55 protein-coding genes, 1 other RNA gene and 1 other annotated feature (1 of these 57 only partly in view) are annotated in these 55,672 nt (G+C 70.2%); of the genes, 22 read left to right on the top strand and 34 right to left on the bottom strand.

Features of this window, described 5'->3' with window-relative positions:
- Positions 1 to 808, bottom strand: the 5' portion of a protein-coding gene (locus ASF50_RS03760; protein WP_056903536.1) for a glycerophosphodiester phosphodiesterase. It extends 383 nt beyond the left edge of the window; 808 of the gene's 1,191 nt are visible here — the first part of the coding sequence; the start codon lies at positions 806 to 808; the stop codon falls past the left edge of the window.
- A gap of 85 nt (positions 809 to 893) precedes the next feature.
- A complete protein-coding gene (locus ASF50_RS03755) occupies positions 894 to 1,427 on the bottom strand; it encodes a hypothetical protein (protein ID WP_056863634.1) in 534 nt (177 codons plus the stop codon).
- A 166-nt stretch (positions 1,428 to 1,593) separates the two neighbouring features.
- Here ASF50_RS03755 and ASF50_RS03750 point away from each other — a divergent pair, with 166 nt between their 5' ends.
- The 3 genes from ASF50_RS03750 to ASF50_RS03740 are packed head-to-tail and all read left to right on the top strand — an operon-like array spanning position 1,594 to position 3,223.
- Complete coding sequence (locus tag ASF50_RS03750) at positions 1,594 to 2,016, top strand: YbaB/EbfC family nucleoid-associated protein (protein ID WP_082502733.1); 423 nt, start codon at positions 1,594 to 1,596, stop codon at positions 2,014 to 2,016.
- Positions 2,013 to 2,318: a type VII secretion target gene (locus tag ASF50_RS03745; RefSeq protein ID WP_056903534.1), complete on the top strand. Its 306-nt coding sequence runs from the start codon at positions 2,013 to 2,015 to the stop codon at positions 2,316 to 2,318. Before ASF50_RS03750 ends, ASF50_RS03745 begins: the two co-directional genes overlap by 4 nt.
- A complete protein-coding gene (locus tag ASF50_RS03740) occupies positions 2,318 to 3,223 on the top strand; it encodes a WXG100 family type VII secretion target (RefSeq protein WP_056903533.1) in 906 nt (301 codons plus the stop codon). The genes ASF50_RS03745 and ASF50_RS03740 overlap by 1 nt, the downstream gene beginning before the upstream one ends.
- Here ASF50_RS03740 and ASF50_RS03735 read toward each other — a convergent pair.
- Genes ASF50_RS03735 through ASF50_RS03720 form a run of 4 tightly spaced genes read right to left on the bottom strand, consistent with a single transcriptional unit; the run spans position 3,210 to position 7,931 of the window.
- On the bottom strand, positions 3,210 to 4,934 hold the full coding sequence (locus ASF50_RS03735) for an ABC transporter permease subunit (protein ID WP_056903532.1): 1,725 nt from the start codon (positions 4,932 to 4,934) through the stop codon (positions 3,210 to 3,212). The genes ASF50_RS03740 and ASF50_RS03735 overlap by 14 nt on opposite strands.
- Positions 4,931 to 6,451 (bottom strand): ABC transporter substrate-binding protein, encoded by a 1,521-nt coding sequence (locus tag ASF50_RS03730; protein WP_056903531.1) that lies wholly within the window; start codon positions 6,449 to 6,451, stop codon positions 4,931 to 4,933. Before ASF50_RS03730 ends, ASF50_RS03735 begins: the two co-directional genes overlap by 4 nt.
- The gene (locus ASF50_RS03725; protein ID WP_082502731.1) at positions 6,448 to 7,254 is read right to left on the bottom strand and encodes an ABC transporter ATP-binding protein; all 807 of its coding nucleotides are present in this window, start codon (positions 7,252 to 7,254) and stop codon (positions 6,448 to 6,450) included. Before ASF50_RS03725 ends, ASF50_RS03730 begins: the two co-directional genes overlap by 4 nt.
- Positions 7,251 to 7,931, bottom strand: coding sequence for an ATP-binding cassette domain-containing protein (locus ASF50_RS03720; protein ID WP_056903530.1), 681 nt, complete (start codon positions 7,929 to 7,931; stop codon positions 7,251 to 7,253). The genes ASF50_RS03725 and ASF50_RS03720 overlap by 4 nt, the downstream gene beginning before the upstream one ends.
- A 163-nt stretch (positions 7,932 to 8,094) precedes the next feature.
- Here ASF50_RS03720 and ASF50_RS03715 point away from each other — a divergent pair, with 163 nt between their 5' ends.
- A complete protein-coding gene (locus ASF50_RS03715; protein WP_056903529.1) occupies positions 8,095 to 9,342 on the top strand; it encodes an acyl-CoA dehydrogenase family protein in 1,248 nt (415 codons plus the stop codon).
- 39 nt (positions 9,343 to 9,381) lie between these two features.
- Here the strand turns inward: ASF50_RS03715 and ASF50_RS03710 are convergent, their stop codons facing one another.
- Both ASF50_RS03710 and ASF50_RS03705 read right to left on the bottom strand, forming a co-directional pair.
- Positions 9,382 to 11,028 carry an AMP-binding protein gene (locus tag ASF50_RS03710; protein ID WP_056903528.1) on the bottom strand — a complete coding sequence of 549 codons (1,647 nt, stop codon included), beginning with the start codon at positions 11,026 to 11,028 and terminating at the stop codon, positions 9,382 to 9,384.
- A 16-nt stretch (positions 11,029 to 11,044) separates the two neighbouring features.
- Positions 11,045 to 12,004, bottom strand: coding sequence for a cyclase family protein (locus ASF50_RS03705; RefSeq protein ID WP_056903527.1), 960 nt, complete (start codon positions 12,002 to 12,004; stop codon positions 11,045 to 11,047).
- A gap of 87 nt (positions 12,005 to 12,091) precedes the next feature.
- Between ASF50_RS03705 and ASF50_RS03700 the strand changes: the two genes are divergently transcribed.
- Complete coding sequence (locus ASF50_RS03700) at positions 12,092 to 13,114, top strand: TetR family transcriptional regulator (protein ID WP_321163135.1); 1,023 nt, start codon at positions 12,092 to 12,094, stop codon at positions 13,112 to 13,114.
- Here ASF50_RS03700 and ASF50_RS03695 read toward each other — a convergent pair.
- Positions 13,105 to 14,205 (bottom strand): DNA glycosylase AlkZ-like family protein, encoded by a 1,101-nt coding sequence (locus ASF50_RS03695; protein WP_056903525.1) that lies wholly within the window; start codon positions 14,203 to 14,205, stop codon positions 13,105 to 13,107. The genes ASF50_RS03700 and ASF50_RS03695 overlap by 10 nt on opposite strands.
- 120 nt (positions 14,206 to 14,325) lie before the next feature.
- On the opposite strand from ASF50_RS03695, the gene ASF50_RS03690 reads away from it, so the two are divergent.
- A complete protein-coding gene (locus ASF50_RS03690) occupies positions 14,326 to 15,201 on the top strand; it encodes an AraC family transcriptional regulator (RefSeq protein WP_056903524.1) in 876 nt (291 codons plus the stop codon).
- 274 nt (positions 15,202 to 15,475) lie between these two features.
- On the opposite strand, the gene ASF50_RS03685 is transcribed toward ASF50_RS03690, so the two are convergent.
- The 8 genes from ASF50_RS03685 to ftsE form a co-directional block, all read right to left on the bottom strand.
- On the bottom strand, positions 15,476 to 15,967 hold the full coding sequence (locus ASF50_RS03685) for a GNAT family N-acetyltransferase (protein WP_235557543.1): 492 nt from the start codon (positions 15,965 to 15,967) through the stop codon (positions 15,476 to 15,478).
- Positions 15,968 to 16,148: 181 nt separating this feature from the next.
- Positions 16,149 to 16,519, bottom strand: a transfer-messenger RNA (tmRNA) gene (gene ssrA, locus ASF50_RS18330).
- A gap of 77 nt (positions 16,520 to 16,596) precedes the next feature.
- Complete coding sequence (locus ASF50_RS03680; protein WP_056903523.1) at positions 16,597 to 17,145, bottom strand: hypothetical protein; 549 nt, start codon at positions 17,143 to 17,145, stop codon at positions 16,597 to 16,599.
- Positions 17,146 to 19,414: 2,269 nt separating this feature from the next.
- Complete coding sequence (locus tag ASF50_RS03665) at positions 19,415 to 20,284, bottom strand: amidohydrolase family protein (protein WP_056903520.1); 870 nt, start codon at positions 20,282 to 20,284, stop codon at positions 19,415 to 19,417.
- Positions 20,277 to 20,756: an SsrA-binding protein SmpB gene (smpB, locus tag ASF50_RS03660; RefSeq protein WP_056863617.1), complete on the bottom strand. Its 480-nt coding sequence runs from the start codon at positions 20,754 to 20,756 to the stop codon at positions 20,277 to 20,279. The genes ASF50_RS03665 and smpB overlap by 8 nt, the downstream gene beginning before the upstream one ends.
- A 37-nt stretch (positions 20,757 to 20,793) precedes the next feature.
- Positions 20,794 to 21,975, bottom strand: coding sequence for a peptidoglycan DD-metalloendopeptidase family protein (locus tag ASF50_RS03655; RefSeq protein ID WP_235557542.1), 1,182 nt, complete (start codon positions 21,973 to 21,975; stop codon positions 20,794 to 20,796).
- A gap of 140 nt (positions 21,976 to 22,115) precedes the next feature.
- Entirely contained in the window at positions 22,116 to 23,030 is a 915-nt protein-coding gene (gene ftsX / locus ASF50_RS03650) for a permease-like cell division protein FtsX (RefSeq protein ID WP_056863615.1), read from the bottom strand.
- 69 nt (positions 23,031 to 23,099) lie between these two features.
- Positions 23,100 to 23,789, bottom strand: coding sequence for a cell division ATP-binding protein FtsE (gene ftsE / locus ASF50_RS03645; protein WP_056864531.1), 690 nt, complete (start codon positions 23,787 to 23,789; stop codon positions 23,100 to 23,102).
- 78 nt (positions 23,790 to 23,867) lie between these two features.
- Between ftsE and ASF50_RS03640 the strand changes: the two genes are divergently transcribed.
- Positions 23,868 to 24,539: a hypothetical protein gene (locus ASF50_RS03640; protein ID WP_056903519.1), complete on the top strand. Its 672-nt coding sequence runs from the start codon at positions 23,868 to 23,870 to the stop codon at positions 24,537 to 24,539.
- A gap of 118 nt (positions 24,540 to 24,657) precedes the next feature.
- A complete protein-coding gene (locus ASF50_RS19395; protein ID WP_056903518.1) occupies positions 24,658 to 26,505 on the top strand; it encodes a hypothetical protein in 1,848 nt (615 codons plus the stop codon).
- Positions 26,506 to 26,517: 12 nt separating this feature from the next.
- Here the strand turns inward: ASF50_RS19395 and prfB are convergent, their stop codons facing one another.
- Together prfB and ASF50_RS03625 are read right to left on the bottom strand one after the other, a co-directional pair.
- A complete protein-coding gene (gene prfB, locus ASF50_RS03630; protein ID WP_056863612.1) occupies positions 26,518 to 27,636 on the bottom strand; it encodes a peptide chain release factor 2 in 1,119 nt (372 codons plus the stop codon).
- A 32-nt stretch (positions 27,637 to 27,668) separates the two neighbouring features.
- Positions 27,669 to 28,169: a CAP domain-containing protein gene (locus ASF50_RS03625; RefSeq protein WP_056903517.1), complete on the bottom strand. Its 501-nt coding sequence runs from the start codon at positions 28,167 to 28,169 to the stop codon at positions 27,669 to 27,671.
- Positions 28,170 to 28,267: 98 nt separating this feature from the next.
- Between ASF50_RS03625 and ASF50_RS03620 the strand changes: the two genes are divergently transcribed.
- Positions 28,268 to 29,185, top strand: coding sequence for an alpha/beta hydrolase family protein (locus ASF50_RS03620; RefSeq protein WP_056903516.1), 918 nt, complete (start codon positions 28,268 to 28,270; stop codon positions 29,183 to 29,185).
- 18 nt (positions 29,186 to 29,203) lie between these two features.
- Positions 29,204 to 30,139, top strand: a complete 936-nt coding sequence (locus ASF50_RS03615; RefSeq protein ID WP_056903515.1) for a calcium-binding protein — start codon at positions 29,204 to 29,206, stop codon at positions 30,137 to 30,139.
- Positions 30,140 to 30,157: 18 nt separating this feature from the next.
- Here ASF50_RS03615 and ASF50_RS03610 read toward each other — a convergent pair whose 3' ends face one another.
- The 4 genes from ASF50_RS03610 to ASF50_RS03595 are packed head-to-tail and all read right to left on the bottom strand — an operon-like array spanning position 30,158 to position 31,651.
- Entirely contained in the window at positions 30,158 to 30,604 is a 447-nt protein-coding gene (locus ASF50_RS03610; RefSeq protein ID WP_056903514.1) for a pilus assembly protein TadG-related protein, read from the bottom strand.
- Positions 30,601 to 31,050, bottom strand: a complete 450-nt coding sequence (locus tag ASF50_RS03605) for a hypothetical protein (protein WP_056903513.1) — start codon at positions 31,048 to 31,050, stop codon at positions 30,601 to 30,603. The genes ASF50_RS03610 and ASF50_RS03605 overlap by 4 nt, the downstream gene beginning before the upstream one ends.
- Positions 31,047 to 31,442, bottom strand: a complete 396-nt coding sequence (locus tag ASF50_RS03600) for a TadE/TadG family type IV pilus assembly protein (RefSeq protein ID WP_056863606.1) — start codon at positions 31,440 to 31,442, stop codon at positions 31,047 to 31,049. The genes ASF50_RS03605 and ASF50_RS03600 overlap by 4 nt, the downstream gene beginning before the upstream one ends.
- Complete coding sequence (locus tag ASF50_RS03595) at positions 31,442 to 31,651, bottom strand: hypothetical protein (RefSeq protein WP_200919137.1); 210 nt, start codon at positions 31,649 to 31,651, stop codon at positions 31,442 to 31,444. The genes ASF50_RS03600 and ASF50_RS03595 overlap by 1 nt, the downstream gene beginning before the upstream one ends.
- A 132-nt stretch (positions 31,652 to 31,783) precedes the next feature.
- On the opposite strand from ASF50_RS03595, the gene ASF50_RS18325 reads away from it, so the two are divergent.
- Together ASF50_RS18325 and ASF50_RS18810 are read left to right on the top strand one after the other, a co-directional pair.
- Positions 31,784 to 33,241 (top strand): recombinase family protein, encoded by a 1,458-nt coding sequence (locus ASF50_RS18325; protein WP_082502725.1) that lies wholly within the window; start codon positions 31,784 to 31,786, stop codon positions 33,239 to 33,241.
- A 155-nt stretch (positions 33,242 to 33,396) separates the two neighbouring features.
- Positions 33,397 to 33,717, top strand: coding sequence for a hypothetical protein (locus ASF50_RS18810; protein ID WP_156718067.1), 321 nt, complete (start codon positions 33,397 to 33,399; stop codon positions 33,715 to 33,717).
- An 843-nt stretch (positions 33,718 to 34,560) separates the two neighbouring features.
- Here ASF50_RS18810 and ASF50_RS18320 read toward each other — a convergent pair.
- Positions 34,561 to 35,232 (bottom strand): recombinase family protein, encoded by a 672-nt coding sequence (locus ASF50_RS18320; protein WP_082502723.1) that lies wholly within the window; start codon positions 35,230 to 35,232, stop codon positions 34,561 to 34,563.
- Positions 35,233 to 35,856: 624 nt separating this feature from the next.
- On the opposite strand from ASF50_RS18320, the gene ASF50_RS18805 reads away from it, so the two are divergent.
- The gene (locus tag ASF50_RS18805) at positions 35,857 to 37,035 is read left to right on the top strand and encodes a hypothetical protein (RefSeq protein ID WP_156718065.1); all 1,179 of its coding nucleotides are present in this window, start codon (positions 35,857 to 35,859) and stop codon (positions 37,033 to 37,035) included.
- A 203-nt stretch (positions 37,036 to 37,238) separates the two neighbouring features.
- Here the strand turns inward: ASF50_RS18805 and ASF50_RS18800 are convergent, their stop codons facing one another.
- The 5 genes from ASF50_RS18800 to ASF50_RS03570 all read right to left on the bottom strand — a co-directional run bounded on the left by ASF50_RS18800 (position 37,239) and on the right by ASF50_RS03570 (position 41,736).
- Entirely contained in the window at positions 37,239 to 38,501 is a 1,263-nt protein-coding gene (locus ASF50_RS18800) for a hypothetical protein (RefSeq protein ID WP_156718063.1), read from the bottom strand.
- Between the two features lie 71 nt (positions 38,502 to 38,572).
- Positions 38,573 to 39,172, bottom strand: a complete 600-nt coding sequence (locus ASF50_RS18795; RefSeq protein ID WP_156718061.1) for a hypothetical protein — start codon at positions 39,170 to 39,172, stop codon at positions 38,573 to 38,575.
- A gap of 139 nt (positions 39,173 to 39,311) precedes the next feature.
- Complete coding sequence (locus tag ASF50_RS03580; RefSeq protein ID WP_235557541.1) at positions 39,312 to 40,124, bottom strand: type II secretion system F family protein; 813 nt, start codon at positions 40,122 to 40,124, stop codon at positions 39,312 to 39,314.
- Positions 40,125 to 40,201: 77 nt separating this feature from the next.
- The gene (locus ASF50_RS03575) at positions 40,202 to 41,056 is read right to left on the bottom strand and encodes a type II secretion system F family protein (protein ID WP_056903509.1); all 855 of its coding nucleotides are present in this window, start codon (positions 41,054 to 41,056) and stop codon (positions 40,202 to 40,204) included.
- Positions 41,056 to 41,736 carry a CpaF family protein gene (locus tag ASF50_RS03570; RefSeq protein WP_082503013.1) on the bottom strand — a complete coding sequence of 227 codons (681 nt, stop codon included), beginning with the start codon at positions 41,734 to 41,736 and terminating at the stop codon, positions 41,056 to 41,058. Before ASF50_RS03570 ends, ASF50_RS03575 begins: the two co-directional genes overlap by 1 nt.
- Here ASF50_RS03570 and ASF50_RS03565 point away from each other — a divergent pair.
- The 5 genes from ASF50_RS03565 to ASF50_RS03550 all read left to right on the top strand — a co-directional run bounded on the left by ASF50_RS03565 (position 41,735) and on the right by ASF50_RS03550 (position 47,163).
- A complete protein-coding gene (locus tag ASF50_RS03565; protein ID WP_162242363.1) occupies positions 41,735 to 43,234 on the top strand; it encodes a recombinase family protein in 1,500 nt (499 codons plus the stop codon). The genes ASF50_RS03570 and ASF50_RS03565 overlap by 2 nt on opposite strands.
- Positions 43,235 to 43,510: 276 nt before the next feature.
- Positions 43,511 to 43,735: a hypothetical protein gene (locus ASF50_RS03560; protein ID WP_056903507.1), complete on the top strand. Its 225-nt coding sequence runs from the start codon at positions 43,511 to 43,513 to the stop codon at positions 43,733 to 43,735.
- Between the two features lie 100 nt (positions 43,736 to 43,835).
- Positions 43,836 to 43,985 (top strand): hypothetical protein, encoded by a 150-nt coding sequence (locus tag ASF50_RS18790; RefSeq protein WP_156718059.1) that lies wholly within the window; start codon positions 43,836 to 43,838, stop codon positions 43,983 to 43,985.
- Positions 43,972 to 46,071 carry a bifunctional DNA primase/polymerase gene (locus ASF50_RS03555; protein ID WP_056903506.1) on the top strand — a complete coding sequence of 700 codons (2,100 nt, stop codon included), beginning with the start codon at positions 43,972 to 43,974 and terminating at the stop codon, positions 46,069 to 46,071. The genes ASF50_RS18790 and ASF50_RS03555 overlap by 14 nt, the downstream gene beginning before the upstream one ends.
- 444 nt (positions 46,072 to 46,515) lie before the next feature.
- On the top strand, positions 46,516 to 47,163 hold the full coding sequence (locus tag ASF50_RS03550; RefSeq protein ID WP_200920029.1) for a recombinase family protein: 648 nt from the start codon (positions 46,516 to 46,518) through the stop codon (positions 47,161 to 47,163).
- 32 nt (positions 47,164 to 47,195) lie between these two features.
- On the opposite strand, the gene ASF50_RS03545 is transcribed toward ASF50_RS03550, so the two are convergent.
- Positions 47,196 to 48,101 (bottom strand): hypothetical protein, encoded by a 906-nt coding sequence (locus tag ASF50_RS03545; protein WP_056903504.1) that lies wholly within the window; start codon positions 48,099 to 48,101, stop codon positions 47,196 to 47,198.
- Between the two features lie 146 nt (positions 48,102 to 48,247).
- Between ASF50_RS03545 and ASF50_RS03540 the strand changes: the two genes are divergently transcribed.
- From ASF50_RS03540 to ASF50_RS03530, 3 genes are all read left to right on the top strand, one after another.
- Positions 48,248 to 49,450, top strand: coding sequence for a hypothetical protein (locus ASF50_RS03540; RefSeq protein ID WP_056903503.1), 1,203 nt, complete (start codon positions 48,248 to 48,250; stop codon positions 49,448 to 49,450).
- A 146-nt stretch (positions 49,451 to 49,596) separates the two neighbouring features.
- Complete coding sequence (locus ASF50_RS03535; RefSeq protein WP_156718057.1) at positions 49,597 to 49,980, top strand: hypothetical protein; 384 nt, start codon at positions 49,597 to 49,599, stop codon at positions 49,978 to 49,980.
- Between the two features lie 2 nt (positions 49,981 to 49,982).
- Complete coding sequence (locus ASF50_RS03530) at positions 49,983 to 50,555, top strand: hypothetical protein (protein WP_056903501.1); 573 nt, start codon at positions 49,983 to 49,985, stop codon at positions 50,553 to 50,555.
- A gap of 467 nt (positions 50,556 to 51,022) precedes the next feature.
- Here ASF50_RS03530 and ASF50_RS03525 read toward each other — a convergent pair whose 3' ends face one another.
- Positions 51,023 to 51,964, bottom strand: coding sequence for a hypothetical protein (locus ASF50_RS03525; RefSeq protein ID WP_056903500.1), 942 nt, complete (start codon positions 51,962 to 51,964; stop codon positions 51,023 to 51,025).
- A complete protein-coding gene (locus tag ASF50_RS03520; protein ID WP_056903499.1) occupies positions 51,954 to 52,562 on the bottom strand; it encodes a DUF6932 family protein in 609 nt (202 codons plus the stop codon). Before ASF50_RS03520 ends, ASF50_RS03525 begins: the two co-directional genes overlap by 11 nt.
- A 206-nt stretch (positions 52,563 to 52,768) precedes the next feature.
- On the opposite strand from ASF50_RS03520, the gene ASF50_RS03515 reads away from it, so the two are divergent.
- Positions 52,769 to 53,749: a protein NO VEIN domain-containing protein gene (locus ASF50_RS03515; RefSeq protein WP_162242362.1), complete on the top strand. Its 981-nt coding sequence runs from the start codon at positions 52,769 to 52,771 to the stop codon at positions 53,747 to 53,749.
- 3 nt (positions 53,750 to 53,752) lie between these two features.
- On the opposite strand, the gene ASF50_RS03510 is transcribed toward ASF50_RS03515, so the two are convergent.
- Both ASF50_RS03510 and ASF50_RS03505 read right to left on the bottom strand, forming a co-directional pair.
- Positions 53,753 to 54,418 (bottom strand): ATPase, T2SS/T4P/T4SS family, encoded by a 666-nt coding sequence (locus ASF50_RS03510; RefSeq protein ID WP_235557539.1) that lies wholly within the window; start codon positions 54,416 to 54,418, stop codon positions 53,753 to 53,755.
- A 155-nt stretch (positions 54,419 to 54,573) separates the two neighbouring features.
- Positions 54,574 to 55,509, bottom strand: coding sequence for a hypothetical protein (locus tag ASF50_RS03505; protein WP_056903497.1), 936 nt, complete (start codon positions 55,507 to 55,509; stop codon positions 54,574 to 54,576).
- Between the two features lie 76 nt (positions 55,510 to 55,585).
- Positions 55,586 to 55,672, bottom strand: a sequence feature (5S ribosomal RNA rRNA prediction is too short).

Below are 55,672 nucleotides of genomic sequence, written 5' to 3'. Positions count from 1 at the left end.
GCGCGCCGGTGGCGTCGACCAGCTGCTCGACGGGCGCCTCGGTGAGGCGGTCGATCTGCTTGAGGTTGGTGGTCTCGAAGGACTGGATGAGCACCTTGCTGCGCTTCTCGTCCAGGCCGAAGCGCTTCAGCTCGCGCAGCATCGGCTCCTCCAGGGACAGCCCGATGGAGTCGAAGTAGGTGGGGTGCTTGGTCTCCGGCGCGACGCCGATCCTGCGGCCGGTCTCCCGGGAGGCCGTGCGAGCCAGGCGCAGCACCTCGGTGAAGGTCGGCACCCGGAAGCGGCCGTCGTAGCGGGTGTTGTCGGGGCGCACCTGCGGCAGCCGCTCCACGGCACGCAGCGTGCGCAGCTCGCGCAGCGTGAAGTCCTCGGTGAACCACCCGCTGACCTCGCGGCCGTCGATGGTCTTGGTGGTGCGGCGGTCCGCGAACTCGGGGTGCTCGGCGACGTCGGTGGTGCCGCTGATCTCGTTCTCGTGGCGGGCCACGAGCACGCCGTCCTTGGTCGGGACCAGGTCGGGCTCGATGTAGTCGGCGCCGAGCTGGATGGCCAGGCGGTAGGAGGCCAGCGTGTGCTCGGGGCGGTAGCCCGAGGCGCCGCGGTGGCCGACGACGACCGGGGTGCGCAGCTGGGTGACGGGCCGCTCGGCGGCAGCGGACTGGGCGGCGCGCTCCTGCTCGAGCGCGCCGGCGCCGCCGGCGGGGCGGGCCTCGGCGGGGGCGAGGAGGCCGGGCCCGACCAGGAGGGCCAGGGCGGTGAGTCCGGCGACGGGCAGCAGGGTGCGGGGGGAGGTCTTCCGAGAGGTCATGGGCGCACCGTAGGACGACGCCGGTGGCCGGTCGGGGAGGCGGCCGTGAACGGCGGGCGACGCGCAGCGGTCCAGCGCGGGACCCTCAGCGCACACCGGGGGCGTAGATCACCTCGGGTCGCTCGATGCACAGGCGGGTCTCGTCGTCGGCGGCGAGCTCCGGGTGCGCGGCCAGGGCGGGCTGCAGCTGGGCGGCCAGCACGTCCATGCGGGGCACGAACGGGGTGGAGACGCCGATGTCGGCCTGGCCCGGCCGCCGTACGTCGAGGAACCAGCGCCCGGTGTTGCCGGGCGCCGACGACGACACGAAGCGGTGGATCCGCACCGTCGTCGGCGGAGCGAGCGGGGCCTCGCGCCGCTGCCACAGCGCCCGTTGGTGGAAGGTCCCGGTGGCCTGGTCGATCCAGACCCGCGAGGTCCACACGATCCCGATGCCCAGCAGGAGCGCGAGCGAGAGGAGTCCGAGCAGGGGCACGACCACCACGGTCAGCGCGGTCCAGTCCATGGTGCCCCGCACCACGCGCAGCAGGTTCCACCCGAAGCCCGCGACGACGAGCGCGGCGACGGCGGTCATCAGCAGCCGCCACAGGATCGAGGGCCGCATCGTCTGGTCGCTCATGGTGCCTCCGAGGGGGTGACCGCCCGCGACGGCGGGGAGGGGCGGCAGGGTCGGGTCGTGACTGCTCCCCGACCCTAGCCGCTGCTCGGCAGCGGTGTTTCGCGGTGCGCGCCCGGGGGCACGGTGGCGTCGACGCCACCCCCACGCCGGACGAGAGGAACCCGCCATGCTGACCGGAGAATCCGAGGCGAGAGCCCGCATCGAGCGCGCCGCCGCCCAGGCAGAGGACAACTTGCGACGGGCCCAGCGGATGAACGGCGAGCTGGCCGAGGTGAGGTCGGTGGGCCACTCCCGCGACGGCGGGGCCGAGGTCACCGTCAGCGCCTCGGGCGTGCTGGTCGACCTGCACGTCACCGCGAAGCTCGCGCAGCGCCCCGCCGAGGAGATCCGCGCCGCCATCCTGCAGGCCAACGCCGAGGCCTGCTCGCAGGCCCAGCAGCAGGTGCGCGAGGTCTCCGGTCGTTGGCTGGGTGAGCGCAGCGAGTCGGCCGCGGAGATGGACCGGCACTTCGGCTCGATGCTCGACCAGGCCGCGACCCCGCCGGAGGACGGGCCGCGGGGCTCGGCGGGCAGTGGGGTGCTGCGATGAGCATCGACGTCACCCTGGGTGAGATGCGGGCCCACGCCTCGCACCTCGACGACATCGCGGAGACCGCCACCGAGGGTGTCGACGCCGGCCGCGCCGTCTCCATCCACGGCGACGCGTTCGGCCTGCTCTGCGCCTTCATCGGCGAGGCGCTGGAGCCGGTGCAGTCGGTGGGCGTCGACTCGGCCAAGGCGGCGGTCGCCGGCGTGTCCGGCACCGCCGACGCCGTCCGCGGCCTGGCCGACATCTTCGGCTGGACCGACGACGTCGTGAACGACCTCTTCAACGTCTTCAAGGGGCAGTGATGACCGATCCGCTCGTGGCCCCCGAGGTCGACTCGACGGCGTGGTACACCGGCGCCGGGCCGGTGGAGAGCCTGGCGGCCAGCGGGGTGGCGCTCTCGGAGGGCGACTGGGTCGAGGGCGCGGTCAACGGCGTCTTCGGCGGCCTCGAGACGCTCGCCGACATGACCGACCCCTTCGGCGCCGTCGTCGGCATGATCGGCGGCTTCATCATGGAGCACGTCGCCCCCTTCCCCGAGTGGCTGGACCAGCTCGCCGGCAACCCCGACGAGATCCGTTCCTTCGCCACCACGTGGATGAACGTCGCCGACCACCTCGACAGCAACGCCGACGACTTCCTCGCCACCGTCCGTCGCGACGCCGGTCGGTGGGAGGGCCTCGCCGTCGACGCCTACACCGCCGCCGCGGACGCGCTCGAGGACATCCTCAAGGCCTTCGCCACCGCGATCCGCGGGGTGGGCGGCGCCACCGAGCTCGCCGGCGGCATCGTCGCCGGCGTGCGCGCCCTCGTGCGCGACGCCATCGTCGAGGTGGTCAGCTGGATCCTCGGGGCGATCTGGAAGTTCACCACCCCGTACCTCCCCAAGGGCCTGCAGGAGCTGGCCTCCACGGTCGTGGAGTGGGTCGCGAAGGTCCGGCGCTTCCTCGACGACCTGGTGTCGACCGTCAGCCAGCTCGGCACCCGCATGAACGACCTCATCGCCTCGATGGGCGACGGCGGCGCCAAGGTGTCGGAGGTGCTGGGGCGGTGGGGTCAGCTGTCGGTCGTCGAGCCCGGGTTCGACATGGACCGACTGGTGAGCTCGGTGTCACCCGGGGGCGGCGGCCTCAGCAGCGGGATCCCGACCCTCGCGAAGGTCACCTACGACGGTCTGACGGAGTCCACCAAGTACGTCAGCGACGAGTGAGGCCCCGGCTCGCGGAGGCCACGGACACCGCGAGCACGGCGACGAGCACGAGGGCCAGGGTGGGCGCGGCGACGACCCACCAGGCCCGTTCGGCGTAGCCGGCGCCCTCGGCGAGCAGCAGGCCCCACTCCGGTGAGGGCTGGCCCGGGCCGAGGCCGAGGAAGCCGAGCGAGGCCAGCGCCAGGGTCACCCCCGGCACGCGCAGCGCGGCGTGCCGCACGACGGGGCCGACGGCCCCCGGCAGCAGGTGGCACCAGGTGCGTCGCAGGGGCCCGACGCCCAGCACGGGGAGCACGGCAACGTGCGGTCGGCCGCGGGCCTCGGTCACGAGGGCCGAGGTGTGCGCGGCCAGGGGTGCCCAGCCCACGGCCGCCACCGCGACCGCCGCGCCGAGCGTCGACGGCCCGGCGAGGGCGGCCACGAGCAGCCCGGCCACGACGGGCGGGGCGGCGTTGGCGACCTCGACCGGGCCGGCCGAGAGTCGGGGCGCCAGCCCGACGACGAGGCCCACCACGAGGCACACCACCACCACGGCGAAGGCGGTGCCGACCGTGGTGAGCGCCCCGTGGGCCAGGCGGGCGAGCAGGTCGCGTCCGCTGGCGTCGGCGCCGAGCCACAGCCCCGGCCGCGGCGCCTCGAGACGCCCGTGGGACGAGGCGTAGGGATCGCCCGGCAGCCCGGCGAGCACCATCGCCAACAGCAGCCCCCCGGCCAGGAGCGGTACGCCGAGGGCGCGCCGGCCGGCCCGCGGGGCGGGCGCGGCGCTCGGCACGCTGGCCAGCCGCAGGGCCGGTCCGAGCAGCGCGCGCCGCAGCAGCGCCACGACGAGGCCGACCGCGACGGCCACGACGACCAGCAGCAGCACGCCGGCCTGGAGCGCCGGCACGTCCTGCGCGCTGGCCGCGCCCAGCACCGCCCGGCCCAGCCCCGGCACGGCGAAGACCTCCTCCACCGCGACCGCGCCGCCGAGCAGCCCGACCACGACGAGGCCGACCTGGCCCACGACCGACGGCAGGGCACGGCGCAGCACGGCGAGGGCCAGCCGGGCCCGGGAGCGCCCGACCAGCAGCCAGGTGTGCACCCACGGCTCCCCCACCACCGCGCCCACCGCGTCGGCCAGCAGGCGGCCGACCAGTCCCCCGCCGGGCAGCCCCAGCGCGAGCGCCGGCAGCACGAGGTGCTCGGGGCCCTGCCAGCCGTAGGGCGGCAGCCAGCCCAGCCACACCGCGCCCACCAGCAGCAGCACGGCGCTGAGCACGAACTCCGGGAGCGCGGTGAGCGCCACCGCGCCGACGCCGGGGCCCGCCCCGCGGTCGCCGCGCAGCCCGCCGACCAGCGCGGGCACCGCCACGACGGCCGCGACGACCAGCGCCACCACGAGCGCGGCGAGCATGAGCGTCAGCGAGACGCCGGCCGCCGACAGCAGCCCGGGGCCGACCGGCCGCCCGGAGATCCACGACGTGCCGAGGTCGCCGCGCGCCAGGCCCGCCACCCAGTCGCCCAGCACCGCGAGCGGTCCACGGTCGAGGCCGAGCTCGGCGCGCACCGCGGCCAGCGCCGCGGGCGTCGCCTCGAGCTCGGCGTACCGGGCGCGCAGGACGGTGTACTCCGCCGAGCGTCCCGAGAGCCAGGGCAGCACACCCACGAGCACGAGCACGCCCAGCCCGGCGCCCAGGCGCGAGGCGGTGACCAGGGCCGCCGCGCGCGTCATCCGACGGAGGTCGAGGCGTCCACCAGGGCGCGCTCGCGGGGGTCGCGCAGGGCGTCCTCGACGCGCTCCGACTCGCCCTGGACCACTCGCTCGTGCAGCAGCGGCACGACGGCGTCGGCGCCGAGCACCAGGGCTTCGACGGCCATCGTGGCGGCCTGCCGCTCGGGGCCGACCGGCAGCGCCGCGGCCTCCTCGAGGGCGGCGTCGACGTCCTCGTCGCAGAGCTGGGCGATGTTGAAGGAGCCCTCGCAGGCGAAGTCGCTGTAGAGGTAGGCCACCGGGTCGCCCGAGTCGAGCACGGTGGCACGGGAGAGGATGAAGGCGTCGAAGGCGCCGTCGAGGGCGTCGGCCTCGATGAACTGGTACTCCCGCACGTCCTGCTCGACCTCGAAGCCCACCGCCTCCAGCTCCTGCTCGAGCAGCACGGCCACCTCGGGCAGCTCGGCGCGGTCGGTGAAGGTGCCGAGGCTGATCTCCACCCCGTCGACCGGCGCCGGCTCGGGCCGCTCGCCCAGCAGCGCGGCGTAGGCGTCGTCGCGCAGGTCGGCGGCCCACGGGATCGCGGGGCCGAGCAGGCCCTCGGCCTCGTCGGCGCGGCCCTCGTAGACGTCGGCGACGAGCCGGGCCCGGTCGATGGCCGTGCGCGCCGCGGCCCGCACGGCCGGGTCGGCGAAGGGGCCCTCGGAGGTGTTGAGGTAGAGCGTGTTGGTGCGTGGCATCGGCACCTCGTAGATGAGCGCGGGGTCGATCTGCGGCAGCTGGCCCACCGGCACGGCCTCCACCACGTCGGCCTCCCCGGTGCGCAGCGCCGCGGCGCGCGCGGTGCCGTCGGGCACGTAGGAGACGTCGAGGCCCGCGGCCTGCGCCGGCTCGCCCCAGTAGTCCTCGAAGCGCTCCAGCGTCGCGCCCGCCGTGCCGGCCACCTCGGTCAGCTCGTAGGGCCCGGTGCCGGTGCCCACGGGCGACACCGTCCCGTCCGGGGCGTACGCCGAGGCCGCCAGCACCGCCAGCTGCGGGCTCGACAGCCGCTGCGGCACCAGCGGGTCGGGCTCGCCGGTGGTCACCACCAGGGTGTCGCCGTCGGCCTCGGCGGTGAGGGTGACCCCGTCGAGGATCCGCGGCGGCGGGCTGGCCTCGGCCGCGGCGGTGAGCGAGGCGGCCGCCTGCTCGGCGGTCAGCTCCGTGCCGTCGTGGAAGGTGACCCCGTCGCGCACCGCGAAGCGCCAGGTCAGGTCGTCGGCCTGCTCCCAGGAGGTGGCCAGGCCCGGGAGGGCGCCGCCCTCGTCGTCGAGGGTCACCAGCGTCTCGGCGGTGCTCCAGCGCGAGAGCTTGAAGGCGTCGTCGGACAGCGGGCTCAGCCCCGAGCGCGGCGGCTGCAGCATGGCCAGGCGGATCCGGTCGTCGCCGCCCCCGCCGCCCCCGGCGTCCTGGGCGCCCGGGGCCCCGCCGCAGGCGGTGACGGAGGCCAGCAGCACCGCTGCGGCGGCGAGGTGGGAGGGACGGGGCGTGCGGATCATGCGGGGCTCTCTTCTCGGGTGGCTTCTCGGGTGGCTTCTCGGGTGGTGGGTGAGGACAGGTCGCGGGCGCCGACGAGGGCGCGGGTGGCGGGGTGGGTGGGCCGGGCGAGGAGGCGGGTGGTGGGGCCCTCCTCGACGACGCGGCCGGCGTCGAGCACGACGACGCGCTCGCAGGTCCGCTCGACGGCCTCGAGGTCGTGGCAGACCAGCAGCAGCCCGATCCCGTCGAGCCCGGCGATTACGTCGAGCACGTGGTCGCGCAGGTCGTGGTCGAGGCCGCTGACCGGCTCGTCGGCCAGCAGCAGGCGTGCCCCGCAGGCCAGGGCGCGGGCCACGGCGACCCGCTGGGCCTGGCCGCCGCTGAGCTCGCCGGGGCGTCGGTGCCAGAGGTCCTCGTCGAGGCCGACGCGGGCCAGGGCGGCCCGGGCGGTGCCCACCGGGTCGCCGGGCACGCCCAGGCGGCGCGCCGGCTCGGCGACCAGGCGCTCCACGCGGTGGCGGGGGTCGAGGGAGGCGGCCGGGTGCTGGGGCACGTACTGCACCGCGCGGCGGTACCACCGCAGCGAGCGCACCGACCCCGGTCGCACGGCGCGCCCGTCGAGGGCGACCTCGCCGCGTCCGGGGGCCAGCAGCGCCAGCGCGACCTGGAGCAGGGTGGTCTTGCCCGCGCCGGAGCGACCGACCAGGCCCACCCGCTCCCCCGGAGCGAGCCGGAGGGTGACGTCGTCGAGCGCCGGCGTGCTCGCGCCGCGGTGGTGGCCCGGGTGGTGGTGGGTGACCCCGCGCAGCTCCAGGCCGCTCACGCCACGCGCCCCTCGGCCAGGGCCACCGTGCGCGAGCAGAGCCGCGCGGCGACCTCGCGGTCGTGGGTGACCAGCAGCAGGGCGGCGCCGCTGCCCTCGCAGTGGCGCTCGAGCAGGTCGACGACGCGGGCCCGGGCCACCGCGTCGAGGGCGGTGGTGGGCTCGTCGGCCACCAGCAACCGGGGGGCGCAGACCAGCGCGAGCACGGTGCAGACCCGCTGGAGCTGCCCGCCGGAGAGCGCGGCGGGGTGGCGCCCGAGCAGCGCCGCGGGGTCGGCCAGGTCGGCCTGGCCCAGCAGGTCGAGCACGAGGTCCCGGGCAGCCGCGCGGGTGAGGCCGCGGCGGGCCCGGGCGGCCTCGACGAGCTGCACCCCGACGCGCACCAGCGGGTTGAGCGCGGTCGCCGAGGCCTGGTGCACCGCGGCCAGGCCCGCGCGCTCGCGGCGGGTGCGGCCGAGGCGGCGGCGCAGGTCGACCGGGCGGCCCTCGAGCACCAGCCGCCCGGAGGCGGCGTACGCGGGGCCGAGCGTGCCGAGCACGGCGGCCGCGGTGAGGCTCTTGCCGGAGCCCGACGGGCCGACCAGCGCGACGCGCTCCCCCGCCGCCACGGCGAGGTCGACGCCCGCCACGAGCCTGCGCGTCGCGACGCGCACGTCGAGTCCCTGCAGCTCCAGCACGTCGCCCCCCGGCCCCTCGGCGCCAGCAGGCGCAATGATTATCGTTCTCATTAAGCCTGCCAGACCACTCCCCCGCCCGTCACATCGGGCCTTGCGCCACCCCGGGGCGGGTGGCATGGTGAAGCAGCCCCGAGCGATCGCTCGGCCCACGTTCAGGAGCCTCGTGTCCGATCACCCCGATCTCGTCCTGCCCGCCCCCTCGGCCCGCGCCGTCGAGCTGCATGACCGGATGGTCGCGTTCATGCGCGACCACGTGCTGCCCGCCGAGACCACCTACGCCGAGCAGGCCTTCGCCGGCGGCCCCGACGACCACCGCGTGCCGGCGGTCATCGAGGACCTCAAGCGCACCGCCCGCGAGCAGGGGCTGTGGAACCTCTTCCTCCCCCACGAGTCCGGGCTCACCCAGCTGGAGTACGCCCCGATCGCCGAGCTGTCCGGCTGGAGCAACGACCTCGGCCCCGAGGCCATCAACTGCCAGGCGCCCGACACCGGCAACATGGAGCTGCTGCACCTGCTCGGCACCGAGGCCCAGAAGGAGCGCTGGCTGCGCCCGCTGCTCGACGGCGAGATCCGGTCGGCCTTCGCGATGACCGAGCCCGACGTCGCCAGCAGCGACGCCACCAACATCGCCACCCGCATCGAGCGCGACGGCGACGAGTACGTCGTCAACGGCCGCAAGTGGTGGACCTCGGGGGCCATGGACCCCCGCTGCGCGCTCTTCGTGGTCATGGGCAAGACCGATCCCGAGGCCGTCCGGCACCGCCAGCAGACCATGGTGGTCGTGCCGCGCGAGACCGCCGGCGTCACCGTGGTGCGCGACCTGCCCGTCTTCGGCCACCACGACCAGCACGGCCACGCCGTCGTCACCTTCGAGGACGTCCGGGTGCCGGTCGCGAACGTCGTGGGAGAGGAAGGAGGCGGCTTCGCCGCCGCCCAGGCCCGGCTCGGCCCCGGCCGGATCCACCACTGCATGCGCGCCCTCGGGGCCGCCGAGCGCGCCCTGGCGCTGCTCGTGGCCCGCGCCCAGCAGCGCGTGGCCTTCGGCTCGCCGCTGGCCGACCAGGGCGTGGTGCGTCAGCAGATCGCCGAGTCGCGGCTGGAGATCGACCAGGCCCGCCTGCTGTGCCACCGCGCCTGCCACGTCATCGACACCGAGGGCAACAAGGCGGCCGCGTCCCTGGTCGCGATGGCCAAGGTCGCGGTGCCCCGCGCCGCCACCGCCGTCATCGACCGGGCCATCCAGGTGCACGGCGGGGCCGGCGTCACCGACGTCACGCCGCTGGCCGCGATGTACGGCTGGCACCGCGCCATGCGCCTCTTCGACGGTCCCGACGAGGTCCACCTGCGCTCGATCGCCAAGGCCGAGCTGGGCCGCGAGCCCGTCCTGCCGCCGGGCTCCACCCGGGTCTGAGCCGGCTGCGGGGCCGGCGGCGGGGCCGGCCGACGCCGGCTAGCCCCGCAGCTCGCGGCGCAGGATCTTGCCGGTGACGGTCTTGGGCAGCTCGTCGATGACGACGACCTGGCGGGGGTACTTGTAGGCCGCCATGCGCTCCTTGCAGTGCGCGATGAGCTCCTCGGGGGTGGCGCTCGCGCCGGCCTTGAGGCTGACGAAGGCCTTGACGGTCTCGCCCCGCACCTCGTCGGGCACCCCGACGACGGCGGCCTCGCGCACGGCGTCGTGCTCGGCGAGGACGTCCTCGACCTCGCGCGGCCAGACCTTGTAGCCGGAGGCGTTGATCATGTCCTTCTTGCGGTCGACGATGAAGATCCAGCCCTCGGGGTCCATGAACCCCACGTCGCCGGACCTCAGCGCCCCGCCGGGCAGGTTGGCCGCCGTCTCCTCGGGCTTGCCCCAGTAGCCGGCCACGACCTGGGGGCCGTCGGCCACGATCTCGCCGACCTCGCCCAGCGGGAGGTCCGCGCCGTCCTCCCCCACGATCCGCACGACCGTGCTCGGCACGGGCACGCCGACCGAGAGCGCCCCGGAGGTCGGGTCGACCGGCGAGGGGGCGCCGAAGGGCGTGAGCGTCATCGGGCTGGTGGTCTCGGTGAGGCCGTAGGCGTTGTGCACCTGCAGCCCGGTGCGGGCCTTGAAGGCCCGCTCCGCGGTCGGCGAGATGGCCGCGCCGCCGGAGTAGACCGAGGTGAAGGAGGCGAAGTGGTCCTCGGTGAAGTCCGGGGAGTTGAAGAGCGCGTTGAAGGCCGTGATCGCCCCGATCGTGTACGTCGGCCGGTGCTCCAGCAGCGCGTCGAGCACGACCTGCGGCTCGAAGCGGTAGGCCAGCACCAGCGGCAGGGGCGCGGCGAAGCTGATCGCGATGTGGCCGATCAGCCCGGTGATGTGGAAGAGCGGGGCGATGCCGAAGACCGAGCCGCCGCGGGCGAAGCGCGCCCGGTCGCGGTAGACGCGCGCGGTGAAGACGATGTTGCGATGGGTGTTCATCGCCCCCTTCGGCACCCCGGTCGTGCCCGAGGTGTAGGTCAGGAAGGCCACGTCGTCGGGCGCCAGCTCCACCGGCGGGGGCCGCTGGCCCCGGCGGGCCTCGAGGAACTCCACGAGGTCGTCGGTGCCGGCGTGGCGCTGGCGGGTGACACCGGCGAAGAGCCGCGGGTCGTGACGGGTCTGGTAGTCGAGCTCGCTGGTGGTGAGCACCAGCTCGACCGAGGATCCCGGCACGACGTCGCGCGCCACCTCGTCGTAGAGCGTCTCGAGCGCGACGAGCACCCGCGCCCCGGAGTCCTGGAGCAGGTAGGTCAGCTCCCGGGCCCGGCTCATCGGGTTGATCGAGACCATGACCCCGCCGGCTTTCCAGGTCGCCAGCAGGCACACCACGAACTGCGGCACGTTCTGCAGGTAGACCGCGAGCCGGTCGCCGCGCTCGAAGCCGCTGTCGAGCAGCGCCACGGCGAGCGCGTCGCTCTGGGCGTCGAGCTCCTCGCGGGTCAGCACCCCGTCGAAGTACCGCACGGCGTCACCGGTCGGGTCGGCGGCGAGACCGGCGCGGAACATGGCCAGGCCGTCGGTGTGCTCGGGCTCGAGGTCGGCGGGCTCACCGGCGTAGAGCCCGAGCCACGGGCGCTCGTCGTAGACGCTCATCGGGTCTCGGCGCCCCTCACTTGATCGCGATCGGGTTCACCGGGGCGCCGCTGCCCTGGGCGACCTTGAGCGGGGCGGCGGCGTAGAAGAACTCGTAGCGGCCGTCCTCGGCGCAGTCGGCCGCGAGCGCCTCGAGGTCGGCGATCTCGGTGAGCGTGACGCCGAGGTTGCGCATCAGGGCGTTGTGCAGCACGAGGGCGACGCCGTTGTTGGGGTCGAAGGTGACCTCGTTGGCGATGGTGTCGGTGACGAGGTTGGGGATCTCCATGTCGGCGAACCACTGCACGAGCTCGGGGCTGTAGACCAGGCCCGGCTCGCAGAAGCCCTCGTAGAACTTGTCGCCGAGCTCGAAGAAGAGCTGGAGGTAGTTGGTGCGGATGATGAGGATGTCGCGCTTGCGCAGCTCGACGCCCTGCGCCTCGGCGCAGGCGAGGAGGTCCTCGTGGGTGTAGGTCTCGGCCGCGGCCAGCGTCTCCTTGCCGCGGAAGCGGGCCATGTCGAGCAGCACCGCGCGACCGACCACGCCCCGCTCGGCGATGGGCTGGATGCTGGCCTTGTCGAGGCCGCCGATGGTGGTGCGTGCGTCGTAGCCGTTCCAGAGCTGCCCGCCGTACCAGACGTGGCCCAGGGCGTCGTACTGCGTGGAGCCCTGGAGGAAGGCGTTGATCTTGTCGTCGGCGTAGTGCAGACCGCCGGGGAAGGCCGGCCCGTCGTCGCCGTCCCAGTTCGACTCGTCGAGGATCTGGGTGCGCTCGGCCGGGGTGCGGCCGGGCCACACCGGGTCGCCCTTCGGGTCGCCGATGAGGCGCTGGAGGGTGAAGACCTTGCCCGAGCTGATCAGCCCGGCGGCCGCGACGACCTGCTCGGGGCCGAGGTAGTTCAGCCCGCCGACCTCGTCGTCGGGCCCCCACTTGCCCCAGTTGGTGGGCGAGTCCTTGAGGAGCTCGTCGAGCGGGGGCACGGTGGAGTCGGTCATCTGTCCTCCTGGACGCACGGGTCGAGCGAGCGAACGCACACTCGGGTTTCACTATGACGCGCCTCACAGTGCAAGACCACTGGACCGCTGTCAAGGGTCGAGCAGGCCCTGGCGACGCGCTCCCGTGCGGCGGAGGAATTCAGGGATGCTGAAACGTGCGACCTGTGCCAGGATCGTCGCCGCGCCCGACCGCCACGCCGCCGGGCGACCCGGACCCGAGAGGAGCCACCGATCACCGACCCCACCCCCGACCACCGCTCCGCCCTCGGCCTGGCCGTGCGGGCGCTGCGGCACCGCCGCGGCCTGACGCTGCGTCAGCTCGCCGACGTGCTCGGTGTCAGCTCGGCCACGCTGAGCGCGATCGAGAACGGCAAGACCGGGGTCTCCAGCGAGCGTGTCGCCCACCTGGCCGAGGCCCTCGAGGTGCCGGTCGACCACCTCTTCGGCGCCACCGGCGACGGCCCGGCGGGCGCCGCGCCCCCGCGATCGGCGCCCTCGGTCGAGGACTGGCGCCACCTGCCGCCGCTCGAGCTCGACGCCGCGCTGGCGGGGGCGCTGTCGTCCTTCCTGGAGTTCGGCTACCACGGCGCGACCATGCGCACGATCGCCGAGCGGGCCGGGCTCTCGGTGCCCGGCCTCTACCACTACTACGCCAGCAAGCAGGAGATGCTGGTCGCGCTCCTCGACCTCACCATGCACGACCTCCAGGCCCGCACCGCCGCCGCCCTGGCCGAGGGGCACGACCCCGTCAGCCGCTTCACCCACCTCGTGGAGTGCCTCGCGCTCTACCACACCCACCGCCGCGAGCTGGCCTTCGTCGGGGCCTCGGAGATGCGCAGCCTGGAGCCCGGCGCGCGCGAGCGGGTGGCCGCCCTGCGCCGCGCCGAGCAGGCGCTGGTCGACGTCGAGGTCGAGGCCGGGGTGCGCGCCGGCGTCTTCGCCACGACCCGCCCCCACGAGGCCGCCCGCGCGGTCGTCACGATGTGCACGGCCCTGGCGCAGTGGTTCCGCCGCGACGGCGCCGCCACCGCCGAGCAGGTCGCCGAGCAGTACGTCGACTTCGCCCTCGGGCTCGTCCGCCACGACCCCTCGCGCCCGGCTCAGCGCTGAGCCGGCTCCAGCCCCAGCCAGCCCGCGAGCCGCTCGACCTCCGTCTCGACCCGCCCTCGCAGGTCGGCGTCGAAGGCCACGTCCTCGTGCACGGCGTCGACGTGCAGGACTCCCCCACGGCGGTCGGCGGTGGCGTCGACCTTCCCCACGAGGCGCTCCCCGTCGAGCACCGGCAGCGCCCAGTAGCCCCAGCGCCGTGAGGCCGCCGGCTTGTACATCTCCAGCAGGTAGTCGAAGGCGAAGAGGTCGGTGAGGCGACGGCGGTCCTTGACCACCGCGTCCAGCGGCGAGAGCAGCACCGTGCGCCCGGCCAGGGGCTCGTCGGCACGCGCCAGGGCGGCGGGGTCGACCCGCCAGCGACCGCGCAGGCCCTCGACCACGGCCGGCTCCCCCGGCGGGGCGCCGAGGGCGGCGGCCCCCGAGCGCTGCCGGTCGAGGCCCAGCGAGACGAGGGTGCGGCGCGCGCGCTCGGACCAGGCCTCCTCCAGCGGCACCGGCGCCTGGTCGAGGTAGACGCGCTCGGCGAGGTCCCACAGCGCCTCCCTGCCCTCGCGACCGGCCGCGGCGACCTCGCCGCGCTGCACCAGGAGGTCGAGCAGGCGGCGCAGCGAGCGGTCGTCGTTCCACCCGCTCGAGGTCCACCGCACCGCGAACCGCGTGGTCAGCGCGCTCGTCGGCAGCGGGCCGTCGGTGCGCAGCCGGTCGAGCACCTCACGGCGGCTCTCGTCGTTGGCCTCGACCCACCCGGCGAGCCGCTCCTGCCAGGGCCGCAGCTCCCCCGGCCCGGGCCAGGCCGCCATCTCGGCGCGCCACAGGGCGACGTCCTCGGCCGGCACGGCGAAGCCGCGCAGGTCGACCACCCGCTGCTGGGCCAGCAGGTCCTCGAGCTCGCGGGGGTCGTAGTCGTCGCCGATCCGGCTCCAGAGCACGAGGTCGGCGCTCGGCGCGACCGCCGCCGTGGGATCGAGCTGCAGGCGGGTCAGGTGGCGCAGCGTCGCGAGCACGTCGTCGGGCCGCGGGCGACCGAGCAGCTGGGCCCGCAGCGTGATCCGCCGGGCCTGCTCCTGCGAGAGCCGGTGCACCTGCGCCATGCGGCGACCCTAGGCCCCCACCGGCGGCCGGGGCCACGGCCGGGCCGACCGGATCGGTCCGCGATGATCGGGCGCGAGGGGTGCCGGGCCAGCGAGGCTGGTGAGCGGAAGGAGGGACCCGTGATCGCCGTACTCAACCTCACCGTCGACGCCGTCGAGGCCCAGCTCGCCGACGACCCGTCGCTGGCCGTCGACGTCGCCGCGCTCGCCGCCCGCGGCGGCACCAGCGAGCACCACCTGCGCCGGATGTTCGCGTCGCTGGCGGGCATGCCCCTGTCGGACTACGTGCGGCGCCGGCGCATGTCGCTGGCCGCGGCCGACCTGGTCGGCACCGACGACGACCTGCTCACCATCGCGGTCCGCCACGGCTACGGCTCGACCGAGGCCTTCGGGCGGGCGTTCCGCGCGGTGCACGGCGCCGGTCCGGGCGACGTACGACGTCACGGTGGTCCCACACGCATACAACCACGGCTCAGGTTCCACCTGAGCGTCGAAGGGAGCGTCCCCATGGACACCCGCATCGTCACCCTGCCCGCCCTGCGCCTGGTGGGCCACGCCGCGCGCGTGCCGCTGGTCCACGAGGGGGTCAACCAGGCCATCGCCGACCACGTCGCCTCCATCCCCGCAGGGTCCTTGGAGGGCCTGAGGCGCCTCAACGACATCGAGCCGCGGGGCGTGCTGTCGGTCAGCGACGACCTCGACCCCGACCGCGTCGAGGGCACCGGGCTCACCTACCTCCAGGGCGTCGCCACCACGTTGGCTCCCCCGGTGGGCCTCGACGTCCTCGAGGTGGCGGCCGGCACCTGGGCCGTCTTCCGCACCGAGGGCCCGCACCCCGCCGTGCTGCAGGACACGTGGGCCGCCACCGCCACCTCGTGGTTCCCCTCGCAGCCGTGGCGCCTGCGCCCCGGCCCCGAGATCGTGGCGGTGCAGGCCTACGACGCCGCGGCCGGCACCGCGACGTGCGACCTGTGGCTGCCGGTCGAGCCCGCCTAGGGGCTGGTCGGACCCCGGTGGCAGACGCAGCAGAGCCCCCTCGGCGGTGCCGAGGGGGCTCAGCGTCAAGAGGGCTGGACCGCGGTGAGGCTGCGGACCGGTGTGTGGTGGTGGGGTGTTCGCAGAACCCTCCTCACCAGGTCAGGAGTCGCATTCCGCGAACCGGCTCGCCGGTGTGCACCCCCAGAGGACGGATTCAGCACCCCACCGGCGAACTCGCATCCGGACTTGGTGGTCGCCATGCGACAGGCGGGCCCGGCCCGTCGAACTCAACCTACAGCTCCAGCTTGAAGCCCTCATGCGAGGCGGTGAAACCGAGGCCTGCGTAGAAGCGGTGCGCCTTGGGACGCTGCTTGTCGCTGGTGAGCTGGATCAGCGCGCAACCGCGACGCTCAGCCTCTCCCCTCGCCCACAGGAGGAGAGCCTGCCCAAGGCCGCTGTTGCGCAGGTCGGCGTGGACCCTCACGGCCTCGATCTGTGCTCGAAGGGCGCCGCGACGTGCGAGTCCCGGGAGGAAGCTCAGCTGCATGGTTGCCACGACCTTGCCGTGGTTCTCGGCTACCAGGAGAAGGTGTGCAGGGTCCGCGTCGACGGCTGCGAAGGCCCGGAGGTACGGCTGCAGCCCGTCGGAGTCGTCGGTCCCGTCCCGCCCCGCGCCCAGCGGGTCGTCGGTCAAGAGCTCCACGATGCTCGGAACGTCCTCGATGACAGCTCGCCGCAGGCTGGCGGTGCCTTGTGTCGTCCGGAGTGCTCCCAGTTCGGTCACGTCCCCGATGGTGCCCTACCCACGACGGCGAGCAGACGCAATGACAAGTCCAGAGGCACGAGAGCCGCCCTGACGAGTGTCAGAGCGGCTCTCGTTCAAGAGGGCTGGCTCCCGGCGGGGTGACCCACCGGCACCGGCGATTCTGCGAAGTCTCCGCGCTTGTTCTGCGAAGACCCCGTGGTGGTGGAGCTGGCGGGAATCGAACCCGCGTCCTCGAGCGTCGAACCAGGTCTTCTCCGGGTGCAGTCTGCGATGTCGCTTTTCTCGGCCCCGGCGCTCGCGCAGACGCGTCGCCGACAGGCCCAGTCAGGATTAAGTCCCGATCAACCCCCCTGACAGGAGTTGAGCAGCAAGTCTCCTAGATGACGCCAGGGTCCGGGACGGAGACGGATGCCCGGTCTGACGCTTCGATCACCGCTCAGGCGGCGAGAGCGAAGGAACTGCGCTTAGCGTTGGCAGTTATTGGTTTCCAGCGATCGTTTACGAGATGACGCTGGCTCCTCGACCCGCTTCCCCTGGGACTAACGTCCCAAGTCGAAACCGATCAGCCCCTCTTGAGTTGTGGTGCTCGTCCATCCTAGCGCGCCCGCGCCGCCGGTTGTTCCCGGCGACGTCGGGCGCGGGGCCGCTCAGCCGCCCGTGCCCTCGAGCAGGTAGTCGCGCACGGGGGTCGCGAGGTCCTCGTCGCCCTCGAGCTCGGTCTCGTTGCCCCCGCTGGAGACGACCGCGGCCTGCTCCTCGCCGTCGTCGCAGGAGCCCTCGACCAGGCCGACCCGGGCGTCGTTGACCGAGAACACCAGCGCGATCGCCGGGTCGGTGTCCTGGATGCAGACCTCCTGGTCGGCCTTCTCGAAGCGGCCGACCGACACGCCCTCGGGGAAGTCGGCCTGGGCGTTGAAGTCCTCCGCGGAGTCGTAGCCGCCCTCGGGGGCCTGCTGCTCGAAGAGCACGGTGATGAGGTCGACGTAGTCCTGGCCGGTCGCCTCGTCGCCGGAGTCGTCGCCGGAGTCCTCCGCGGGCTCCGAGGCGTCCTCGGACGAGGACTCCGAGGTGGAGGCGCTGGCATCGCCCTCCGGCTCGGCGGAGTCGTCGGACCCGCCGCAGGCGGTCAGCGACAGCGCCATGACGGCGGCGGGGACGAGGGCGAGCGTGCGGCGCACGGCGGAGCGGGAGGTCATGGTGTCCTTCGGATCGGGTCAGGACGCAGTACGACGCCCCACGCCCACTGTCCCACCCGCTGTCGCCGGTGGTGGAGGAGGGAGCCCCAGCATCCCCGGTGGTTGAGGAGGGAGCGCCAGCGACCGTCTCGAAACCACAGCCGCACGGTGGTTGAGGAGGGAGCGCCAGCGACCGTCTCGAAACCACAGCCGCACGGTGGTTGAGGAGGGAGCCCCAGCGACCGTCTCGAAACCACCCTCACGCGACAGCACAACCCCCTCCACAGATTGATCCGTACACCTAGTCATCGAATGCGTGTTCGAATAAACTAGGTCCATGCTCCTCGACCTCGACACCACCGGCGCCGTGGTCGACGTCGACTCCCTCGACGCCGACGAGGTCCTGGAGTACGCCGCCGACACCGCCCGCTCGGTACGTGCCGCCGAGCGCCGCACCCTGCGCGTCATGGCCCGCTGGGGAGCGCTGAACCCCGACCGGGCCTACGCGTGGTCGGTGCCCGGGATGATCCGCCACGGCCTCGACGAGTTCGCCGCCGAACCCCTCGCGCTGGCGTTGGAGATGTCGCCGCTCAACGCCGGCTGCAACCTCGCCGAGGTCATGGAGCTCGTCCACCGCCTCCCACGCATCTGGGCGATGGTCGACGACCTCACCCTCCCCGGCTGGCGCGCCCGGCGCATCGCCTCCCAGACCCAGGTACTCAACGACACCGGGGCCGCGTACGTCGACCGCAAGGTCGCCGCCCTCGGCCCCCGCGTGCAGAGCCTCGGGGCACGACGGATCGAGCTGTTCGTCACCGAGGCAGCCGCCAGGCACGACCCCCACGCCCAGGCCGCCCTCGAAGAACGAGCCCGCGGTGGGTGGAACGTCCGGGTGACCCACGACATCGACCGCGGCTCCGCCTCGGGCACCTCCTGGCTCGAGGCCACCGGTGACACCCAGGACCTCACCCGCTTCCACGACCTGATCTGCGCCACCGCCGCCGAGCTCGGCCGCCACCAGACCTCGACCGGAGCAGTGGTCGAGTCGCTGGAGGTCCGTAAAGCCAGGGCGATCGGGGTGATCACCGACCGCGCCCAGGGGTTGACGGCGTTGGACTCGGTGGAGTCGACGACTGCGAAGGAGCGGGTGGTCTACGTCCACCTGCGCCCCGAGGACCTCGCACGCGCCGAGACCCTCGCCGCCCTCGACACAACCCGCACGAGTAGGGAAGAACCAGCGCCGGAGGAGCCCCCGTCACCCGTCGAGGCCCCGGCGGAAGAGCCCCTGCCCGATCCGTGGGACCTCCCCACCCCCGCCGACCACGAGACCGTCCCCGCGGGACAGGCCATGGCCCCGGTGGCTGAGGAGCGAGCGCAGCGAGCGTCTCGAAGCCCCGCCGCGGGCAACGACCCCGAGACCACCGCCGGACAGGCCMCGGCCCCGGTGGCTGAGGAGCGAGCGCAGCGAGCGTCTCGAAGCCACCCCACCACCGAGGCGCAGGCCACCGAGGAGCAGCCCGCACCGCAGCACCCTGCGGGCGACCCGTACCGCACCACCGGCCCCGACCTGCGCCCCACAGCGGTCCATCGCCACCACGAGACCAGCCATCTGTCCCAGATCGACCGCACCGGCCCACCGCCCGGCACCGCGGTCGTCGAGGGCCTCGGCGTCGTCTCCACCACCACCCTGCGCCGCTGGCTCCTTGGCACCAAGGTCTACGTGAGACCCGTCATCGACCTCGACCCCACCACCGCCGGNCCGCGGTCGTCGAGGGCCTCGGCGTCGTCTCCACCACCACCCTGCGCCGCTGGCTCCTTGGCACCAAGGTCTACGTGAGACCCGTCATCGACCTCGACCCCACCACCGCCGGCGCCGTCGACCGGCACGACCCACCACCCTGGATGCGCGAACACGTCACCATCCGCGACCTACGCTGCGTCTTCCCCGGCTGCACCGTGCCCTCACGACGCTGCGACCTCGACCACATCACCCCCTACCGACCCCTCGACCACGGCGGCAGACCCGGCCAAACCCACCCCNTCCCCGGCTGCACCGTGCCCTCACGACGCTGCGACCTCGACCACATCACCCCCTACCGACCCCTCGACCACGGCGGCAGACCCGGCCAAACCCACCCCTCCAACCTCGCCCCGCTGTGCCGCCACCACCACCGACTCAAGACCACCGGCTCCGAAGGCAGCCCACCCTGGAGCTACCACCGGCATCCCGACGGCACCTACACCTGGACCAACCCCCACGGCTGGACCACCCTCGTCCGCGCCGGGTGACTCAGGCGGGACCGAGCAGCCGCATCCCGTTGTGCCAGCACACGTCGCGCAGCCAGTCCTCGCCCAGGTCGAGGCGGGCCAGCGACTCCAGCTGGTGGGCGTAGGGGTAGGGGATGGTCGGGAAGTCGGTGCCGAGCAACACCCGGGACTGCAGGTCGCGCAGCCGCTCGGTGAGCCCGTCGGGGTAGTCGGTGTCCCAGAAGTCGGTGAAGACCATGGTGGTGTCGAGGTGGACCCGCTCGTAGCGCGCGGCGAGGTCGGCGAAGTCGAGGTAGTCCGGCGCCCCGAGGTGTGCGGCGACCACGGTGAGCCGGGGGTGGGCCGCCAGCAGCCGCGCCATCGGCGCGGGTCCGGTGAAGTCGTTGCCGACCGGTGCGTGGCCGGCGTGCACCACCACCGGCGTGCCGGCGTCCTCGAGCGCGCCCCACGCCGGGGTCAGCAGCGGGTCGTCGAGGTCGAACTCCCCCACCTGCACGTGCACCTTGAACACCTCGACGCCCGCCTCGATCGACGCGGCGACGTAGTCGCCGGCCTCGGGCTCGGGGTAGAAGGTGGCCGACCACAGCGACTCCGGCACGTCGCGCTTGAAGCCCGCGGCCCACTCGTTGAGGAAGCCGGCGATGCCGGGGCGGTGGGCGTAGGGCAGTGTCGAGAAGCGCCGCACCCCCATCGCGCGCAGCAGCGCGACGCGCTCCTCGACGGGCAGGCGGTAGCGGATGGGCCAGGGCCGGCCGATCTTCGGGCCGGCAGCGTCGAAGACGGCGTGGACCTTGCGCTCCACCGGGGGCGCGAGGAAGTGGGTGTGCACGTCGTACAGCCCGGGCAGGCCGAGGCCCTCCCAGAACGCGCGCACCGGCGCGACGTCAGTCACGCATGCCCTTCATCCGGCGACCCACGGCCTGCTCGGTCTCGCGCACGGCCTGGCGCTCGGCGAGCGCGTGGCGCTTGTCCCAGGTCTTCTTGCCCTTGGCAGTGGCGATCTCGACCTTGGCCCGGCCGTCGAGGAAGTACAGCGACAGCGGCACGATCGTCAGGCCCTTCTCCGAGACCCGCCGCTCGATCTTGTCGATCTCGACCCGGTTGAGCAGCAGCTTGCGCTTGCGGCGCGCGGAGTGGTTGGTCCAGGTGCCCTGGGAGTACTCCGGGATGTGCACGCCGTGCAGCCACGCCTCGTCGCGGTCGATGTCGACGAAGCCGTCCACGAGCGACGCGCGCCCCTGGCGCAGCGACTTCACCTCGGTGCCGACGAGCACCAGGCCCGCCTCGTAGACGTCCTCGATGAGGTAGTCGTGACGCGCCTTCTTGTTCTGCGCGATGAGCTTGCGCCCCTGCTCCCTGGCCATCCGTCCATTGTCCCAGGTCGGGTCAATCGGGTTGCGGTCACATCCAGGTCATGGGGTCCACGGCGTTGCCGTTGACCAGCACCGTGTAGTGCAGGTGGCAGCCGGTGGACCACCCGGTGTCGCCGACGTAGCCCACGATCTCCCCGGTCGAGACCCGGTCGCCGACGTCCACGCGGTAGCCGGAGGCGTGGTTGTAGACGACGGTGAGGTTCTTGCCGTTGACCTGGCCGAGGTTGACGTAGAGCCGGTTGCCGTAGACCGAGGAGTAGTACTTCGAGATCACGGTGCCGTCGCCGGAGGCGCGCATGCCCTCGCCGCAGGCGACGCCGAAGTCGGTGCCGTCGTGCAGGCTGTAGTAGCCGTAGATGGGGTGGGTGCGCATCCCGAAGGGCGAGGTGACCGGGCCGGTCACCGGCGGCAGCAGGAAGCCGTCGGCCGACGCCGAGACGCTCGTCCCGCGCGAGGCCCGGGCCGCCTCCATGATCTGCTGCTTGATCCGGGCCTCCTGGTTGCGCAGCCGCGACAGCAGCGCGCGGTCCTTGGCCAGCGCCGCCGACGCCTCGCGCCGCGCGTCGAGGCGTACGGCGACCTTGTCGCGCACCTTCTCGCGCCCGGCCACGGCCTGGGCGGTGAGGGCGCGCATCGTCGCGAGGTTGGCCGCGGCCGCCTCGCGCTGCTGCGCCACGTCGTCGCGGGCCTCGGAGAGCTGGTCCTCGCGCACCTGGAGCAGGACCTCGGCGGCGTCGAGCTCGTCGTAGACCTCGGTCTGGTTGCTCGAGATGACGCGGTCGGTCTGCTGCTGGCGGGTGAGGTCGCCCAGGGAGCCGGAGTTCATCAGGGCGGTGAGCGACATCAGCTGCGGGTCGCCCTGCTGGTAGAGCTCGTTGACCGAGTCGGTCACCTCGGTGCGCTGGTCGGCGAGGGCCTGCTGGCCCTCGGCGAGGTCGCTCTCGGCGGTGGTCAGCCGGTCCTCGGCCTTGGCCAGGGCCTCGGCCATCTCGGCGTCGCGCTCGCGCGCCGCGTCGAGCCGCTCGCGCACGGCGGCGAGCTCGGCGACCGCGGCGTCCAGCTCGGCCTGGGCGGCGTCGAGGGCGCCCTGGGCCCGGCGCATCGCGGCGCTGGTCTCGTCGAGCTCGTCGTGGGCGCGCTCGATCTGCTTCTCGACCTGCTTCTGCTGGTCCTGGAGGTCGTCGTCTGCCTGGGCGAATGGGACGGCCACGGCGCCGGTCGCCAGCGCTGAGGTCGCGAGGACCAACGCCAGGCGACGGCGGGCGGCGCTGGGGAAGGAGCGCACGTCATGCCTTCGACTGATCGGGGACTGCTCGGGGAAGAGAGCGGGTCGACGGTAACCCGCCGTGCTCAGACCTTGAGGTATTTGCGCGTCAGCAGGAGTGTCGGCAGCAGGGTGAGCACCGGCCCGAGGACGGCCACGACGGCGACGGTCAGCAGGTAGTCGTCGACGCCCACCCACGGGATGAAGCCCAGGTAGTCGGTGAACCGCTGCTCGACGCCGAAGTACATGAACGCCCCCAGCGAGACGACCGAGAGCCCCACCGCGACCAACGCGGTCACCACCGCCTCGAGCAGGAACGGCAGCGCGATGTAGACCGTCGAGGCGCCCACCAGGCGCATGATCCCGATCTCCTTGCGTCGGGCGAAGGCCGCCAGCCGGATCGTGTTGGCCACCAGCAGCAGCGCGGCCACGACCAAGAAGACCGCGACCCCGAGCGAGCCGACCTGCATCGCGGTCATGATCTTGAGCAGCGGCGCGATCACCTCCCGCTGGTCGCGCACGTTGGCGACGCCGTCGAGCCCGACGATCTCGCTGGTGATGCCCTGGTACTCGTCGCGGTCCTTGAGCGTGATCCACAGCGACTCGGCCAGGTCGTCCTCGGTGAGGATCGCGTTGGGCCCCTCGAAGCGGTCGGCCTCGTCGGGCCCCAGCAGCTCCTTGGCCTTGGCGAAGGCCGTGGCCTGCGACTCGAAGTAGTAGGACTCGACCTCGGGGTTGGCCTCGACGACCCGCTCGATCTCCTCCTTCTGCTGGTCGGTCACGGCGCTCTGGCAGTTCGGGTCGGGGTCATCGGAGCGGCAGAGGAAGGCGGTGATCTGCAGCTCGCTGCCCCACTGGTCGACGGCCTTCTCGGCCTGGGCGCGCACCAGCAGTCCCAGTCCGACGAGGGTGAGGGACACGAAGAGGGTGAGGATCACCGCCAGGTGCATGGAGAGGTTGCGTCGCAGGCCCTGGCCGAGGTTCGAGAAGACGTAGCGCATGAGGGGAGGGAGATCTCCTGAGGTGGTCCGGGCCGCGGCCCGGGGGTGTGTCGGTCCCGGAGGGACAGGTCAGTGCTGGAAGCCGTAGACGCCCTGGGCGTGGTCGCGGATGACCCGGCCGTCCTCGAGCTCGATGACGCGCTTGCGCATCTGGTCGACGATGCCGTGGTCGTGGGTGGCCATGACCACCGTGGTGCCGGTGCGGTTGATCCGGTCGAGCAGCTTCATGATCCCGACCGACGTGGTCGGGTCGAGGTTGCCGGTCGGCTCGTCGGCGATGAGGATCATCGGCCGGTTGACGAAGGCGCGGGCGATCGCGACGCGCTGCTGCTCACCGCCGGAGAGCTCGTCGGGCATGCGGTCGGCCTTGCCCTCGAGACCCACGAGCTCCAGCGTCTCCGGCACCGTCGAGCGGACCTCGGAGCGGGACTTGCCGATCACCTCGAGGGCGAAGGCGACGTTCTCGGCCACCGACTTGTTCTGCAGCAGCCGGAAGTCCTGGAAGACGGTGCCGATCTGGCGCCGCAGCCGCGGCACCTTCCAGCCCGCCAGACGGTTGATCTCCTTGCCGGCGACGTAGACGCGACCGTCGGTGGGCCGCATCTCGCGCAGCACCAGGCGCAGGGCCGTGGACTTGCCCGAGCCCGAGGCGCCGACGAGGAAGACGAACTCGCCCTTCTCGACGTCGACGCTGACCTGGTCGAGGGCGGGCGCGCCCGTGCCGGGGTAGGTCTTGGTCACCTTCTCGAAGCGAATCACCCGCAGGAGCGTACGCCAGGCGACCACCCGCGTGGGGACCTCGACGCCCGCCCCGGCGACGCTCGTATCGTGGCTCACATGACCGTCTCCGGCCGCCCCCTCGCGGGTCGCACCACGACCGCCGCCCGGCTGGCCGTGGTGGCGCTCGCCCTCGTCGTGGCCCTGGCCGCGTGCACCGGAGGCGACGACGCGCCCGCACCGGGCGAGCCCACCCCGTCGGCGTCGCCGGCCCCGCCGGCGGGCCTGGCCGACCTCGACACCACGACACTGGCCGTGACCCGGGGCGACCTGTGCCCGACCGTCGATCCCGCGGCGGTCGAGGACGCGCTGGGCGGGGCGCCGGCCGACGCCGAGTCCTACGCCAACGGCGAGCGTGTCGAGCTGACCGGGGGCGTGCGCGACGTCGCCCACGAGTGGAGCTGCACCTGGAGCGGCGAGGACCGCGAGGCGGCGCGGGCCTGGGTCTTCGCTCCCCCGGTGCCGAAGGACCGGGCCCGTGAGCTGGTCCGCACGCTGGCCACCGCCGACGGCTGCACCCGCCCGCGGCAGGCCGAGCAGTACGGCGCCCCCTCGCTCGGCCTGGTCTGCGAGGCCGGACCCGTCACCCGCGTCCAGTACGCCGGCCTCTTCGGCGACGCCTGGCTCTCCTGCTCGCTCACCCTCCCGCGCTCCACCGAGCGGGCCGACCTCCTCGAGCGCGGCAGCCGCTGGTGCGCCGCCGTGGCGCTGGCCGGCTCCGCCACCTCCTGAGCCCTCGACGCTGACCTCCCGACGCTGACCTCCCGCCCGCGGGCGGGCACGGATCCGGGCGAAGCCGCCCGCGGGAGGGTCCCGCGCGACTAGCCTCCCGGCGGGAGGGAGACCCGTCATGTCGCTGCGCCACCACGCCCGGCCCGGTCCACGCCGCACGATCGTCGCGACGCTGGCCGTGCTCGCCTGCCTCGGCGGCACGCTCGCCGGCGCCGGCGCTGCGCCGGCCCCCGCAACCGCCCCCGCAACCGCCCCCGCCCCCGACCCGGCGTCCCCGGCGCCCGGCACCTCCCGGCTCCTCCCCGCCCCGGCGGGCGGCGAGCGCGCCGTGCGCCTGCTGGGCGGGCGTCTCGACGACGCCGCGGCACGCAACGACCTCACCGCCACCGCGCTGGTCGACCTGCTGACCGGCGACCCCACGGTCCGCGTCGACGAGCGCGGCAGGGTCCTCTTCCGCGACGTCGACCCGCACCGGCCCGAGCCCGCCGAGGCCCCCGACGCCGCCCGCGAGGCGCAGGCCCTCGCGGCCCCCTTCCCCGACGACCAGACCTTCGAGCTGCACAGCCTCCCCGGCTCGCGGCGCACGATCTACCTCGACGTCGACGGCGGCACGGTGGCCGGCACGGCGTGGAACGACGCGTCCTTCCCCGACGGCGCCGTCACCGGCTACGACCTCGACGGCGACCCGTCCACCTTCTCCCCCGCCGAGCGCGCCGTCGTGCAGGTCGTGTGGCAGCGCGTCGCCGAGGACTTCGCGCCCTTCGACGTCGACGTCACCACCGAGGCGCCCCCACCCGGTCGCATCGACCGCTCCGGGGAGGCCGACCAGGAGTACGGCACGGTCGCCATGATCACCGGCGACGCCCGCGCCCACGCCGCGATCTGCGGCGACCCCGGCTGCACCGGCGTGGCCTACCTCGACGTCTTCGACGCCACCCGCAGCCACGCCCGCTACCAGCCCGCCTGGGCCTTCACCGCCTACTACGACGCCGTCGCCAGCATCGCCGAGACCGTCTCCCACGAGGTCGGCCACAACCTCTCGCTGAGCCACGACGGCTACGGCACCCGGGACTACTACGGCGGCCACGGCCTCTGGGGCCCCATCATGGGCTCGACCGGTCGCCCGGTCGTGCAGTGGAGCCAGGGCTCCTACGCCGGGGCCACCAGCACCGAGGACGACCTGGCCCTCATCGCCACCCACGGCCTGCCGCTGCGGGCCGACGAGGCCGGGGCCGACATCGCCACCGCGGCCGCCGCGCCGCCCGCGGGGCCGGCGTACGTCACGACACGGGAGGACGTGGACGTGTTCGCGCTCGGCCCGTGCACCGGGCCCGTCTCCGTCACCGGTGCGACCGCGCTGGCCAGCCCCGACCTCGACCTCGAGCTGAGCCTCCTCGACGCCTCCGGCGCCACGCTGGCCACGGCCGACCCGCTGGTGCAGTCGGTGCAGGGCCGGCTGACCGGGATGGGGGCCACCGTGTCGCTGCCGGTCTCCGACGAGCCGCTGTGGGTGGCCGTCGACGGCGTCGGCGCGGGCGGCTGGAGCACGGGCTACGACGACTACGGCAGCCTGGGCTCCTACGTGCTCTCGGTGGTCGGCGCCTGCGCCGACAGCAGCGAGCAGCCCGACCCGGTCCCAGACCCGGTCGAGGTCACGGCGCCGGGTGCGCCGGTGCTCGACGGGGTGCGGCCCGGCCGGTCCGGGCGGCCGCTGACCCTCGCGGTGCGCTGGACGCCGTCGGTCGACGACGGCGGCTCCGCGGTGACCGGGTGGCGGGTCACCGCCCAGCGTCTCGACCGCGACGGTGCCGTGGTGCGCACCAGCACCGGCCCGCTGCTCTCCCCCGAGCGCCGGCGCGCGAGCCTGCGGCTCGGCGCGGGGCGCTACCGCCTCGCGGTGACGGCGCTCAACGCGCAGGGCGCGAGCCCGCTCAGCGCGTGGTCCCGGGTGGTGCGGCCGCGCTGAGCGGTCGGGCGGTCAGTTCTCGTCGGCCTTCTCGCTGCCGCGGCGCCAACGGATGCCGGCCTCGAGGAAGCCGTCGAGGTCGCCGTCGAAGACCGCGGAGGGGTTGCCCGACTCGTAGGTCGTGCGCAGGTCCTTGACCACCTGGTAGGGGTTGAGGACGTAGTTGCGCATCTGGTCGCCCCACGAGGCCTGCACGTCGCCGCGCAGCCCGTCGAGGTGGGCCTTCTCCTCGGCCTTCTTCAGCGCCAGCAGCTTGGCCTTGAGCACCACCATGGCGCTGGCCTTGTTCTGCAGCTGGCTCTTCTCGTTCTGGCACGACACGACGGTGCCGGTGGGGATGTGGGTCAGCCGCACCGCGGAGTCGGTGGTGTTGACCGACTGCCCGCCCGGGCCGCCGGAGCGGTAGACGTCGACGCGGATCTCCTCGTCGGGCACGTCGATCTCGTCGGTCTGCTCGAGCACGGGCACGACCTCGACGGCCGCGAAGGAGGTCTGGCGGCGGCCCTGGTTGTCGAAGGGGCTGATCCGCACGAGGCGGTGGGTGCCGGCCTCGACGCTCAGCGTGCCGTAGGTGTAGGCCCCGTGGACCGCGAAGGTGGCCGACTTCAGCCCGGCCTCCTCGGCGTAGGAGGTGTCGAAGACCTCGACGGGGTAGCTGTGCTGCTCGGCCCAGCGGGTGTACATGCGCAGCAGCATCTCGGCGAAGTCGGCGGCGTCGACGCCGCCGGCGCCGGCGCGGATGGTCACGAGCGCCTCGCGCGCGTCGTACTCGCCGTTGAGCAGGGTGCGGACCTCGAGGCCCTCGACCGCGGCCTTGATCTTGCCCAGCTCGCGCTCGGCCTCGGCCAGCGAGTCGGCGTCGCCCTCCTCCTGGCCCAGCTCCGCGAGGATGCCGAGGTCCTCGATGCGGCTCTCCAGGGCGGCGAAGCGGTCGACCTGGCCCTGGAGGTCGGAGAGGCGACCGGTCACGCGGGTCGCGTTGGACTGGTCGTCCCAGAGGTCGGGCGCCGCCACCTGCTCAGCGAGGTCGGCGATCTCCTTGTGCATGGCGCCGATGTCGAGCACCTGCTCGATGGTGCGCATCGTCGCCTGGAGCTGCTTGATCTCGGTGTCGTAATCGGGTCCTGCCACGGGCCCAGGGTACGTCCCCGGGCGAGCGGGGCCTACTTGCGACCGAAGACCTGGGCGACGTACCAGGTGCCGTCGTCGTCGGTGCGCGCCGCGAGGCCGACCAGGCGGTAGGACGGCTCGAGGATGTTGGCGCGGTGCCCGGGCGAGTCCATCCACGCCGCGACGACCGCCTTGCCGCTGGCGTAGCCGTAGGCGACGTTCTCCCCCACGCTGCTCAGGCCGCAGTCGGAGAGGATCGGCTGGAGGTTCTGGTGGGCCATGGTCTCGTTGGCCGCCATCCAGCGGGCCTGCTTCACGGCGTACTTCTGCACGCACTTCTGGCGCTTGAGGGCGACCAGGTCGCGGTCGGTGCGCTCGCCGTTGGTCTGGCGCACGGCGGCGCCCTGGTAGCGCTGCTGGGCGTCGGTGCCGGCGGCCACGGCCGGTGCGGGCGCGGCCACCAGGGCGGTGAGCACGGCGGGCGCGGCCACGAGGGCGGCCAGGCGGGCGAGAGCAGGGCGGGAGGCGGTCGGGGCGGGGGTCCGAGAGTTCACGCATCCCACCGTACGACGAACCGGGCGGGTCGTCCCGGGGTCGGGATACGCCATCGTGGCGATGCGGGCGGGTCGCCGCGTGGTGCAGGCTCGGGCTGGTGCGCCTCTTCCCACAGACCTCGACGGCCCGCGGGCCGCTGCTCCCTGTCCTGCTCGCCCTCGCGGCCCTGACCGCGACGCTCCTCCCGCTCGCCGCGCTCGCGCCGCAGCCGGCCCCCGCCGCGGCGGCCGAGCCCCGCCGCTCCGGCTGCGTCGAGGCCAGCGGCCCCTTCCACGTCGGCACCACCACGGTGACCGTGCGCTCGCGCGGCCGCGACCTCCCGGCCACCGTCGCCTACCCCGCGACCTCCGACGGCGTCGGCGCGACGCCGGTGTGCCGGGTCTCCCCGCTGGTCCTGGCCGGCCACGGCTCGGGCGGCGACGGCGCCTCCGCGGCCGCGCTCCACGGCTACCTCGTCGAGGCCGGCTACGTGGTGGCCGCCCCGACCTTCCCCGGCGGGTTCGACATCGCCGGCTACGCCAAGGACGTGCGACGCACCCTCACCACGGTCCGCGCGGTCTCCGACCGCTCCGGCGGTCTGCTCTCCGGCCGCGTCCGCCAGGGCGGCCCGGTGGGCTACATCGGCACGTCGATGGGCGCCATCGTCGGTCTGGCGCTGGTCGACAGCGAGCAGCGCGACGGCCGCATCCGTGCGGTCGTGGCCAAGGCCGGCACGTCCTTCGACCCCACCTTCCGTCCCGTCGGCGGGCCGCCGCTGCTCATGCTCAACGGCGACGCCGACAGCGTCATCCCCTACGCCGGCGCCCGCGAGACCTACCAGCAGGCCCGCCGCACCAAGGGCCTGATCACCCTCAGCGGGGTCGGCCACGACCTCGACACCGGCGGCGACCCGGTGCTGCGCACGACCAGCACCGCGTTCCTCGACCGCTTCCTGCGCGACCGCGACCACGCCCTGGGCCGCCTGCAGCGCATCGTGTCCGACTCCGAGGTCGCCAGCCTGCGCAAGCGGTGGTGAGCGCCTTAACGTAAAGGCGTGATCTCCCACCTCGCCCGCCGGGCACGCCTCGTGACCCTGGCCGTCGGCGCCTCCTGCCTTGTCGCCACCTGCCTCGTCGCCCCCGCCGGGGCGCAGGCTCCGGGCGGGGCGTGCGACGAGCCAACGCTCCTCGGCACGGCCGGCGACGACCACCTCGTGGGCACCGAGGGACCCGACGTCATCGACGCCGGCGACGGACAGGACGTCGTCGACGGCCTCGGCGGCGACGACGTCCTCTGCGGCGGCGCGGGCGGCGACCGGCTCGACGGCGGCGCCGGCGACGACGTGCTGCTCGGCGGTCTCGACGGGTACGTCGACGCCCCCGAGCCCTACGGCTCCTACCGCATCGGCGACGTGCTGCTCAGCGGACCGGGCGACGACGTCCTCGACGCCGGCCCCGACCCCCGCTCGGGCGAGCCCCTCGACGTGGTCACCTTCGAGGGCTCCGCCACCGCCGTGACCGTGGACCTCGGGGCGGGCACGGCCCACGGCGAGGGCGAGGACCGGCTGGTCGGCCCGTGGCGACGCGTGCACCTCTCCCCCCAGGCCGACGTGCTGCGCGGGTCCGACGTCGTCGACGACGTGCAGGGCGAGGGCGGCGGCGACCGCCTCGCCGGTGGCCCGGGCGACGACCGGCTCAGCCTCCAGGGCGAGGTGGGCCCGGCCGACCCCGCCACGCTCGCCGGCACCGTGCGCGGCGGGGGCGGCGACGACCTCCTCGTCGGCGCCGCCGGGGCCGACCTGCTCCTCGCCGGGCCGGGCGACGACCTGGTCGTGGCGTGGGCCGGCGCCGACGACGTCGACGGCGGTCGGGGCCGGGACCTGCTGCGTGGCCTGGCCGGCGACGACCTGCTGGACGGCGGTCCCGGCCGCGACACCGCCTCGGGTGGGCCGGGTCGCGACCGACTCGTGTCGGTCGAGGTGCGCCGTTGATGGTGGCGAGCCCCGGGCTCAGCCGATGCTCGCCACCGCCGACCCGGTCGCGCCGACCACGGCGCCGCCCGGCGAGCCCGGGATGCTCAGCGGGAGGTCGAGCGGGGCGCGCAGCTCGACGGTGACCTCGTCGCTGCCGGGAGCCACGCTCACCGCGACGGCGAGCCCGGGGTACTCGGCGTAGGCGCCCACCTGCTGCAGGTAGGCCTGCACCGCGCCGCGCGCCGTGGCCTCGGTGAGCCGCAGCCGCTCCCCGCCGAGGCCGTCGGTGTAGACCTGCTCGCCCTCGCCGGCGCGGTCGGCCGCGGTCAGCGCGGCCCCGTCGGCGAGGGTGTTGAGGCCGGAGCGGTGCAGGTAGGCCGCGGTCGCGTCGACCACCGCCGCCACGCCCATCAGCAGGACGAAGGCGAAGCCGATGACCAGCAGGCTGATCTGCCCCGACTCGTCCTGGCCCCGCGCCCTCACGACCCCGCCTCCTGGTAGCGACCGATCGGCACCGTGTGGCTGGCGTCGAGGGCGAAGCTGGGCGCTCCCCCGCCCAGGGCGTCGGGCAGCAGCGGCAGCCGCACGCCGGAGTCGACGCGCACGGTCACGACCGAGCCCGGGCTGTGGCAGTCGGGGCTCGGCACGCAGCTGACGGCGACGTCGACCCCGACGTCCTCGAGCCCCTGGTCGGCGAGGGCCTGCCGGGCGGCGGCCTCGGCCCGCGCCCTGCCGGTGGCGTCGTCGGGGGCCAGCGCGAAGGCCCGGCCCGCGGCGCGGGCGGCCTCGCTCACGCCGAGCGCTCCGCGCTGCACCTCGAAGACGCTGAGCACGATCCACACGATCGGCACCAGCAGCAGGATGCCGAGCCACACCAGCTCGACGAGCGCACTGCCCGCGTCCTCACCCCTCCCGCGGCGCCGGCTCACGGGGTCGTCCCCTCCACGGTGGGCTCCTCGACGGCGTGGCCCGCGACGTCGAGCTCCACGGCCGGGCCGCCGATGCCGAGCGCCGGCACCCGCGCCGTCACCGTCACCCGGTACGCCGGCGCCCCGTCGAGCAGCACCCGCTCGACCCGCACGTCCTCGGCGTACCGCGCCGCGACCACGCCGGCCACCTGCTCGCGCGCCGCCGCCGCCCCGTCACCGCCGTCGGCGTCGGCCGTCGCGGCGATCCGGGCACCGTCGGCCGCGGCCGCGGCCAGGGTGTTGCGCACGAAGAGGGTCAGCGAGACCTGGAGGACCCCCAGCACCACCGGCACGAGCACGACCAGCACCAAGACGAAGTCGACGACCGCCGAGCCGTCCTCCCGCCGACCCACTACTTCACCGAGTTCAGCGCGTCCCGCAGCAGGGCCGTGAGCTGGTCGCGCGCGACCGCCGACAGCGCCACCACCAGGCCCGCGGTCATGACGGTCACCAGCACCCAGCCCGGCACGTCACCGCGGCCGTCGCGCCGGCGCCCCGGAGGGGCCAGCCGCAGCCGCAGGAGGAGGTGCAGGCGGAGGAGGAGCAGGGTCGCAGTGGTCACAGGAGGTTCCTTTCCGAGAGGTCGAGCGCCGGGTCAGGGGGCGACCAGGCTGAGGCCCACGACACCGGGCCAGAAGGCGAAGAGCACGGTCACGGGGAGCACGCAACCAGTCCAGATCAGTACCCTTCGGGTATGACCAGCAAGAGGGTGGTTTTGTACGCGCGCCTATCGATCACCACTGATGAGTCAGTGAGCATCGAGCGCCAGCTGCAGGCGGGCCGCGACACGTGCAAGGCAAGAGGCTGGACCGTCGTCGCAGAGTACGTAGACGACGGCGTGAGCGCATCGGCGAACGCTCCTGAGAACCGCCGCGGCTGGCAACAGGTCCTAGCCCACCCAAAGGGAACATACGACCTCGTACTGATCTGGAAGATAGATCGACTGGCGCGCAAGGTGCTCGACTTCCTCCACGCAGACCAAGCACTGCAGAAGCGTGGAGCGGGCGTCGCGGCGGTCGAGCAAAACATCGACATGACGACGACGGAGGGCCGCGGATTCGCGACGATGCTGGCAGTTTTCGCTGAAATGGAAGCCGACGCGATCCGGTCCAGGGTCAAGGCCGCTCGAAGGTCCCTGATTGCCGCCGGTCGGGTGCCGGGAGGTGCCGCACCGTTTGGCTACCGCAACATTCCCAATCCAGACGGCCCGGGCAAGGTCCTCGCCAAGGACCCAGAGCAAATCTCATACGTCATCGAGGCAGCGGAAAGAGTCATGCGGGGCGACTCTTTCAACAGCGTTGCGGGCTGGCTAGACGAAGTGGCACCGCGCACCGCTCGAAGCAACAGCGCTGCTAGGTGGACGATCACAGTCACAAAGCGGATGCTCTCCAACCCTGTTCTTGCCGGGATGACCGCATACAACCCCGGCAATAACACAAAGGTGCGCGGCGCCGATGTCCTTCGCGGCAGCGAAGGCATGCCCGTAATCCGAGAAGATCTCGCGATCTTGAGTATCAGTGACTTTCGAAAACTTCAAAGCATTCTGGAGACTAGTCAGCCGTACGCCAGCCGATCCGAGTCGTACCTTTCTGGCTTGGTCTGGTGTGGCGAATGCAACCGAAAGATGCATCGGAACGCCAAGACGGTGCATGGAAAAAAGGTGAGAGTATTTCAGTGCCAGGGAAAAGACGGGTGCGGACAGCAGGTGACCAATCTCGAAGCCATTGTTGAACGCAGATATTTCCGGGACTTTAATGGACGCTGGGCCATGGGTTACGAGGTTGTCTCGTCGGACCACGACATCGACGAAATCAACCGCCAAATTCACGAAACTACCCGCGCCATGCAGGCCGATGACGCAGACATGCAGGCACTCTCAGAGCGTCTACAGGGCCTCAAGGAGCTCCGCAAAAATACTCCGCCACCACAAACCCGACGAACAATTACTGGAGCCACGTCCGAAGAGGATTGGGAAAGGGACCCTCGACAAGCATTACTCCGTTACGCAGCTGGAGTGAGACTGAAGAGAGGTCGAGTCGGCTCCAAATTCGACGACAAGCGACTGTCGTGGATCAACAGAGGAGAGGTATTCACCGACATAGCTGCGGCTTTCGCGAGCCTAGGCATCGAATTAAATGGCGACGGAACATGAGCAGCGGATCCGTACTATCTTGAATAAGATTGGACTAAGACACTTTTAGATTTCACGTCCACCTTGATGCCGCCTTGACAGGCAAAAATCGAGCATGGTTCTCTTGCATCAGTCGAACTCACCGAAGAGATCGACCCGACACATGAGGAGAAATTATGAATAAATTTGCAAAGCTAGAACAAATAGTTACCGAAGCGGGAAAGTTCCTTCTCAAGCCACTAGCGGAGCGACAGAAGGAAATCAGAGAGAAAGGACTGGTTCGAAACCCCAGCCCGGACGCGCTGCATGAAGCCGATGTCCGCTATCTAATCTCGGTCGAAGCGCGAGTAGCAGTCAATAACGAAGCAGAGTACGCATTGATGGAAAACCTGGAGGAAGCCTTGACGAAGGAGCTGAGTAAGCAAGAGTGGAAGATCTACAGTTACGAATCTTGGATCCACCATCTAGATGGACCACAGCAGGGTCAAATAGTCTAGATCGGCGTTAAAGAAAGTTCCAAGGTTGGCATTAAGAATCGCCCCGTGATAAAATGAATGAGTAGATGGAAGCCAAACGAAAGTAGTCTGCAACACGTAACAGCGATCAAATTTTCGCATTGAACATGCGATTGCCCCGCAGGTGTCGGCTCCCACCTGTGGGGTTTTCTTTATGTCTTCTCCCCCTGCCATCAAGATAGACAGACGAAAAAAGCGATTGTCGGGAGACGACCGCAGGAGAAAACGTCAGAGCTCCCCTGCCTATTGGTACGGCAAGACCCGCACGGCGGGCAGGTGCGAAACGACTGCCCAAGGTTGGACTGACCGAATCAGCCGCAAGTGCAATTGCGCACAAGAGCCGACGATGATCCGACTATGGATCTGGCAGTAGGGGAAAACGGAGAGCCTGTCCTACGCGAGAAGCCGATCGGCACACGCCCGCTCTGTCACCACTGGTGACGCTAGGGGAACTCCATCGAAGTTCTGACTTAGTCCCTACCAAGGGCTAAGTCTGCTCATCGAACAAATACATCAAACAAACATAAGGAGAAGGATATGATTTCAAACAAGAACGCGGAAGGTCCATATGAGAAAATAGTCAATCTGCCTACATCAGGCGATCTGCCAGTTGAGTCTGCAGGACTTCCTGGGTACTTCACCGCCGCAGACATGGTGAGGGCATTTAATATCCCAGACGATCAGGGCGGAGCGAATGAGGCAGTTCGGGCATGGGTGCGTCGTCATGGCGAATACAGCCTTGCCGAGTTCGAACCCGGAAGATGGTCAGCAAAGTAGGAGAAGTAGGAGAAAGTCGAGGGGTTGTGCGACAGCACACCCCCCCTCCTATGTTGCCCACGCCGCAGCGTCCAACTCGGCAGATCTGAGAACTCCCTGCACAGTTGACGGGTACCAGCGCACGCCGCCTCTGGCGGTGGGAACTCCGTCATCATTCAAGGCTCGTGCAATCGCGCTCAGACCGTGGCCAGATTCCCATGAATCAACGATGCGCTTCGTAACCGCGCCAGAAAGTACTCGGGGTCTCCCTAGTCGAACCCCCGTCGCCTTGAGCTGTTGCAACGCACCGGAGGTGCGGGCACCGATTAGTTGACGCTCGTACTCAGCAAACGCAGCCATTACGTTGGCCATCAAGGAGCCGCTTGGGGTCGTGGTGTCGATGGCGAGGTCCAGCACCACGAGTTCCCAGCCCTCTCGGCGTGCACGATCCATCAGAGTGACGAAGTCGAGAATCGAGCGTGACAGTCGGTCGAGCTTCGAGACCACCAGGACCGAAGCATCTCCAGACCGCAGCGACTCCAGGGCGGCGGCGATACCCGGACGTGACAAGTTCTTGGCAGAGAACCCATCGTCGGTCACGAACTCCAGGTCGCTCCACCCGCGACGCGTCGCCTCCAATGCGATGACGGTTCGCTGATCAGCAAGACCTAATCCGGAAACACTCTGCTCCTCGGTAGACACTCGCAGATAAGCAATCACAGTCGCGGAGCGGTTGGCCATAGGTCGACCTTACACAAAACGGACGATTAGTGTACGTAACCCGTGGAGGTCGTTGAACGACTGGTCGCGCTTCATAGATCGTTTAGAATGCCTTGCTCCCGCCAACGTCCGAGAACGAAGTCGCCGACCTCGTCATTCGAGTTCCCACCATCTCGTATAGCCCGATCCGGGAAGTGGGCCACAAGGGAATCGAACATCTGCCGCGCACATCCTCGGCAACGAAATTCAGCGGCTGTCTTGATACTGGTGATCATTACATCGTCCCCAACGAAACCGAAGTAGAGGTAGCCAACGGTCTCAGATCCATAGCTGGCGTCGACCCATCCGGTCTTCCGCTTCGTTACGTCGGTCGAGTCCAGGTCAGGCGCATGCACCTCTATATCGAACGCAAACTTCTCCATGTCCGGCGGACAGCCATCTGCAAGAATCCGAACCTGGTCACTGTCGCTAGCCATTGTTAGACATCCCCTCATGCTGTCGATAGTGGCAGAGTACACATGCAGAGGCATGGGAGTGAGTCCGGCCGGGGACAGACCACGCGCCTACCAATTGTTGAAAGTCAACAGGGTCGAATGTTTCTGGGCGCACTATCGACGGAGGAACCGCGCGGTCAAATCATATATCATGGCGCTCACCAGAATTTATACATTCCAGCCACACCAACAATTAGGACCGAACATTTTGAATCCTGAATTGGCGACCGAAAGCTCGAGCGTGACCCCGCCAGATCTTAGACTCCACACATTGGAGGCGCGCGACAACATCACGCTAGATGTGATTTTTCAAGACCCCGCTTCATCGGGACCGGAAATCCGAAGCGCAGTCGCCAGCGCCCTTACAAACACCCGTTCGCAGTTAGCCTTACGTCACATAAACTACGACGAATTGAGGACTGCGCTCACCCCGCAGGTCGGCCGAAAGGAGGTGGCCTTGCTGTTCGATTCGCGCCAGATGCGCGACTCCTACGGCGACGAGGCCGCAAGAGCAGTTCTGCCACTTATCGACAGGAGGGGGAACCACAGCCTTCTAAGTGGCGATTTGATCTGGCCTGATTTGAATGAAGTGCTCAAGGCATTGGACCGGGAAGCTGTCTTGTGGGACCGGCCAAAAATCCTAATTCCCCACCAAATCTATGTGATCTATCTAACGAACTTGAGCGAAAGTAATTTCTTCAAACTGACGTCGGGCGTCATTGGGAATCCCGGAGCTTTCGGTTACGTGGATTGCACCTATTCCGGGGCGACCAAAAATATGCTCGCCACCTGCCTTGGGTCCAAGTATGTGAAACTCGCTGGAAAGTTCGTAACGAGCCATGTTGACGACGCCCTTCCTGACGTCAATCAAAACACGCCGGGGTGGCCGCTCGAGGATCTGGGGTACTCAGTTTACTCCATCAACGGACTGCACTTCGACCTCTTCCTCCGATACAAAATTGAATCCTCCTTGTCCAGCTTTGCCTTCAACGATGGTCATTTCGCACTCGCCGCAGTGGCGGGCATCTGGCGCGACCCTAGATCGGTTCCGTTGCACCTCGACCCCAGCAAACTGGAGTACCTTTCCAAGGAGAAAAGTGGCAGTCTGATAAGGGCCGACCTCGCGGGGCTGACGGCCGAGCAAATTGCCCAGAGCATCCAGGAGAAACTCAGCAGCAGCTATATTTATAACCTGGTTTGGAACTCAGAGAAAGACTATTCAAATTTTGCGGCAATGATTGAGTTCCCGAACAATGGAAGGGTCACCAGACTACGCGCTGCACTGAAGTACGAGAATGAGCAACTGGGCCTCGTTACTCTTTTTGGGTAGCGCGGAAAGGACTTCAAGACGGCTCTTGGGATGCCGGTTACTCTGCAGCGCTATTCGTGGCCTCAGGCGACCCCGAGTCACGAGGCTTGAGGCGGGCCAGTGCGTCGAAAACGATATAGAGTGTTGCTAAAACGCCAGTATGGACGCGGCACGTTAACGGCATCGCCTTCCCATACCGCCGGGATGGCGCGATTCACAACAGCCTATTCTGCCAATCCTTCCTGTGCGCCTAGACCGGGGACGTCCACTGGCGACCGGTAAGCTCCCGTGCGCGCTAGAACCCTGACCATGTCACGGAGCGATGCGTTTCCGTCGTTATAGGCGATCTGGTTGCCCAAGTCGAGACGAATGGATCGCGCCTCGGACGCTAGCCCGTAGCGCAGCGTGACCTCGTCGACGTAATACCGGTCCTTAACAGATTGCAAGATTGACCTCGTGTCCTCTCGAATATCGCCCGACTCTTCAGCGCCCACCCGAATCCGTCGCACGATTCCGCGTAGCACTACATTGAGCAAGCTTGCATCAGTAAGGGTCGGCTCAACCAGTTCCCAGGTAGCGCTAGAGACCGAGTTCCTTTCTTTAATGGCCTGACCATAGGTCGAGAACCGGAAAGAAGCGTCGCCTACCTCATATGTGAGGAGCTTCCCCCGCATTACCCACTGTTCGTAGGGTGAATCGCGATCGGGATCGACGAATCTTACTCCGAGTCCAGCACGCTGGCTCTGCCAGTTGTCCCAACCTCGGCTGCAGAGCGGTGTGAGATCGAGATCTGCAAGGTCCTCTGACAGCGCCTCGATGTGTTTCAAGTTGACCCGCCTCGCAATGAAGTCCCAAAATTCTGCACTGTCGGTTATGCCGTCAGCGCGCAGGAGCCATGGGAGAAGTTCGCGGACTTCCTCAGGGGAGAATTGCTCCAAACTCTCTAAGGTTGCGGGCAACTCTCCGCCTTTAGCCGCAGAGACCACGCCGACGACTGTGCTCAGACTCTGCAGTGCGGCCGGCGTGAGGACCTCACCAAGCTCTAAGAGAATGTCGGCGTCAGGCCGCAGAACCGATTCGGCTCGCTCTTCGTCAAGGAGACCCTTGCCAGAGGGGAGCAGATTGGCGGCAACGGCACCCGTTAAGGGAGAACCGCCCTCAACACCAGCATCTTCGTTGAAAAGGTCGATCGTGGCCGCGTTCGTGACGAGAACCTGCCGGTTCGGAACATCGTCGACTCCCAACCTACTTTGGGTTACCTGGCGGTTGCCAAGGTTCGAACGCCCCACGGCAAGAAAGACTGGCGAGGAGTTTGCAAGACGCGCTACGTCGTGGCCAGCTTCCAGTTCTTCGTACGTCCGACGAACATATAGTGGACGCTCGGGTCGATTTGGCCACTTTAGAATTAGGTCCGGGAAGGCACTATGGTTGAAGTATCCGGTGTCTTTTATAGAGATGGAACTGTCGAGTTCTTCGACGGAGCGCACGACAGCACGCTTGACCAGTCGCATGTATTCGAATAAGTCATCTTCAGATTGAGCAACACTGATTTCTTCGTCTAGCCCCGCCATAGCCCTGGACCTTCCCTCTCAAGCACCGTCATGACGTTCTTAAGTTCTTCGGGGGTGAGTGTCACATCCATCTGCTTCTCATCGAACACAAGGAGCCAGATCCCAGCCTGAACCTCGCGCACGAGTTTCGGATCAAGTTCATGACCCGTGACTAGGTCGGCGTTTGCCTGATCGGTGATCGCGTCAGTGATGGCGTCTTCGCTACAGAGGTCCGACCACCCATCGGTGACAAACGGATTACTAGTGACCCATACGAAATCTTCCGCCTCCGACTTACCATACAACTCTACGTGCATTGCATGCGCACTGTAGGCGATAGCGAGAAATCGTCGGAATTCCTTGTACTGGCCACCTCTGCTTGTGTAGCGCTTGCATTCAACCGTCATATAACGGCGACTATTCTTGTCGCCGAGGTGGAAACCCCGAAGGTCGAACTTCTTTCGCTTACCTCCAAGTAGGGGAACGGTGCATCGATCGCCGTCCTCGTACGCGTTGAACGGAAATTGCATCCAGGTGGTTGCCTCAAGCCAAGTCTTCACCATCCCCACGCCTTCGCGTCCACGCTCTTGGACCTCTTCGTCAGGCATGGGTGTAAACCTATGTCCTTCTGCACGTCAGCGCACTCATCCCAACACCGGGAGCCACTTGGGCAGTCTGCCGACGGAGTGAGCACGGCGATGGCGGGCGCTCTCACCCTAGGGTCAGCAGTACTCGATGGTGACGTATTTAGCCGGGCAGCACGAGGAAGACGACCGGCACCATCATCAGCACCTCGCGGCGCGCCGCCGACTCGATCAGCTCGCGACGCCCCGCCTCCCTCACGTCGGCCGCCTGGGCGTGCAGCACGTCGGCGAGCGGGGTGCCGCGCTCGACTGCGACGGCGATGCCCTGGGCGAAGCGTGAGACCAGCGGCAGCCCGGTGGTCGCGGCGAGCCGGTCGAAGGCGGCGCCCACCGGCTCGCCGGTGCGGATCTGGGCGAGCACGGCGGCGAGGTCGGCGCTCAGCGCTCCCCCGCTGCGCCGCACCACCCGGTCCAGCGCCCCCACCGGGCTCTCCCCCGCGGCCACGGCGAGCGCGAGCAGCTCGGCGAGGGTCGGGAACTCCTCCAGTACCTGCCGCTCCCGCGCGGCGACCTGCGCGGAGAGGCGGTTGTCGCGGGCCAGCACGCCGAGGGCGAAGGCGATCACGCACAGCAGCGCCGACCGCGGAGCGCCCGTGGGATCCGACAGCGCCTGGAGCAGGCCCCACGCCGCGGCGACGGCGAAGCCGCACAGACCCCACAGCACCTGCTCCACCCGGAACTCCTGCACGGAGGAGTCGAGGGCGGCGCGCTCCAGGCGCCGGCGCACCGAGGTGGCTCCGCCGAGCACCCGCTCGACGGTGGCGGCGAGGCTGCTCACCAGCGGCCCGAAGACCTGTCCCACCACGGTGCTCGACCGGCCGGCGGCCCCACCCGGACGAGCGGCGGCGGTGCCGGCGACCTGCGGGAGGTCGCGCACGTAGGGCAGCACGCGCGGCTCGAGCTGTGGGCGTCGCACCGCACGCACCCTCGCGAGCGTCAGGAGCAGACCCGCCCCCGCCACCGCGCCCAGCACAGCGCCCCACCAGGCCGGCGTCACGACAGGATCCTCCGCTCCGTGGGGAGCCTCCCGATGCGCATCATGACCCGGTAGGCGACGACGCAGGTCACGGCGCCGATGCTCAGCACGACCACGCCGGCCGGCGAGGCGTAGCGTCGGATCACCTCGGACTGGAACGACATCAGGAGCAGCACCAGCCACGGTGCCGCCACCGCGAGTCGGGCGCCGTTCACCGTCCAGGCCTGACGCGACTGCAGCTCCGAGCGGGTGCGCGCGTCCTCGCGCAGGTAGCCGGACAGGTTGCGCAGCAGCCGCCCGAGCTGGCCCCCGCCGACCTCCCTGGCGACCCGCAGGCCCTCGACGACCCGGTCACCGACGGGGTCGGCCAGCCGGGTCTTGAGCCGGTCGAGGCAGTCGCCGAACCTCCCGGTCACCTGGTAGTCGAGCGCGAACTGTGCGAAGGCGTCGCGCAGTGGCTCCGGGCCCCTCGTGGCCAGGTTGGCCAGGGCGTCGGGCAGCGAGAGCCCGGCGCGCACCGCGCTGGCGAGGTTGTCCACCGCCTCGGGCCAGACCTCGGCGAGCTCCGCCTGCCGGGTCCGTGCCCGCCCCGCGACGACGGCCACGGGAAGGTAGGCACCGAGCACACCGAAGGCCAGCGAGACCGGCAGGGTGCGAGATGCCACCTGCACGACCAGGGCCGCGACCGACCCGAGCACGAGGCACAGGACGACGAACGCCGTGACCGACACGTCGGCGAGACCCGCCCTGGCCAGCAGGGTCTCGACTCGGCCCGCGCGCGGCGGGCCGGGGGCGGCGGCGCGCGGCGAGGTGAAGGCCGACCAGACGAGCAGGAGTCCAACGCCGACGCCCAGCCCGACGAGCGCCCCCATCAGGACCGCCGCCCGTAGCCGGCGCTCTCGTCCCCCGCCAGCAGCGCTCGCACATCGATGCCGGCCCGCTCGAAGAGCTCCGGCCGCGGGGCCGACCCGTGGGCGCGGCGCAGCTCCCCGCCCGAGCGCAGGAACACGGGCTCGGTCTCGATCACATCCTGCTCCACCCTCCCGGGCACCCCGACGATCTCGTTGACCCGCCGTACCCCGGCGCCGTCGACCCCGAGATGGACCACCAGGTCCACCGACGACGCCACGGTCGGCACGACGAAGCGGGCCGAGATGTTCTCCCCCGCCAGGAGTGGGAGGGTGCACATCTTCACCAGCGCCTCGCGGGCGCTGTTCGCATGCAGGGTGCACATGCCGGGCAGCCCGGCGTTGAGGGCGAGGAGCAGGTCGAGGCACTCCTCCGCACGCACCTCTCCCACGATGATGCGGCTCGGTCGCATGCGCAGGCTCTCCTTGACCAGGTCGCGCAGCCGGATCTCACCGGTGCCCTCGAGGCCCGCCTGACGGGTCTGCAGCGGCACCCAGTCGGGGTGGGGGAAGCGCAGCTCGTAGACCTCCTCGGCGGACACCACCCGATCCCCGCCCGGGATGGCCGCGGCCAGGCAGTTGAGCATGGTCGTCTTGCCGGCCTGGGTACAGCCCGGTAGGCGTCCGGTATTATTGCAAGTCATGCCCACACAGCGCTGCGCTATCTACGTTCGCATCTCCGTCGCCCAGGAGGCGTCGGTTTCGCTCGACCGGCAGATCGAAGCAGCGGAGCAGTACGCCGCGGCCCGGGGCTGGCAGGTGGTTGCGACCTTCCGCGACGACGGCGTCTCCGCCACCCACAACAAGCCGGAGGACCGCGCCGGGTGGCGTGCGCTGCTGGACTCCCCCGAGAAGTTCGACGCGGTACTGGTGTGGAAGATCGACCGCCTCGCTCGCCGGGTGCTCGACTTCCTACACGCGGACGAGTCCCTCCAGGCGCGCGGCGCGGGCATCGTCGCGGTGGAAGACCCGGTCGACATGACCACCGCCCAGGGCCGGGCGTTCGCCACGCTTCTCGCGGTGTTCGGGGAGATGGAGGCCGAGTCCATACGAGCACGGGTGAAGGCCGCTCGAACCCACCTTCTCCGCTCCGGTCGGGTGGTGGGAGGAACGGTGCCCTACGGGTGGCGGTCGGTGCTCAACCCCGACGGTGCGGGCTACGTGCTCGCCAAGGACCCCGACCGCTTGGACTACGTCCGCGGAATGGTGGACAGGACGGTGGCCGGGCATTCCATCTACAGCACGGTGCAGTGGCTCAACGAGGTCGGCGCACCCACCCCCACCGGCAAGGGGGCTTGGGTCTACTCCACCGTCGAGCGCATCCTCCGCCACCCGGTGCTGGCGGGTATGACGCCGTTCAACCCCGGCAACTCCACCAAGACCCGCGGCACCGAAGTGCTGCGAGACGCGGACGGCCTGCCAGTGGTGGACGAGTCGGTGGCGGTGGTGTCGGTGGGCCAGTGGCGGGCGATGGTGAAGTCGCTGGACGAGCGCAACACCGCCCAGGCCCTCCCCCGCGCGCTGCGCGCCAAGACCTCGGGGCTGCTGTCGGGACTGGTCTACTGCGCGGGCTGCGAAGTCCGCATGCACCGCGGCACCACCCAGGGGCGTCCCGGCTACGCATGCCCGTCCTGCCACCAGTCGGTCACCAACTTCGAGCACGTCGTGGTGGACGAGTTCCTGCGACAGAAGGGCGAGCACGTCCGCTGGTCCGTGGTGGAGGAGGTCTACGAGGGTGGGGCCACTCTGCTGCCCGAGATCGAGCACCGGCTCGACGAGTTGGACGACCTCATCCGCCAGGCTCCCAACCGCGACACCCGGCAGTCGCTCCAGGTCGAGCAGGGCAACCTGCTGGACCTGCGCGACGAGAAGCGTGCCGAGTCCCCCAGCGTGCGGCTCGTCCCCACCCGCGGGACCCAGACCTTCGGCGAGGACTGGGCGGACGCCGAGACGGTAGTGGATCAACGGGCGGTCTTGGACGACGCGGTGACCCGGCTGTGGGTCCGCCGCGGAAGTCGCGGACGCCGCACCGACGCGCAGTTGCTCGCGCGGCTCACCTTCGACTGGAAGGACCCCGGCACCTTGGGCCCGGTTGACGCGCCCAGCGACGCAGCCCTTGCCGCGTGGGCCGAGGAGGGCTGAGACAGCCCCTCTCGCAGCCGAACGGGTGCGCAGTGGCGCCCTGCTCCCTTTACCACACCTTGAGGCCTTGCCCCCCAACTCGTAGCGAGACGGCTAAGAGTTGGTCGCCACCCTCAGCATGAGGAGTAAGGTTGGCGGCGCCGTTAGCGCAGGCATCAACGCGTGAGGGCTTAGCCGCTGGGGACCAGGCGGCCGGACAAAAGCGGCGGCACGAATTTGAGGGAGCCCGGCCAGGGTTGCCCCTCGCAGATCACTTCTGCTGAGGAGCAAACCCCTATGTACGAGCCGACCGACCCCACCTCCGCGCGCAACGAACTGGGCGCGTTGTACTCCCGCACCGAGCGTCCCGACGCCGCGGCTGATGCCCTCGCCCGCACCAAGTTGGCGACCGCGAAGATCGACAAGGCGATCCGCGACGCGGTCGCCGCCTGCCCCGCCCCGCTACACCCCGCCCAGGTCGAGTACCTCGTCGGACGCATCACCTCGGCTGGGGGTGCCTGATGAGGTCCCTGTGCGCCCGCGCCGCGGTGGCGGCGACCTCCGGCGCTGCCGGATGGGCCGTCACCGTCGTACTCCAGTTCGTCGCGAACGGCCAGCAGTGATGGCGCGCGTTGTGAAGGGATCGGCCTGGGCCCGCAACCAGGCCAAGAGGGCCGAGCGCCGCCGTCCCCACCTCGACAAGTACGCCGCGCTCCGCACCCAGGACAACCAGCGCCCCGACCAGAAGGAGCGTCCCAATGAGCACCGGTGAGCAGGTCAAGCAGTCGGCTCTCGCCGTTGTGCGCGAGCGCGGGTGGGCTGTGTTCCGTCTGACTATTCGCCACGCCGCCCACAAGTGCGACGGCGGAACCGCCAACTGCAAGACGCTCGACTTCCTCGGCCAGCGCTGGAGGGAGGTCTCGTCGAGCGACCTTGACGAAGTCGCCGCCTGGGACTGGAGGAGCGTGAACGCCTACGGCATCGACTGCGGGAAGTCTGCGCTCGTGGTTGCCGACCAGGACCCCGGCGCTAAGTGGCCCTTCCCCGGAACTCGCGTCCACTCGACGGGGCGCGGGGCGCACCACCTCTACGAGGATGTCATCGGCGGACAGGTGCGGAACGGTGCCCACGTCCGGCCTTACGGCGTTGATGTGCGGAGCGAGGGTGGGCTGATCGTGGGGCCCGGGTCGTGGCACCCGCACGGCGCGTACGCCGTTCTAATCGACTGCGACCCTGCGCCGGTCCCCGATGCGCTGCTTCGGCCGTCGAAGGCCCCTTCTCGGGCGTCTGAGGCTGTAGAGCCGCCCCCGCTGGACACCCTGGCGGCGCTAGACCGCCTGGCCGGTGTGTACCAGCGCATGCGTCGGGTGGCGCCGGGCAGCCGCAACGACATGCTCAACAAGTTGGCTGGGGTGGCCGCGGGCTTGTGGGTCAGGGTGCCGGAAGACCTCCGCACCGGACTCTTGAGCGAGGACACCATCAAGGCTGAGTTGCTGGCGTGCGTGACGGACGACAACGATCCCGCCAAGTCCGCCGACACCTGCGACCGGGGCTGGGACTACGGCGTGGCCCACCCGATGCCGGACGGTGAGGTGGTGGCGTCGGGACAGTTCTTCGACGAGACGCCTGTATTGCGGCACGTCCGCCAGGCCGCACACGCGCGACTGGTGAAGGCTCCGGCGGTGTTGGCGGCGCTGATGGGCTACGTGCTGCTGAACACTGACCCGGCATTGATGCTCCCCCCGGTGGTCGGGTCGGAGGCGTCGCTCAATCTTGGATTCGCCCTGGTGGGCGCTTCAGGAGCCTCAAAGTCCACGTCGGCTGAGGTCGCGATGGAGTTGCTAGGCGTGCGAGACGACAACGAGTCCGTGCTGCCTATCGGCTCCGGGGAAGGAATGATCGACGCCTTCTACGAGTCGGCGGAGGTGCCTTCCACCACGGGCGGCAACCCGCGCCGCGAGGTGCGTCTGGTGCCGGAAGAGAACCGCCGACGAATGTTCATGGTGGATGAGGGCGAGACGCTCAAGAAGTTGGCCGATCGTTCGGGCACCACCCTCGCGGGTTTTCTGAGGACGGCGCTGACCGGCGGCATGCTCGGCACCACCAACGCCAAGTCCGGCGGACGCAACCGGCGGTTGCCGGCCAAGACCTACCGGCTGGTGATGATCGCAGACATTCACCCCGCCCAAGCCGACGTCCTGCTCGACGGTGACGGGGTGGGTATGCCGCAGCGGTTCCTGTGGATGCCCGCCGCCGACCCCTCGCTGCCCAAGAGTGTCGACGACCTGCCCGAGTGGCCCGGCCCGCTCGGTTGGACGGCCCCCGGCAGCATGCTCGACCTTGACTACCCCGACAACATCAAGCGCGAGGTCAAGCAGGCGAGCCTCGACAAGGAGCACGCCGGAGCGGATCCTCGGCTGGCCCACGCGAACTTGACCCGCCTGAAGGTGGCCCAGGCGCTGGCCCTGTTGCACAACGAGGACCAGATCACCGACCAGTGGTGGCGGCTGGCCGGGGTACTAAGCGACCTGTCGCTGAGGGTTCAGGACGAGTGCATGTCGAACCTGTCCGAGGCCGCCCAGAAGAAGGTCACCGCCCGTGCCCGGGGCGAGGCCCGAGCGGTGGAGTCGGTGGAGGAGGACAGGCTGAGCCGGTGCGTGGAGTCGGTCGTGCGGAAGTTGCAGAAGACCCCCGGCGAGACGCAGTCGTGGCGCGACGTGAAGCCCGCGCACCGGATGGCGAAGGACATCCCCACCGAAGAGATTGTGGAAGCCCTCGGCGAGCAGCAGGGAGTCTTGGTAGAAGTCGTCACCGGCAAGAACGGGGCCGTCGCCTACCGGCTGCGTTTCGACGCTTGAGCGGGGTACGGGGTACGCGTACCCCGTGACCCCACTAACGCCGCGCCTCATGCATAACGCGAGTCCTTCTTTCTCTCTAATCTCTAATGATTCGAGGGAGCAGACGGTGTTTTCGAAAACTGCGGGGACGTCCAGTGCACCCCACCTGGGGTACCCCGTACCCCGTACCCCGTATTTGGTCCAAGAACCAAGGGGCTGGGTCGCTCACTATCCGAGTGGGACGACCTGGCCCCTTGTTGACGTCGGCAGGGGCGACCGGGGTAGGGGGAACAGCACCGGCGCGTGGGTCAGGAACCTCATACGCGCTCGCGCACGAGAACCCCGGAACGTCGGCGCCTGGGCTGCCTTGCATCTCGCGGAGCCACTAGGCCGAGCAATCGAACACACGTACGGTTCGCCGTGAGTAAGGGCACCCTTGCCAACGGGACGACCAGGAGGACCACCGTGCGAGTGCTGGGATACGTGCGCCGGAGCACCGACAAGCAGGCTATGTCGCCGGAGACCCAGGCTGGACTGCTGCGGGCTGCCGCCGAGGCTCGGGGCTGGGACCTGGCAATCCACGAGGAGGAGGCCGCGAGCGGCAAGAGCCTCGACGGCAGGCCGGTGCTAGCCGCCGCACTGGACCTCCTCGACGCCGGGCGGGCCGAGGTGCTGGCGGTGGCCGCGCTGGACCGGCTCTCCCGCTCTGTACTCGACACCGCCGGGCTACTGGTCCGCGCCGAGCAGGAGGGCTGGCACTTGGTGGCGCTGGCCGACGGGGTGGACACCACCCGCGACCGGGACCCTCTCGTGGCCCACATCCAGGCCGCGGTGGGCGAGGCGGAGCGCCGCCGTATCGCCCGGCGCACCCGGGAAGGCATGGCCCGCATCCGCGCCACCGGGAAGCACATGGGACGCCCCTCCCGCATCGCCCCCGAGACCCACGACCGGATCGTCGCGCTACACGACGCCGGGCACTCGGCCTCCGCTATCGCCCGGGCGTTCAACGCCGAGGGCGTCCTGAAGCCCGAAGGCACCTCGCCGCTGTGGAACCACTCCCACATCGTGGCCGCCGTACGCCGCGAGCAGGTACGCCGCCTCGCCACCGCCTAGGGCAAGCGAGACAGCCCCTCTCCCAGCCCAACTCACTCCGCAGGCCCGATCTCCCCCTCGGGCTCTTCCCCGGGCCTGCTCGCCCGCTCGGCTCCGCCGTCTGGCGCTACCCACCGCCTCCGCTTCCGCACCTGCCACCACCTGATGCCGGCCTCCCTCAAAGCCTCGCGCCTTCTAACTCGTTGCGCGTTTCGTTCTCGCGCCCGACGCTCTTGCTCCTCGTTGAGTGGGGTCGGATTCATGAATTCGTACAACGCTTGCGGGGCCTTCGGATTGTCGTAAGCATGATCGGCCAGCAGCAGCGTCCCGATGAAAACCGCTGTGCCTACCAACACCGCGGTGGGCACCGCAGCCACCCGGGCGTAAGTGCTCGCATAAGCCGTTAACAGCGGAACACTTGCGCCACCGATTGCCAGGAATCCCAGTCCGACAAGCGACCCCCGGGTCACACCCCGAACGAATTGGTCATGCCTCTCGTCACCTATGGAGCCGTGGTCTTTGACAAACCTATGACGTGCAGCCTGCCGGATGCTCCAACCGACGTAGAACGCATACCAATGCCATCCGGCCAGCCCGGCAAGAATGACCACCGCGAAAAGTTCCTCAGCAAGCGCCAGACGTCCATTCTGAGTCACGTCAAGAGCGCTGAAGGCGGCGTAGGCAAGCGTCAGAGCAATCACTATGAACCGCGCGGCATCGCTCCCGACGAAGGTGGGGAAACGATTGAGCGCACTCAGTCGGGCCACCTTGTGCTGGACGTCCTCTTGCAGCAACTCCTTGGCCTGGGGGGTGAGGTCTCCCCCCACCAACCCCTGGAGTTCGGCAATGTCCTTCCGGAGCCGCCGGGCCGACAGGAGGGTCGTGGCTAGCCCCGACGTCAACAACCCGACCAACAGCGGGGCGACGTAGGGCAGCAGCGTCAACAACCAGTCGGGCACGGGCCCCAGTATCGGCCACCGCCTAGCCCTAACCCTGTTGCCGAGGTATCGTTGATCCCGTCAACCACCAGTCGGAGATTGGCAGCCGGGATCCCCGGAGCCCCAGTGAGGGACGGAACCACCAACCCACCTCACTAGGAGCAGCAATGGACCTCACGACCCAGAAGCGAGCCGCGCTCGCCGCGGGCAGTGTTCGCGACCTGATCGGCCTCAACCGGGGCCTCTACGGCGACGCCCAGATGATGGCGCGGGGCTACAACGCCCAAGCCGACACCCAGCGAGCCACCGCGGACGGTCGCGACCTGCGCGAACTGTTCGACGAGCTCACCCAGGTCGCCACAATCGCCAACGAGTCGCAGCAGCGCTTCGTGGACCTGTTCACCTTCCCCGTCACATCCCCGGTCACCTCGGTGCTGCAGACGATGGGCTCCGGGCCCCAGTTCGAGGACGCGTCCGAGTACGGCGTCCCGGTGTCCAGCCGGGCCGAGTTCTCCACCCTGGACATGGGCGTGCCGTTCAAGTGGTACGACCACGCCTGGCGCGCGACCTGGCAGTACCTGGCCGACGCCACCGAGACTGAGATCGCCGCGCAGGCCGCTGCGATCGTCCGGGCGGACTCGGACCACGTGTTCAGCAAGGTGATGGGCACGGTGTTCCGCAACACCAACCGCGTCGTGCGCGACTCGCGGAACGGGTCCGTCTACGACGTGCTCGCCTTCGCCAACGGCGACGGGTGGAAGCCCCCGGCCTACGAGGCCAACGAGTTCGACGAGAGCCACACCCACTACCGGACCACCGGCGCGTCCACCGTCTCCTCGGCGGACCTGGACGAGGTCATCACCGACCTCAAGTCCCACGGCCACGCCCGCGAGAACGGCTCGCAGATCGTTATCTTCGTCAACGCGGTGGAGGGCGACACCATCGCCGGGTTCCGCGTGGCCACCGGCGCCAAGTACGACTTCATCCCCAGCGCGGGGCAGTCGTTCTTCGCCACCGACGGCGACCTCATCGGCCAGCAGGCGTCCGCCACGTTCGCAGGCTTCCCGGTCAAGGGCTCCTACGACGAGGCGATCATCATCGAGTCGACCCGCATCCCGCGGGGCTACCTCACCGCGCTGGCGTCGGGCGGTCGGCTGAACCCGACCAACCCGATCATGTTCCGCCAGCACGCCTCGACCAACCTCCAGGGGCTGCGGCTGGTGGGGGGTCCGCGGGACGCCTACCCCCTCCAGGACTCCTACTGGGTCCGGGGCTTCGGCACCGGCGTGCGGCACCGCCTGGCCGGTCTCGTCATGCAGGTCACGACCAATGCGACCTACACCGCTCCGGCGCTCTACGCCGCCGTCTGATCCTCCCGGAGCCGAGCACTAGATCCCTCCTGGTCGGCTGCTCGGCTCCGGGGTCCAACACCGGTCCGGGCGGGGGCTTGCGAACACCCCCCGCCCGGACCGGCCCCACATCCGCTGTTCGAGGAGACCCAATGCTCATGTCAGCCATGGAAGACGCCGCCGCTCTGGTCCCGTGGGCCGAGCCCAACGAGGCCGCTCTGGCCGACGACGAGACGTCCCAGGCCGTGCTCAACGCTCTCGGCCAGCGCGTGCCGCGCGAACTCGCCGTGGGCGTCCCGCTGCTGCTGTTCGCGGACGAGTCGCACCCGCCCATGCCGCTACTGGAGGCGGTGATGCAGGACCCCCTCCCCCGCCACGACTCCCAGACCTGCGACCGCTGCGGCAACACCAAGCGACAGGTCACCGATCGGCTCTGGATCCCCGCCGGAGCGTCCGTGGTGGTGCTGGCGCTGTGCTGGTCGTGCAAGTTGCACGCCTACGACCGTCCCGTGTCTCGGCCGGGAGTCCGGTCGTCCCTGGTCTGGTGTTGACGGTGGCGGGACACTCCGTCACCCACTCCGAGGACTGGTGGGAACTCCTCTCGCCCCCGACGGCGGTCCGTTGCGAGGGCCACTACAAGACCGGGCTGCCCTGCCGCCGCGAGGCTGTCCTCGGGTCGACCGTCTGCAAGAACCACGGCGGGGCCGCCCCGCAGGTCCGTGCCGCGGCAGCCGCCCGGATTGGCAACGCCGCCGACGAGATGGTGAAGGGCCTACTCACGATGTTCACCGACCCCGACACCGACGCTCGCGACAAGATCAAGATCGCCCAGGACATGCTGGACCGGGCCGACCTCGGCGGGGTGCAGAAGCACATCGTGGGCGTGGGCGAACTGGACCCGGTGGAGTCGCTGTTCCGGAACGTCCTGGCCGACCCAGCTGCCCTTGCCGCCCCGGCCCCGGCGGTCCGGGACGACACCTTCGCCCAGTACAACCGGGTCGCTCTCGAGGCCTACGGCGGGGACGACGTCGTTGAGGCCGAGGTCGTCGAGGTCGAGGCCCCGAACGAGACCATGTCGTCCCGTCCGCCCGAGCACATCCGCCTGGCTATGGAACGGCTGATCTAGTGCGCCACCCGTGGCCCGCCCCGTCGCCCGACCTCCGCGCCCTGGGCCGATGGGACCGGGCTTGCGGGGTGTGCGGGTGGAGGTTCTTCACCGTCGGCGCGCTCCGCAACCACGAGGCGACCTGTCGTCCGCCAGCCCCCGACGCCGGGGTCAAGCGACAGACCGCCGGACGGCTACAGGCAGCGGTCAACAACACCTTCAGCCGGCGGTGTGACGGCTGCAGCCTCCTGTCCACCCCAGCAGGCCTGGGCAAGCACCAGAAGCACACGGCTGGACGGGAGCCGTGGCGTGAGCGCGCAGACCGCCGGGCTGCAGCCCTGCGTGGTCAGGGACTGCCCCTGGCGGGCCGCTGACCCGCGGGCCCGCCCGTGGCACGACGGCACTTGTGACGCCGGACAGGACGTGCAGGGCCAGCTCGAACAGCTCGGCCCACTTCAAGCGAGGCCTGTTACCGAGCCAGGTCGGCGCTACAGCAGATCTAGAAGGTCCGAGTCCATCGCAGCCTCAATGCCTTCAAGCACATAGCTCCGTCGCTGATAGCTGTAATCGCCCGACGGGTAGATCGTCGTGATCCTAAAGCGGCCTACGGCATCGTGGTCCGGTTGACCGTTGATGGCCGCGACCGACTCCTGAAGGTCGGGGGGCACGACTGCCCGGAAACCTCGGCCGGTGGACGGCTGAAAGTCCATCACCGACTTCGACCAAGTCCATCCGTCGACGGCACCGGCGATCAGCTTCGACTCCGTCTCGGCTGCCTGCTCACCAACTGCATGGACGAGGCGGGCTGCGCCGGTCGGGCTAATGACGACGGGTTGTACGTCTCTTCCGCGCGCCGTAAGACTTCCTTCGATGCTCCAGGACGCTTCCACCACGGACTGGCCCACCTGACGCAGGGCACGACGCGCGCCCCCCGGAAGCTGGTGGACTGAAGCCTCGAGCAGGTCCGTCTCGTCCTCCGCGAGCATGAAAAGGGACGCGAATTGATGCAGAGCCTTCCCGTCCAGCGTCTCGACGTCCGTGCCCGGCACCGGCGCAGCCCTCTTTGGCTGGGGCGGGCTCCGAAAGATCACTCGAACGGAACCCGCGCCCGGGCCCTCGACAAGCAGTCCGGGCGTGTGCCGTTCCTTCCCGGCGATGCCCTTGGCCAGTTCCTTCACCGCCTGAGCGGTTCTATTCATGAACACGCCCAGCCAGTCGGCCCGAGTCTCGTGGTCAAAGACGTTGGCCCCCGCAAGGTGCAGGTCGAGCTCGGTCTGGTCCTTGAGCCTGAAGTCGCGCAGCTCCCGGCGGTGGCCAGGTGAGTAGCTAAACGCCGCATCCAGCGCTCCTGTGAGGAACATGGATCCATCGTGCTCCTCCGACTCAGCGAGGGCTGCCTCCAGAGACTGGCGCTCGCCGTCAGCGATCATCTGGCTTCACCTCCGCGAACCCCTTCCTAGCCCCACTACCGAAGTCTTGCATCCAGTCCCGGCGGAACTGTGCGAGCGCTTTCGCCATGTCCGCCGGGATGATGAAACTGTCGATCCGCCCACCAAACGGCTGGATTCTCGGATAGAACGCGCCGTTCCCGACCTGCGCCGCGTGGTGGGTCGAGAGACCTCCAAGCTGCGTCATCGTGGGTGTCTTGGGAGGGTACCCCTGCTGACCTCCGGCCACCCATGCGTTGAAGCCGTCCATCTCGGCCGCTGCAGCCTTGTTCACGGTCGCCCAAGGGCCGGGCTTCACCTTCGCGAGAACGTCGATGTCGAACGGCGGGTCGGCCTTATGTGAGACGAACCCGCCGTCTAGCCACAGGGTGCTGTCGGGGAAAAGATCATCCAGGCAGTCGACGTAGACCTCTAGAGCCTTCAGGCGGCGGCGGCGGTGATCTGGGTGAGGGGCACAGTCGACGAAGGTGTACTCGAACTCCGCCCAAGTACATGGATGGACGCCCGGGGGAAGGAAGCCCGTGACCGGGTCGATAGGCGGCAACTGCGCTGCCGTCCCGCCCGAGCCGGCTGACGTCATCTACTCCCCCGTTTACATCCTGTCGTCGCTGCCGCAGCAGATTAGACCACCTCGCCCGCGCCCGTAGGAGGTTGCGAAGACCGACATCAACTGTTTCCCGCCTCACGGTACTGGCGAGTCGAACTGAACCCGTCAAAGCCGCTCGACATGATGCGCAGATGGCAATCAACTCATGGTGGACCGCGGACTCTGGCGAACGCTTTTGGATGGAGATCACCGACCGAGACGATGTCGGCGCGGACCTCTTCGCACCCACAACGGACGGTAGCGGGCGACCGTACTGGGGGTACGAACTCGTCACCTTCGTGCAACCGGGCGACATCGTCCTGCACTGGCACAAGACGTTGGCGGGTGAGCCGGGCATCGTCGGCTGGTCGCGGGCCACCGGCGCGTACGAAGACACTGACATTTCATGGCAGGCCCATGGGACGGTGGGCCGTGCCAGTGGGAACCTCAAGCCGCGTCCTGCCTGGCGCATGCCGCTGCTGGACTACAAGCCACTAAAAGAGCCAGTGCCGATCAGCGACGTCCGCGCATCGGATGCCGATCTTCGAGAAGCTCTGGCCGAACTTGAGGCCCGCTACCCAAGCGGCAGGCTCTACTTCCCATTCGGGTTCAGCAACAAGCGGGAGCTGCGCGCCCAGCAGACGTACTTCGTCAAGATGCCGCGCGAGGTACTGGGAATCCTGGGACTGGACGACCTAGAGCGCGCCCTTGGCCCAAAACTCCCCACGCCGACAGCCAGCAAGGACCAACCCAAGGGGAAGTCGCGGAAGCGCGGGGATAGTGGCTACATCGCGGACTCCGCCGTGCGAAGCGCCATCGAGTGGCGGGCGGTGAATCTGGCCGTGGCGGCGTACGAGGCGGCCGGGTACGCCGTCGATTACACCGGGGCATCCAAGCCGTATGACCTCGCCGTGGAGAAGGGCGCGGACAGGCGACGGGTGGAGGTCAAGGGCTCGTCCGGTGCCGCGACGACAGTTGAATTAACTAACGGCGAGGTGAACAACTCCCGGGAACCTACGCCAGCAGACCTGTTCGTGGTCGACGGGATCCAGTGGTGGCGCGAACCTGACGGGTCGGTGCAGGCCGACGGCGGCGATGTGCGGTGGTGGAAGGACTGGACCGCTCACGACCCCGACTTGAAGGCGATCCGGTTCCGTTACACGCTTCCCGTTGGTGGATGAGGCCTACACCGCGCGAACGCGTTGTTTGATACCGGCCTGGGTCCCGCCGGCGACCAGGACGTTCAGCCCGGCGCGCACCGCCGCCTCGAGGAACGCCGCGGCAGGGGCAGTGAGGCTCCCGAGCTCCACGAGGTCACCGAGCCGGGCGGCACGCAGCACGAACTTGCGGATGTTGACCGCCGAGAAGCCGCGCGAGATCCCCTCGAGCACCACGTGCAGGCGGTGGCCCTCGGGCAGCATGGCGTCCACGAAAGGGCTGCTGACGTCGATCCGGCGGCCGCTGGACTTCAGCATCCGCTCCACCAGCTCGGTGACCTGCCCGGGCGACAGCATCAGGTTGGTGAGCTCGTGGCGCCCGTTACGAGCGACGAACACGCGGCTGGGGTCGTTGATCCACACCTCCTCGACGCTCGGGTCGTCGAGGAGGGGCTGCAGCGGGCCGAAGCCGGACACACGCGCGACGAGCTCCCCGACCAGGGCCTCGACGTCGGCCACCGGCGCCACCGCGCCGGTGAGGCTGCGCTCGTCGTGGTCACGCACCACGCCCTCGGCGATGCGCCGGACGACCGCGGAGTCACGCTGGGGATCGACCCCCTCGCGGCGCACGAGCGAGCGCACGTCGACGTCGAGACGCTCCACCAGCTCGTCGTGCGCGGTGCTCTGCGCCATGCGTGTCGCTCCCGTCCCGAGGAGGAGTGAGGTAGGCACCCGGTGCGCCTACCACCACGGTAGGTACGACGGAGTGTTACCGCGACGGGGTGTCCTCAAACTGTGGAGAACCCCGGACGGGACGGGTGGGACGTCAGTGACGCACGAGTCGAGCGTCAGTCGCCGAGCTTGCGCTCCAGCGTCGCAGCGCGCTCCGCGGCGTCGGTGAGCTCGTCGGCGTCGATGGCGTGCGTGCGGTGGAACCACTCGAGCGCGTCCTTCTCGCGACCGGCCGCGACGAGGGTGTCGGCGTAGGCGTAGCGCAACCGCACGACCCACGCGGCGCGCGACTTGTTGTTGAGGGGCGCGAGCTCGAGGGTCCGCAGCGCGGCGTCGAACTGCTTAATGTCACGTCGGGCGCCGGCCTCGACGATCGTCATCTCGGCCTTCGCCTCGGGAGCGAAGTTCACCACCGACGGGCTCTTGGCCAGCTTGAGGGCCTGCTCGGGCTGCTTCAGCGCCCGGTGGCAGTCAGCCATGATCGGCAGGTACGCCGTGGCCCCGTTCATCCGCTTCGCCGCGCGCAGCTCCGCCAGGGCCTCGGAGTAGTGGCCGGCGGCGTAGGCCGCCTCCCCGGCCGCCTCACGCACCACGGCGAGCCGCGGTGCGCGGGCGCGTGCGGCCAGAGCGTGCCGGTACGCCGTCTCCGGGTCGTCCTCGATCATCAGACCGGCTGCGGCCAGGTGGCGGGCGATCCTCGAGGCCAGCTTGTCCGGCAGCCCCTTGAGCTGGTTGGCCACCGAGCGGTCGAGCTCGGCCCCGGTGATCTCGTCGGGGAGCTCCGGGCCGTCGTACTCCGCCTGCGAGGCGGTACGAGGCTCCTGCTGGCGATCAGCCGGGCGCTTCCAGTCGCTCTTGCGACCAGGACGGTCGCCCGGCGCACGCTGGGGCCCGCCGCTGCGACCGCCGGACGCCGAGCGACCGCGGCCCCCGGCGGAACCGCCCTGACTCGATCCACCTTGAGCAGAGCGCCCCTGGCCCGATCCTCGCTGGTCACTGCTGCGACCACCGCTGCGTGCGGGGCGCTGGTTACCGCGTCGCTCGTCGGCCACGGGGGTCACTCTCCTCGGTGTAAATGTCGTAGAGGCCACCCGAAGGTGGCCTCTACGAAGTGTATGTCCGGCGGCGTCCTACTCTCCCACAACCTCTCGGTTGCAGTACCATCGGCGCTGAAAGGCTTAACTTCCGGGTTCGGGATGGGACCGGGTGTTTCCC

Source organism: Nocardioides sp. Leaf307 (assembly GCF_001423135.1).
GTDB classification, from domain to species: domain Bacteria; phylum Actinomycetota; class Actinomycetes; order Propionibacteriales; family Nocardioidaceae; genus Nocardioides; species Nocardioides kribbensis.
The sequence above is the reverse complement of the archived record's forward strand: the minus strand, read 5'-3'. Positions and strand labels throughout refer to the sequence as shown.

What these genes read in the sequence shown, in the direction of transcription:
- ASF50_RS03570 (WP_082503013.1), bottom strand. Translation starts at nt 41,736, where the DNA reads ATGACTTGCAATAATACCGGACGCCTACCGGGCTGTACCCAGGCCGGC.
- ASF50_RS03575 (WP_056903509.1), bottom strand. Translation starts at nt 41,056, where the DNA reads ATGGGGGCGCTCGTCGGGCTGGGCGTCGGCGTTGGACTCCTGCTCGTC.
- ASF50_RS19395 (WP_056903518.1), top strand. Translation starts at nt 24,658, where the DNA reads ATGTCGCTGCGCCACCACGCCCGGCCCGGTCCACGCCGCACGATCGTC.
- ASF50_RS03555 (WP_056903506.1), top strand. Translation starts at nt 43,972, where the DNA reads ATGAGCACCGGTGAGCAGGTCAAGCAGTCGGCTCTCGCCGTTGTGCGC.
- ASF50_RS03510 (WP_235557539.1), bottom strand. Translation starts at nt 54,418, where the DNA reads ATGGCGCAGAGCACCGCGCACGACGAGCTGGTGGAGCGTCTCGACGTC.
- ASF50_RS03730 (WP_056903531.1), bottom strand. Translation starts at nt 6,451, where the DNA reads ATGATCCGCACGCCCCGTCCCTCCCACCTCGCCGCCGCAGCGGTGCTG.
- ASF50_RS18320 (WP_082502723.1), bottom strand. Translation starts at nt 35,232, where the DNA reads ATGGCCAACCGCTCCGCGACTGTGATTGCTTATCTGCGAGTGTCTACC.
- ASF50_RS03755 (WP_056863634.1), bottom strand. Translation starts at nt 1,427, where the DNA reads ATGAGCGACCAGACGATGCGGCCCTCGATCCTGTGGCGGCTGCTGATG.
- ASF50_RS03750 (WP_082502733.1), top strand. Translation starts at nt 1,594, where the DNA reads ATGCTGACCGGAGAATCCGAGGCGAGAGCCCGCATCGAGCGCGCCGCC.
- ASF50_RS18805 (WP_156718065.1), top strand. Translation starts at nt 35,857, where the DNA reads ATGGCGCTCACCAGAATTTATACATTCCAGCCACACCAACAATTAGGA.
- ASF50_RS18810 (WP_156718067.1), top strand. Translation starts at nt 33,397, where the DNA reads ATGAATAAATTTGCAAAGCTAGAACAAATAGTTACCGAAGCGGGAAAG.
- ASF50_RS18790 (WP_156718059.1), top strand. Translation starts at nt 43,836, where the DNA reads ATGGCGCGCGTTGTGAAGGGATCGGCCTGGGCCCGCAACCAGGCCAAG.
- ASF50_RS03735 (WP_056903532.1), bottom strand. Translation starts at nt 4,934, where the DNA reads ATGACGCGCGCGGCGGCCCTGGTCACCGCCTCGCGCCTGGGCGCCGGG.
- ftsX (WP_056863615.1), bottom strand. Translation starts at nt 23,030, where the DNA reads ATGCGCTACGTCTTCTCGAACCTCGGCCAGGGCCTGCGACGCAACCTC.
- smpB (WP_056863617.1), bottom strand. Translation starts at nt 20,756, where the DNA reads ATGGCCAGGGAGCAGGGGCGCAAGCTCATCGCGCAGAACAAGAAGGCG.
- ASF50_RS03740 (WP_056903533.1), top strand. Translation starts at nt 2,318, where the DNA reads ATGACCGATCCGCTCGTGGCCCCCGAGGTCGACTCGACGGCGTGGTAC.
- ASF50_RS03695 (WP_056903525.1), bottom strand. Translation starts at nt 14,205, where the DNA reads ATGGCGCAGGTGCACCGGCTCTCGCAGGAGCAGGCCCGGCGGATCACG.
- ASF50_RS18795 (WP_156718061.1), bottom strand. Translation starts at nt 39,172, where the DNA reads ATGCCTGACGAAGAGGTCCAAGAGCGTGGACGCGAAGGCGTGGGGATG.
- ASF50_RS03680 (WP_056903523.1), bottom strand. Translation starts at nt 17,145, where the DNA reads ATGACCTCCCGCTCCGCCGTGCGCCGCACGCTCGCCCTCGTCCCCGCC.
- ASF50_RS03560 (WP_056903507.1), top strand. Translation starts at nt 43,511, where the DNA reads ATGTACGAGCCGACCGACCCCACCTCCGCGCGCAACGAACTGGGCGCG.
- ASF50_RS03745 (WP_056903534.1), top strand. Translation starts at nt 2,013, where the DNA reads ATGAGCATCGACGTCACCCTGGGTGAGATGCGGGCCCACGCCTCGCAC.
- ASF50_RS03520 (WP_056903499.1), bottom strand. Translation starts at nt 52,562, where the DNA reads ATGACGTCAGCCGGCTCGGGCGGGACGGCAGCGCAGTTGCCGCCTATC.
- ASF50_RS03640 (WP_056903519.1), top strand. Translation starts at nt 23,868, where the DNA reads ATGACCGTCTCCGGCCGCCCCCTCGCGGGTCGCACCACGACCGCCGCC.
- ASF50_RS03565 (WP_162242363.1), top strand. Translation starts at nt 41,735, where the DNA reads ATGCCCACACAGCGCTGCGCTATCTACGTTCGCATCTCCGTCGCCCAG.
- ASF50_RS03535 (WP_156718057.1), top strand. Translation starts at nt 49,597, where the DNA reads ATGGAAGACGCCGCCGCTCTGGTCCCGTGGGCCGAGCCCAACGAGGCC.
- ASF50_RS03705 (WP_056903527.1), bottom strand. Translation starts at nt 12,004, where the DNA reads ATGACCGACTCCACCGTGCCCCCGCTCGACGAGCTCCTCAAGGACTCG.
- ASF50_RS03515 (WP_162242362.1), top strand. Translation starts at nt 52,769, where the DNA reads ATGGAGATCACCGACCGAGACGATGTCGGCGCGGACCTCTTCGCACCC.
- ASF50_RS18325 (WP_082502725.1), top strand. Translation starts at nt 31,784, where the DNA reads ATGACCAGCAAGAGGGTGGTTTTGTACGCGCGCCTATCGATCACCACT.
- ASF50_RS03540 (WP_056903503.1), top strand. Translation starts at nt 48,248, where the DNA reads ATGGACCTCACGACCCAGAAGCGAGCCGCGCTCGCCGCGGGCAGTGTT.
- ASF50_RS03710 (WP_056903528.1), bottom strand. Translation starts at nt 11,028, where the DNA reads ATGAGCGTCTACGACGAGCGCCCGTGGCTCGGGCTCTACGCCGGTGAG.
- ASF50_RS03525 (WP_056903500.1), bottom strand. Translation starts at nt 51,964, where the DNA reads ATGATCGCTGACGGCGAGCGCCAGTCTCTGGAGGCAGCCCTCGCTGAG.